Annotated in this window: 60 protein-coding genes and 1 pseudogene (1 of these 61 running past the window's edge); 38 read left to right on the forward strand and 23 right to left on the reverse strand. The window is 57.2% G+C overall.

Annotated features, from left to right (window positions below; genetic code table 11):
* From AC2FNU_RS03950 to AC2FNU_RS03980, 7 genes and pseudogenes are all read left to right on the forward strand, one after another.
* A pseudogene (locus AC2FNU_RS03950) lies at nt 1–381 on the forward strand (phosphoserine transaminase); the annotation flags it as partial.
* A 99-nt stretch (nt 382–480) separates the two neighbouring features.
* Complete coding sequence (serA, locus tag AC2FNU_RS03955; RefSeq protein WP_496785047.1) at nt 481–2,076, forward strand: phosphoglycerate dehydrogenase; 1,596 nt, start codon at nt 481–483, stop codon at nt 2,074–2,076.
* Between the two features lie 121 nt (nt 2,077–2,197).
* On the forward strand, nt 2,198–2,926 hold the full coding sequence (locus AC2FNU_RS03960) for a metallophosphoesterase family protein (protein ID WP_496785050.1): 729 nt from the start codon (nt 2,198–2,200) through the stop codon (nt 2,924–2,926).
* 35 nt (nt 2,927–2,961) lie between these two features.
* The gene (serB, locus tag AC2FNU_RS03965; protein WP_496785053.1) at nt 2,962–3,840 is read left to right on the forward strand and encodes a phosphoserine phosphatase SerB; all 879 of its coding nucleotides are present in this window, start codon (nt 2,962–2,964) and stop codon (nt 3,838–3,840) included.
* A gap of 42 nt (nt 3,841–3,882) precedes the next feature.
* Nucleotides 3,883–4,212: an ArsR/SmtB family transcription factor gene (locus AC2FNU_RS03970; protein WP_496785057.1), complete on the forward strand. Its 330-nt coding sequence runs from the start codon at nt 3,883–3,885 to the stop codon at nt 4,210–4,212.
* Complete coding sequence (locus tag AC2FNU_RS03975) at nt 4,200–4,628, forward strand: SRPBCC family protein (protein ID WP_496785060.1); 429 nt, start codon at nt 4,200–4,202, stop codon at nt 4,626–4,628. Before AC2FNU_RS03970 ends, AC2FNU_RS03975 begins: the two co-directional genes overlap by 13 nt.
* A gap of 22 nt (nt 4,629–4,650) precedes the next feature.
* Complete coding sequence (locus tag AC2FNU_RS03980; RefSeq protein WP_496785062.1) at nt 4,651–4,971, forward strand: YciI family protein; 321 nt, start codon at nt 4,651–4,653, stop codon at nt 4,969–4,971.
* A 5-nt stretch (nt 4,972–4,976) separates the two neighbouring features.
* Here AC2FNU_RS03980 and AC2FNU_RS03985 read toward each other — a convergent pair whose 3' ends face one another.
* On the reverse strand, nt 4,977–5,975 hold the full coding sequence (locus tag AC2FNU_RS03985) for an asparaginase (protein WP_496785064.1): 999 nt from the start codon (nt 5,973–5,975) through the stop codon (nt 4,977–4,979).
* A gap of 178 nt (nt 5,976–6,153) precedes the next feature.
* Here AC2FNU_RS03985 and AC2FNU_RS03990 point away from each other — a divergent pair, with 178 nt between their 5' ends.
* The 4 genes from AC2FNU_RS03990 (at nt 6,154) to AC2FNU_RS04005 (ending at nt 9,293) form a co-directional block, all read left to right on the forward strand.
* The gene (locus AC2FNU_RS03990; RefSeq protein ID WP_496785066.1) at nt 6,154–6,690 is read left to right on the forward strand and encodes an invasion associated locus B family protein; all 537 of its coding nucleotides are present in this window, start codon (nt 6,154–6,156) and stop codon (nt 6,688–6,690) included.
* 167 nt (nt 6,691–6,857) lie between these two features.
* The gene (locus AC2FNU_RS03995; protein WP_496785070.1) at nt 6,858–7,025 is read left to right on the forward strand and encodes a hypothetical protein; all 168 of its coding nucleotides are present in this window, start codon (nt 6,858–6,860) and stop codon (nt 7,023–7,025) included.
* A 175-nt stretch (nt 7,026–7,200) separates the two neighbouring features.
* Nucleotides 7,201–8,388 (forward strand): dual-specificity RNA methyltransferase RlmN, encoded by a 1,188-nt coding sequence (gene rlmN / locus AC2FNU_RS04000; RefSeq protein ID WP_496785073.1) that lies wholly within the window; start codon nt 7,201–7,203, stop codon nt 8,386–8,388.
* A gap of 287 nt (nt 8,389–8,675) precedes the next feature.
* On the forward strand, nt 8,676–9,293 hold the full coding sequence (locus AC2FNU_RS04005; protein WP_496785075.1) for a cytochrome P460 family protein: 618 nt from the start codon (nt 8,676–8,678) through the stop codon (nt 9,291–9,293).
* 5 nt (nt 9,294–9,298) lie between these two features.
* On the opposite strand, the gene AC2FNU_RS04010 is transcribed toward AC2FNU_RS04005, so the two are convergent.
* The 3 genes from AC2FNU_RS04010 to AC2FNU_RS04020 form a co-directional block, all read right to left on the reverse strand.
* Nucleotides 9,299–10,957 (reverse strand): U32 family peptidase, encoded by a 1,659-nt coding sequence (locus AC2FNU_RS04010; protein WP_496785077.1) that lies wholly within the window; start codon nt 10,955–10,957, stop codon nt 9,299–9,301.
* Nucleotides 10,958–11,020: 63 nt separating this feature from the next.
* Nucleotides 11,021–11,359, reverse strand: a complete 339-nt coding sequence (locus AC2FNU_RS04015) for a hypothetical protein (protein ID WP_496785079.1) — start codon at nt 11,357–11,359, stop codon at nt 11,021–11,023.
* Nucleotides 11,356–12,276 (reverse strand): DnaJ C-terminal domain-containing protein, encoded by a 921-nt coding sequence (locus AC2FNU_RS04020; protein WP_496785081.1) that lies wholly within the window; start codon nt 12,274–12,276, stop codon nt 11,356–11,358. Before AC2FNU_RS04020 ends, AC2FNU_RS04015 begins: the two co-directional genes overlap by 4 nt.
* A 160-nt stretch (nt 12,277–12,436) precedes the next feature.
* Between AC2FNU_RS04020 and AC2FNU_RS04025 the strand changes: the two genes are divergently transcribed.
* Nucleotides 12,437–12,820, forward strand: coding sequence for a hypothetical protein (locus tag AC2FNU_RS04025; RefSeq protein ID WP_171180384.1), 384 nt, complete (start codon nt 12,437–12,439; stop codon nt 12,818–12,820).
* Here the strand turns inward: AC2FNU_RS04025 and AC2FNU_RS04030 are convergent, their stop codons facing one another.
* The gene (locus tag AC2FNU_RS04030; protein WP_496785084.1) at nt 12,821–13,918 is read right to left on the reverse strand and encodes a cystathionine gamma-lyase; all 1,098 of its coding nucleotides are present in this window, start codon (nt 13,916–13,918) and stop codon (nt 12,821–12,823) included. It abuts the gene before it with no gap.
* Nucleotides 13,919–13,921: 3 nt separating this feature from the next.
* The gene (locus tag AC2FNU_RS04035) at nt 13,922–14,764 is read right to left on the reverse strand and encodes an LOG family protein (RefSeq protein WP_496785088.1); all 843 of its coding nucleotides are present in this window, start codon (nt 14,762–14,764) and stop codon (nt 13,922–13,924) included.
* A 79-nt stretch (nt 14,765–14,843) separates the two neighbouring features.
* Between AC2FNU_RS04035 and AC2FNU_RS04040 the strand changes: the two genes are divergently transcribed.
* The 3 genes from AC2FNU_RS04040 to dapD all read left to right on the forward strand — a co-directional run bounded on the left by AC2FNU_RS04040 (nt 14,844) and on the right by dapD (nt 17,335).
* A complete protein-coding gene (locus AC2FNU_RS04040; RefSeq protein ID WP_496785090.1) occupies nt 14,844–15,755 on the forward strand; it encodes a threonine/serine dehydratase in 912 nt (303 codons plus the stop codon).
* A gap of 44 nt (nt 15,756–15,799) precedes the next feature.
* Nucleotides 15,800–16,399, forward strand: coding sequence for a GntR family transcriptional regulator (locus AC2FNU_RS04045; protein WP_496785092.1), 600 nt, complete (start codon nt 15,800–15,802; stop codon nt 16,397–16,399).
* A gap of 108 nt (nt 16,400–16,507) precedes the next feature.
* Nucleotides 16,508–17,335, forward strand: a complete 828-nt coding sequence (dapD, locus tag AC2FNU_RS04050) for a 2,3,4,5-tetrahydropyridine-2,6-dicarboxylate N-succinyltransferase (protein ID WP_496785096.1) — start codon at nt 16,508–16,510, stop codon at nt 17,333–17,335.
* A gap of 56 nt (nt 17,336–17,391) precedes the next feature.
* On the opposite strand, the gene AC2FNU_RS04055 is transcribed toward dapD, so the two are convergent.
* Nucleotides 17,392–17,748, reverse strand: a complete 357-nt coding sequence (locus tag AC2FNU_RS04055) for a cupin domain-containing protein (protein WP_496785099.1) — start codon at nt 17,746–17,748, stop codon at nt 17,392–17,394.
* A 95-nt stretch (nt 17,749–17,843) separates the two neighbouring features.
* On the opposite strand from AC2FNU_RS04055, the gene AC2FNU_RS04060 reads away from it, so the two are divergent.
* Entirely contained in the window at nt 17,844–18,188 is a 345-nt protein-coding gene (locus AC2FNU_RS04060) for a DUF8846 family protein (RefSeq protein ID WP_496785103.1), read from the forward strand.
* Here the strand turns inward: AC2FNU_RS04060 and AC2FNU_RS04065 are convergent.
* Complete coding sequence (locus AC2FNU_RS04065) at nt 18,185–19,243, reverse strand: transporter substrate-binding domain-containing protein (protein WP_496785106.1); 1,059 nt, start codon at nt 19,241–19,243, stop codon at nt 18,185–18,187. The two genes, AC2FNU_RS04060 and AC2FNU_RS04065, sit on opposite strands and share 4 nt — an antisense overlap.
* Before the next feature lie 210 nt (nt 19,244–19,453).
* Between AC2FNU_RS04065 and dapE the strand changes: the two genes are divergently transcribed.
* Genes dapE through rnr form a run of 3 tightly spaced genes read left to right on the forward strand, consistent with a single transcriptional unit; the run spans nt 19,454 to nt 23,477 of the window.
* Nucleotides 19,454–20,593, forward strand: coding sequence for a succinyl-diaminopimelate desuccinylase (gene dapE, locus AC2FNU_RS04070; RefSeq protein ID WP_496785109.1), 1,140 nt, complete (start codon nt 19,454–19,456; stop codon nt 20,591–20,593).
* A 3-nt stretch (nt 20,594–20,596) separates the two neighbouring features.
* On the forward strand, nt 20,597–21,172 hold the full coding sequence (locus tag AC2FNU_RS04075; RefSeq protein ID WP_496785111.1) for a TIGR04282 family arsenosugar biosynthesis glycosyltransferase: 576 nt from the start codon (nt 20,597–20,599) through the stop codon (nt 21,170–21,172).
* Between the two features lie 46 nt (nt 21,173–21,218).
* Nucleotides 21,219–23,477 carry a ribonuclease R gene (rnr, locus tag AC2FNU_RS04080; RefSeq protein ID WP_496785116.1) on the forward strand — a complete coding sequence of 753 codons (2,259 nt, stop codon included), beginning with the start codon at nt 21,219–21,221 and terminating at the stop codon, nt 23,475–23,477.
* On the opposite strand, the gene AC2FNU_RS04085 is transcribed toward rnr, so the two are convergent.
* Nucleotides 23,468–23,854: a DUF1801 domain-containing protein gene (locus AC2FNU_RS04085; protein ID WP_496785118.1), complete on the reverse strand. Its 387-nt coding sequence runs from the start codon at nt 23,852–23,854 to the stop codon at nt 23,468–23,470. The genes rnr and AC2FNU_RS04085 overlap by 10 nt on opposite strands.
* Nucleotides 23,851–24,549 carry a glutathione S-transferase family protein gene (locus AC2FNU_RS04090; RefSeq protein ID WP_496785120.1) on the reverse strand — a complete coding sequence of 233 codons (699 nt, stop codon included), beginning with the start codon at nt 24,547–24,549 and terminating at the stop codon, nt 23,851–23,853. The genes AC2FNU_RS04085 and AC2FNU_RS04090 overlap by 4 nt, the downstream gene beginning before the upstream one ends.
* An 84-nt stretch (nt 24,550–24,633) precedes the next feature.
* Here AC2FNU_RS04090 and AC2FNU_RS04095 point away from each other — a divergent pair, with 84 nt between their 5' ends.
* Both AC2FNU_RS04095 and AC2FNU_RS04100 read left to right on the forward strand, forming a co-directional pair.
* The gene (locus tag AC2FNU_RS04095) at nt 24,634–25,347 is read left to right on the forward strand and encodes a helix-turn-helix transcriptional regulator (protein WP_496785123.1); all 714 of its coding nucleotides are present in this window, start codon (nt 24,634–24,636) and stop codon (nt 25,345–25,347) included.
* An 87-nt stretch (nt 25,348–25,434) separates the two neighbouring features.
* Entirely contained in the window at nt 25,435–26,727 is a 1,293-nt protein-coding gene (locus AC2FNU_RS04100) for a lytic murein transglycosylase (protein WP_496785126.1), read from the forward strand.
* Nucleotides 26,728–26,781: 54 nt separating this feature from the next.
* Here AC2FNU_RS04100 and AC2FNU_RS04105 read toward each other — a convergent pair whose 3' ends face one another.
* On the reverse strand, nt 26,782–28,179 hold the full coding sequence (locus tag AC2FNU_RS04105; protein WP_496785128.1) for an aspartate aminotransferase family protein: 1,398 nt from the start codon (nt 28,177–28,179) through the stop codon (nt 26,782–26,784).
* A gap of 75 nt (nt 28,180–28,254) precedes the next feature.
* Nucleotides 28,255–28,938, reverse strand: coding sequence for a GntR family transcriptional regulator (locus AC2FNU_RS04110; RefSeq protein ID WP_496785130.1), 684 nt, complete (start codon nt 28,936–28,938; stop codon nt 28,255–28,257).
* A gap of 140 nt (nt 28,939–29,078) precedes the next feature.
* Here AC2FNU_RS04110 and AC2FNU_RS04115 point away from each other — a divergent pair, with 140 nt between their 5' ends.
* The 5 genes from AC2FNU_RS04115 (at nt 29,079) to AC2FNU_RS04135 (ending at nt 34,371) form a co-directional block, all read left to right on the forward strand.
* Nucleotides 29,079–30,164: a polyamine ABC transporter substrate-binding protein gene (locus AC2FNU_RS04115; RefSeq protein WP_496785132.1), complete on the forward strand. Its 1,086-nt coding sequence runs from the start codon at nt 29,079–29,081 to the stop codon at nt 30,162–30,164.
* A 76-nt stretch (nt 30,165–30,240) separates the two neighbouring features.
* The gene (locus AC2FNU_RS04120) at nt 30,241–31,368 is read left to right on the forward strand and encodes an ABC transporter ATP-binding protein (RefSeq protein ID WP_496785134.1); all 1,128 of its coding nucleotides are present in this window, start codon (nt 30,241–30,243) and stop codon (nt 31,366–31,368) included.
* On the forward strand, nt 31,368–32,258 hold the full coding sequence (locus AC2FNU_RS04125; protein ID WP_496785139.1) for an ABC transporter permease subunit: 891 nt from the start codon (nt 31,368–31,370) through the stop codon (nt 32,256–32,258). Before AC2FNU_RS04120 ends, AC2FNU_RS04125 begins: the two co-directional genes overlap by 1 nt.
* The gene (locus tag AC2FNU_RS04130) at nt 32,255–33,073 is read left to right on the forward strand and encodes an ABC transporter permease (RefSeq protein WP_496785143.1); all 819 of its coding nucleotides are present in this window, start codon (nt 32,255–32,257) and stop codon (nt 33,071–33,073) included. Before AC2FNU_RS04125 ends, AC2FNU_RS04130 begins: the two co-directional genes overlap by 4 nt.
* On the forward strand, nt 33,070–34,371 hold the full coding sequence (locus AC2FNU_RS04135) for an NAD(P)/FAD-dependent oxidoreductase (RefSeq protein WP_496785147.1): 1,302 nt from the start codon (nt 33,070–33,072) through the stop codon (nt 34,369–34,371). The genes AC2FNU_RS04130 and AC2FNU_RS04135 overlap by 4 nt, the downstream gene beginning before the upstream one ends.
* 9 nt (nt 34,372–34,380) lie before the next feature.
* On the opposite strand, the gene AC2FNU_RS04140 is transcribed toward AC2FNU_RS04135, so the two are convergent.
* From AC2FNU_RS04140 to AC2FNU_RS04150, 3 genes are read right to left on the reverse strand one after another with little or no spacing between them, the layout of a single operon-like run.
* Nucleotides 34,381–35,250, reverse strand: coding sequence for a phosphotransferase family protein (locus AC2FNU_RS04140; RefSeq protein WP_496785150.1), 870 nt, complete (start codon nt 35,248–35,250; stop codon nt 34,381–34,383).
* 50 nt (nt 35,251–35,300) lie between these two features.
* The gene (locus tag AC2FNU_RS04145; protein ID WP_496785152.1) at nt 35,301–35,963 is read right to left on the reverse strand and encodes a flagellar hook capping FlgD N-terminal domain-containing protein; all 663 of its coding nucleotides are present in this window, start codon (nt 35,961–35,963) and stop codon (nt 35,301–35,303) included.
* 3 nt (nt 35,964–35,966) lie between these two features.
* Nucleotides 35,967–37,190, reverse strand: coding sequence for a flagellar hook-length control protein FliK (locus AC2FNU_RS04150; protein WP_496785154.1), 1,224 nt, complete (start codon nt 37,188–37,190; stop codon nt 35,967–35,969).
* Between the two features lie 111 nt (nt 37,191–37,301).
* On the opposite strand from AC2FNU_RS04150, the gene AC2FNU_RS04155 reads away from it, so the two are divergent.
* From AC2FNU_RS04155 to AC2FNU_RS04180, 6 genes are all read left to right on the forward strand, one after another.
* The gene (locus AC2FNU_RS04155; RefSeq protein ID WP_496785262.1) at nt 37,302–37,577 is read left to right on the forward strand and encodes a rod-binding protein; all 276 of its coding nucleotides are present in this window, start codon (nt 37,302–37,304) and stop codon (nt 37,575–37,577) included.
* Entirely contained in the window at nt 37,567–37,926 is a 360-nt protein-coding gene (locus tag AC2FNU_RS04160; protein WP_496785159.1) for a flagellar biosynthesis protein FlgN, read from the forward strand. Before AC2FNU_RS04155 ends, AC2FNU_RS04160 begins: the two co-directional genes overlap by 11 nt.
* 209 nt (nt 37,927–38,135) lie before the next feature.
* Nucleotides 38,136–39,347, forward strand: a complete 1,212-nt coding sequence (locus AC2FNU_RS04165; protein ID WP_496785164.1) for a flagellin N-terminal helical domain-containing protein — start codon at nt 38,136–38,138, stop codon at nt 39,345–39,347.
* 77 nt (nt 39,348–39,424) lie between these two features.
* Nucleotides 39,425–39,802, forward strand: coding sequence for a flagellar biosynthesis regulator FlaF (gene flaF, locus AC2FNU_RS04170; RefSeq protein ID WP_496785169.1), 378 nt, complete (start codon nt 39,425–39,427; stop codon nt 39,800–39,802).
* The gene (flbT, locus tag AC2FNU_RS04175; protein WP_496785173.1) at nt 39,799–40,200 is read left to right on the forward strand and encodes a flagellar biosynthesis repressor FlbT; all 402 of its coding nucleotides are present in this window, start codon (nt 39,799–39,801) and stop codon (nt 40,198–40,200) included. The genes flaF and flbT overlap by 4 nt, the downstream gene beginning before the upstream one ends.
* Complete coding sequence (locus AC2FNU_RS04180; RefSeq protein ID WP_496785179.1) at nt 40,197–40,991, forward strand: DUF1217 domain-containing protein; 795 nt, start codon at nt 40,197–40,199, stop codon at nt 40,989–40,991. Before flbT ends, AC2FNU_RS04180 begins: the two co-directional genes overlap by 4 nt.
* A gap of 90 nt (nt 40,992–41,081) precedes the next feature.
* Here the strand turns inward: AC2FNU_RS04180 and AC2FNU_RS04185 are convergent, their stop codons facing one another.
* The 3 genes from AC2FNU_RS04185 to AC2FNU_RS04195 form a co-directional block, all read right to left on the reverse strand.
* Complete coding sequence (locus AC2FNU_RS04185) at nt 41,082–42,656, reverse strand: DUF427 domain-containing protein (RefSeq protein WP_496785183.1); 1,575 nt, start codon at nt 42,654–42,656, stop codon at nt 41,082–41,084.
* A gap of 106 nt (nt 42,657–42,762) precedes the next feature.
* The gene (locus AC2FNU_RS04190) at nt 42,763–43,464 is read right to left on the reverse strand and encodes a winged helix-turn-helix domain-containing protein (protein ID WP_496785189.1); all 702 of its coding nucleotides are present in this window, start codon (nt 43,462–43,464) and stop codon (nt 42,763–42,765) included.
* Nucleotides 43,436–43,723: a hypothetical protein gene (locus AC2FNU_RS04195; RefSeq protein ID WP_496785194.1), complete on the reverse strand. Its 288-nt coding sequence runs from the start codon at nt 43,721–43,723 to the stop codon at nt 43,436–43,438. Before AC2FNU_RS04195 ends, AC2FNU_RS04190 begins: the two co-directional genes overlap by 29 nt.
* A 176-nt stretch (nt 43,724–43,899) precedes the next feature.
* On the opposite strand from AC2FNU_RS04195, the gene AC2FNU_RS04200 reads away from it, so the two are divergent.
* From AC2FNU_RS04200 to AC2FNU_RS04215, 4 genes are all read left to right on the forward strand, one after another.
* Nucleotides 43,900–44,358, forward strand: a complete 459-nt coding sequence (locus tag AC2FNU_RS04200) for a hypothetical protein (protein ID WP_496785197.1) — start codon at nt 43,900–43,902, stop codon at nt 44,356–44,358.
* 110 nt (nt 44,359–44,468) lie between these two features.
* Complete coding sequence (gene rnhB / locus AC2FNU_RS04205; protein WP_496785202.1) at nt 44,469–45,086, forward strand: ribonuclease HII; 618 nt, start codon at nt 44,469–44,471, stop codon at nt 45,084–45,086.
* Between the two features lie 107 nt (nt 45,087–45,193).
* Nucleotides 45,194–46,294 (forward strand): site-specific DNA-methyltransferase, encoded by a 1,101-nt coding sequence (locus tag AC2FNU_RS04210; RefSeq protein ID WP_171188606.1) that lies wholly within the window; start codon nt 45,194–45,196, stop codon nt 46,292–46,294.
* A gap of 140 nt (nt 46,295–46,434) precedes the next feature.
* The gene (locus AC2FNU_RS04215; RefSeq protein ID WP_496785207.1) at nt 46,435–47,817 is read left to right on the forward strand and encodes an adenylate/guanylate cyclase domain-containing protein; all 1,383 of its coding nucleotides are present in this window, start codon (nt 46,435–46,437) and stop codon (nt 47,815–47,817) included.
* A 79-nt stretch (nt 47,818–47,896) separates the two neighbouring features.
* On the opposite strand, the gene AC2FNU_RS04220 is transcribed toward AC2FNU_RS04215, so the two are convergent.
* Both AC2FNU_RS04220 and mutY read right to left on the reverse strand, forming a co-directional pair.
* Nucleotides 47,897–49,033, reverse strand: a complete 1,137-nt coding sequence (locus tag AC2FNU_RS04220; RefSeq protein ID WP_496785212.1) for an alkane 1-monooxygenase — start codon at nt 49,031–49,033, stop codon at nt 47,897–47,899.
* Between the two features lie 61 nt (nt 49,034–49,094).
* A complete protein-coding gene (gene mutY / locus AC2FNU_RS04225; RefSeq protein ID WP_496785216.1) occupies nt 49,095–50,150 on the reverse strand; it encodes an A/G-specific adenine glycosylase in 1,056 nt (351 codons plus the stop codon).
* 81 nt (nt 50,151–50,231) lie between these two features.
* Here mutY and AC2FNU_RS04230 point away from each other — a divergent pair, with 81 nt between their 5' ends.
* Together AC2FNU_RS04230 and AC2FNU_RS04235 are read left to right on the forward strand one after the other, a co-directional pair.
* Nucleotides 50,232–50,738, forward strand: a complete 507-nt coding sequence (locus tag AC2FNU_RS04230; protein WP_496785218.1) for a DUF721 domain-containing protein — start codon at nt 50,232–50,234, stop codon at nt 50,736–50,738.
* A 13-nt stretch (nt 50,739–50,751) separates the two neighbouring features.
* Nucleotides 50,752–51,414, forward strand: coding sequence for a DsbA family protein (locus AC2FNU_RS04235; protein ID WP_496785221.1), 663 nt, complete (start codon nt 50,752–50,754; stop codon nt 51,412–51,414).
* Between the two features lie 36 nt (nt 51,415–51,450).
* Here the strand turns inward: AC2FNU_RS04235 and lpxK are convergent, their stop codons facing one another.
* The 3 genes in view from lpxK to AC2FNU_RS04250 are tightly spaced (each overlapping or abutting the next) and all read right to left on the reverse strand, a layout consistent with a single transcriptional unit that may run on beyond the window.
* Nucleotides 51,451–52,452 carry a tetraacyldisaccharide 4'-kinase gene (gene lpxK, locus AC2FNU_RS04240; protein ID WP_496785225.1) on the reverse strand — a complete coding sequence of 334 codons (1,002 nt, stop codon included), beginning with the start codon at nt 52,450–52,452 and terminating at the stop codon, nt 51,451–51,453.
* Complete coding sequence (locus AC2FNU_RS04245) at nt 52,439–53,677, reverse strand: 3-deoxy-D-manno-octulosonic acid transferase (protein ID WP_496785228.1); 1,239 nt, start codon at nt 53,675–53,677, stop codon at nt 52,439–52,441. Before AC2FNU_RS04245 ends, lpxK begins: the two co-directional genes overlap by 14 nt.
* Nucleotides 53,674–54,158, reverse strand: partial view of an inositol monophosphatase family protein gene (locus AC2FNU_RS04250; RefSeq protein ID WP_496785230.1) — the 3' portion only. The gene runs 316 nt beyond the window's last position; only the last 485 of its 801 coding nucleotides appear in the window; the start codon falls outside the window, past its right edge; the stop codon is at nt 53,674–53,676. The genes AC2FNU_RS04245 and AC2FNU_RS04250 overlap by 4 nt, the downstream gene beginning before the upstream one ends.

Raw genomic sequence — 54,158 nt, forward strand, 5'->3', positions numbered from 1 at the left:
CTGGACTGGGCGCGCTCGGTCGGTGGGTTGCAGGGGTTGATCGCCCGTGCGGATGCCAATGCTGGGGCGGTGCATGCATTTTGCGATCAGAATGACTGGATCGCCAATCTGGCCGAGGATGCGGCGACGCGCTCGAACACATCCGTGTGCCTGAAGTTCACCGACGCACGCATTCAGGACGGGGCCACTTTCGCCAAGGCCGTGGCCAAACGGCTGGAGGCCGAGAATATCGCTTTGGATATCGGGGCCTATCGTGACGCGCCTGCGGGACTGCGTATCTGGTGCGGCGGTACGGTTGAGACCTCGGATATCGAAGCGATGTTGCCTTGGTTGGCCTGGGCCTTCGAGGCCGAAATCGCGGCGCAAGCAGACGCTGCCTGATTTCCCGGTGCCGGGCTGAAGCCCGGCCCACGCACAAACGAAATGTAGGGCGGGCTTCAGCCCGCCATCCCCCCAGAACTCTTCAAAGGACCAGAGAATATGGCCCCCAAAGTACTCGTATCTGACAAGCTCAGCGAAACCGCTGTGCAGATTTTCCGCGATCGTGGCATCGATGTGGATTTCATGCCTGATCTGGGCAAGGACAAAGACAAGCTGGCCGAGGTTATTGGGCAGTACGACGGCCTTGCCATTCGTTCCGCGACCAAAGTCACGCCAACCATTCTGGAAAAAGCCGACAAGCTAAAGGTCATCGGCCGCGCCGGAATTGGCACCGACAATATCGACAAAGATGCCGCTTCGAAAAAAGGTGTGATCGTGATGAACACGCCGTTCGGCAACATGATCACAACCGCAGAACATGCGATTGCGATGATGTTTGCCGTGGCGCGGCAAATCCCCGAGGCCAGCACTTCGACCCATGCGGGCAAGTGGGAAAAATCCAAGTTCATGGGGATCGAGCTGACCAACAAGACCCTCGGTGTGATTGGCGCAGGCAACATTGGTGGCATCGTCTGCGAGCGCGCATTGGGCCTGAAGATGAAGGTCATCGCCTATGACCCCTATCTGGGTGAAGAGAAAGCCGCGAAGATGGGGGTGGAAAAGGTTGATTTGGACGAGTTGCTGTCGCGCGCGGACTTCATCACGCTGCACGTGCCGTTGACCGACCAGACCCGCAACATCCTGAGCCGCGAGAACCTTGCCAAAACCAAGAAAGGCGTGCGCATCATCAACTGCGCCCGTGGCGGTCTGGTCGATGAAGACGCTCTGGCCGAGGCGCTGCAATCCGGTCACGTTGCCGGTGCCGCTTTTGACGTGTTCAGCGAGGAACCCGCTAAGGAAAACGCCCTGTTCAATCTGCCCAACGTTGTCTGCACGCCCCACCTTGGCGCGGCCACGACCGAAGCGCAGGAGAATGTGGCGTTGCAGGTGGCCGAGCAGATCTCGAACTACCTGCTGACCGGTGCTGTTGAAAATGCGTTGAACATGCCAAGCGTGACGGCAGAAGAGGCGAAGGTCATGGGGCCGTGGATCAAGCTGGCCGGTCATCTGGGCAGCTTCATCGGCCAAATGACAGATGAGCCGGTCAAGGCGATCAACATCCTCTATGACGGTGTGGCCGCTGAAATGAACCTTGCCGCGTTGAACTGCGCCGTAGTCGCGGGGATCATGAAGAAATTCAATCCCGAGGTGAACATGGTTTCAGCCCCGGTTGTCGCCAAGGAACGCGGGATCAAAATCTCGACCACCAATCAGGACAAGTCGGGCGCGTTTGAGGGCTATATCAAGGTCACCGTTGTGACCGATAAGCGTGAGCGTTCGATCGGGGGCACTGTGTTCAGCGATGGCAAACCCCGCTTTATCCAGATCAAGGGCATCAATATCGATGCCGAGATCGGCGCTCATATGCTGTACACAACCAACGAAGACGTGCCGGGTATCATTGGTGCGCTGGGTCAGACCATGGGCGACAACAACGTCAACATCGCAAACTTTACCCTTGGTCGGTCCGAGGCAGGCGGTGAAGCCATTGCACTGCTTTACGTGGACGAACCGGTTCCGGCCGAGGCACGCGCCAAGCTGGCGGAAACGGGCTTGTTCACGCAGATCAAACCATTGGTGTTTGATGTCGCCTGACGTGGCCTGTTGAGTTTGAGAAACAGTTCAGGACCCGGTTTTGAAAAGATCCGGGTCCTTTGTTCTCTGAAACCGTGATCTGAGGCACAAGCGAGCTGAATCTTACCGGCGGAGGATGTCAATGACACAGCCTGTCTATGTAATCGGCGATTTGCACGGGCAGGTGGCCGAGCTAGAGCGCGCGTTGTCTCTGATCCAACATGATGGTGGCCCGGACGCACAGGTGGTGTTTTTGGGGGATTATGTGGATCGCGGCCCTGACAGTCGGGGCCTGATCGATCACCTGATCGCCGGGCGTGATGCTGGCCGGAACTGGGTCACCCTGCTTGGCAATCACGACCGTATGTTCGCCTGGTTCATGGAAGACACTCCACGCCACGATCCGCATTTGCTTGTTGGGTATCATTGGCTACATGACCGGTTGGGTGGGATCGAAACACTGCGCAGTTACGGGGTGGAGTTTGAAGGTCAAATCCGGCTGGAAGACTTGCACCGGATGGCGAAGGGGGCAGTGCCGAAATCGCACCTGACCTTCCTGCGCGACCTTGTGTTGATGTATCAGACGCCCGAGCTTGCATTTGTTCACGCGGGTATTCGCCCGGGCGTGCCGCTGAACGAGCAAAGGGCAAGTGATCTGGTCTGGATCCGGCAGGATTTTCACAACCATCGCGGTCCGCACCCCAAGCTGATCGTGCATGGCCACACGCCAGTGGATCAGGCAACGCATTATGGAAATCGCGTCAATCTGGATACGGGCGCGGGCTATGGGCGTCCGGTGGGTGTGGCCGTATTCGAAGGACAGACCTGTTGGCAACTGACCGAACTGGGTCGCAATCCTTTGACACCTTAACTCGCCGCACACGGGCAAGGCATTGGAGTATGAAAATGTATGTCGCAACTTTGCTGACCAACCCGGCAGCGCCTTCGCTGGACCGCGCCCTGCCCGAGTCGTTGCGCAATGCGTGGGGCGGTGGGTATGTCGTCTGGCTCAGCCCGGATGAGGCGGTAGAATTTGAACTGAGCGACTTGCCCGACAATCGCTGGGACGTCTGGGCGGACTTGCAGGGCATGGGTGTCGACATGATCGTGCAACCTGCAAAAGGGCGGCGCAAACAGATGTTGCTGGCCGATATGGACAGCACGATGATCCAGCAGGAATGCATTGATGAGCTGGCGGATGAAGCGGGTGTCGGCGAACGGGTCAAGGACATCACTGCCCGCGCCATGAACGGAGAGCTGGATTTCGAAGGGGCGCTGATCGAGCGGGTCGGTTTGCTCAAGGATCTGGATGAAAGCGTCATTGGCAAAGTTCTGAACGAACGGATCACCCTCATGCCTGGTGGTAAGGCATTGTTGGCCACGATGCGGGCGAACGGGGCTTATGCGGCGTTGGTATCCGGCGGGTTCACAGCCTTTACGTCGCGGGTGGCAGAGTTGTTGGGGTTTGATGAAAACCGGGCCAATACGCTGTTGGCTGAAGATGGGAAACTGACGGGTGACGTTGCGCGCCCCATTTTGGGACGGCAGGCCAAAATCGAAGCATTGGAGCAGATCTCAACCCGGCTTGGCCTGTCTGAAAATGACGTGATGGCAGTGGGCGACGGGGCCAATGATCTGGGCATGCTGAGCCGGGCCGGAACCGGAGTTGCCCTTCATGCCAAGCCCTCGGTGGCTGCTCAATGCGACGTGCGCGTGAATCACGGCGACCTGACGGCGCTGCTTTACCTGCAAGGTTACAGCCGCGCCGATTTTGCAGGCGAATAACCGAGACTATCTTTTATTTAACATTTGTGTTAAATAGTAGTCATGAGCACGCTTCTGACCGCCTTTTCAGCATTATCCGACGCCACCCGATTTTCAATTGTTGAACAATTGATGGAACAGGGCGAGCTACCCGCCGGTGACCTGATCGAAGGCCGCGGGGTTTCGGGGGCTGCGATCTCACGTCACCTGAAGGTCTTGCGTGAAGCTGGGCTGGTGCAACAGCGCGTCCAGGGCACGCAGCGGATGTATTCTGTCCGTCCAGATGGGCTGCGGATGATTGCTGATTGGACCATCTCCAAGCGCCAGTTCTGGGAAAGCAGCCTGGACCGTTTGAGCGACATTATCGAAAGGGAAAATTCATGGCCGACCTGAAACTGGAACGGGACTTCCCCGTCAGCCCTGAAGACTTGTTTGCATGGATCAGTGAAGGCAGCAGGTTATTGCAATGGTGGGGACCCGAAGGGATGCACGTGCCCGAACACAATCTGGATTTTTCACGAACAGGCCCATGGTATTCGGTGATGGAGAATGGCGAGGGACAGCAATACAAGGTTTCGGGCCATGTGACCCATGTCGATCCACCCAATTCAGTGGGCTTCACATGGGGCTGGCATGATGATCAGGACCAGCGCGGCAACGAAAGCCACGTGACCTTGTCGGTTGCGGCGACAAGCTCCGGATCGCGACTGACACTGGATCACCGGGAACTGGCCGATGCCGAAGCGGCGGCCAACCACAATCAGGGTTGGACATCTTCGCTGCGCAAACTCGAAGCACTTTGCAAATAGGTTTTCATCAGGGAGGAGCAACATGCCCCAATTTTTGTTTGTCTATCATGGGGGCCATACCCCAACCGACCCCGCCGAAATTGAGGCGACCATGGCCGCCTGGGGTGCATGGTTTCAGGACATGGGCGAGGCGCTGGAGATCCCGGGCAACCCCGTGGGCCAGTCCTATACCGTCAGCAGCAGCGGGGTCGTAGACAACGGCGGCGCGAACCCGGCCTCGGGCTTTACGGTGATCAAGGCCGACAGCATCGACGCCGCGACCGCGATGGCCAAGGGCTGTCCGATGGTCGTCAACGGTTCTGGTTCCGTCGAAGTGGCCGAAATCCACGAAATCGAGATGTAAGGACCCTAGCCGGGGAAGCCTGGCGCAGGTTTGATCGCACCACATTCCAGCCCGCGCCGGCTGTATTGCGTTGCGTTCATGAATTTGCGGGTGGCCGGGTGATCGGCCTCCAGCACGCCAAGGCTGACCAGTATCGCGGCAATCGCGCATTCGCTGGCGCGGGTGGTGCCGTCGGTGATCTTCAGCGCGACGCCCATGCGTTTTTCCGGGATGATGGCCACAAAGACGGCCTCGGCCCCGGTCTTGATGGCGACGCGGCCATTCATGGCGCGCATCAGCTCGGTGCAGGCGCGGGTCTCACCGGCCACCAGCTCGGGGTGCTTGACCATGGCCGCAACCAGTTGTGCCGCAGCATCGCTGGACCGGTCCGAGCGGTCTGCGGCACTGGCGAACCACGCCATCGACCGTGCCAGACCTGCAAGCGAGATCGCGAAATTCGGAGCGGAACACCCGTCGATGCCATAGCCGGGGCTGGTCTCACCCGTGGTCTCTTCGATGGCTGACAGACACGCCTGTTGGACCGGGTGGTCAATTTCCAGATATTCCGGCCCCGCGCCCATGTGCTGAGCCAATGTCAGAAATCCGCAGTGTTTGCCCGAGCAATTGTTGTGTATCTGGCAAGGCGTATCATCAGCCAAAATCAGCCGGTCCCGCGCGGCGGTGTCTGCCGGTTCCTGTGGACCGCAGCGCAGATCATGCTCGGTCAGTCCCAGATGATCCAGCCACGCTGTTACCCGATCGGTGTGTATCGCTGCGCCGTTATGTGAGGCGCAGGCCAGCGCAAGATGTTCACTGTTCAACCCGTATTTAGCTGCAGCGCCCGATGTCACCAATGGAAGCGCTTGGATCATCTTGGCCGACGACCGTGGATAGACCACTGCCTTTGGATCGCCCCAGCTGCGCACGATCTGACCCGCGTCATCACAAACGACTGCGTGACCCAGATGCAGGCTTTCCAGCAGAGACCCACGCCACAGTTCTGTCATCGGTACGGGTTGCGTCATCTGGACCTCCGAAATTATGCGCAAAATTCTGCCAATCGCCCTTTCGCCTGTGGCGAAATCTGCGTTAGTGTGTGTATGTCGGCAATCATCGGAATGCGCAACGGAATAGACGGGCCAGAAGGGTTCGCAGCCAATTCCGATGGGTTTGAGGTATGGGTCGAGCTAGGAGGCTGGACAAATGGGATCAATGCTCGTTCGTGTGATTGCGGGCCTGTCTATGGCGGGGACGGTCACGACAACTGCAATCGCTCAGCAGGCAAGCAGCACCAACCGTGTTGCCGTGAAGACAGATTGGAGCGTCTTTGTCGAAGAAGACCCAACAGAATGCTGGAGCGTCGCAACCCCGGATGAAACCGTAAACACGCGTGGCGGTCGCGTGGTTTCTGTACGCCGCAGTGACATTTTGCTGTTTGTGGTGTTCCGGCCGGGTGAGGACGTGAACGGAACAGTGTCGTTCACAGGTGGGTATCCCTTTGCGGCGGGTTCGACCGTCAACGTCAAGATCGACGATGCCGAGTTCGAATTCATAACCGATGGCGAATGGGCCTGGCCTTCGACCCAAGGGCAGGAACCCAAAGTGATCGAAGCGATGAAGCGCGGGAACGAGGCTGTAATAACCGCGCGCTCGGAACGCGGGACGCAGACGAAAGACACGTTCTCGTTGCTGGGCTTTACTGCGGCTATTGACGACGCGAAGCAACGCTGCACCAAATAAGCCGTGGTTTTCAGGTGAAAGGCCCTGTCTTTTGGCAGAGCTTTTGTCTTGAAGCGATCCGCAGCAGACGCTTTACGCAACGTCCACGCCAGAACTTGATCCGTATCAAAGTGAGCCTCGGTAGTTTCTGAACTATGCAGTTCAGAAGTAACGAAGGAGTTGGGCTGATGCTGAACAAATCTCTTGCCGCACTGATGATGATTTCGGCCGTGTTGCTGAGCGCTTGCGACAACAAAGGCGAGACCTATCCGGTGACTGGCGAACAATGCGGACCAGAAGACCCTGTAAAGACTCTGGATGCTGAGGATTGCTACATTCCGCCAGCAGGTGTCTGATCTGGCTTTGATCTACACGGATTGAAACAAGTCAAAGGCCGCAGTGACGCTGTTACTGCGGCTTTTCTGTGCAGGCCCGCAGTTTGTCACGAATCCTTTTGATCTTTGCGCAGGTTCCTATATAGAGGCGCATCCCAAGCCAGAATCCTTCGAGATACGCCTCAGAGAGCCTAAAATGTCGCCCAAAGCGCCGATCACTCAAGATGTCCTGACACTCCCTCGCAAACTGCCTGAGGGTAAGATCAACCTTGTCGGGCTGACCCGCGACCAGTTGCGTGCCGTTCTGATCAAACATGGCACGCCAGAAAAGCAGGCCAAGATGCGCACCGGGCAAATCTGGCAGTGGATCTACCAATGGGGTGTGCGCGACTTTGCCGAGATGACCAATCTGGCCAAAGCCTACCGCGCGCAACTGGCCGAGCATTTCGTGATCGAAATCCCCGAAGTTGTGACCCGACAGGTGTCCGAGGACGGTACACGCAAATACCTGTGCCGCATTGCTGGCGGGCATGAGGTTGAGGTCGTCTATATCCCCGAAGAAGATCGGGGTACGCTCTGCATCTCGTCTCAGGTCGGGTGCACGCTGACTTGTTCATTCTGTCATACCGGCACGCAGAAACTGGTGCGTAACCTGACAGCGGCCGAGATCGTTGGTCAGGTCATGATGGCCCGCGATGACCTTGACGAATGGCCCACCCCCGGCGCGCCCAAGGATGAAACGCGCCTGCTTTCGAACATCGTTCTGATGGGTATGGGCGAGCCGCTTTACAATTTCGAAAACGTCCGCGACGCGATGAAGATCGCGATGGATCCCGAGGGGATTTCCCTGTCGCGCCGACGCATTACGCTCTCGACCTCGGGTGTGGTGCCCGAGATTGCACGTACTGCTGAGGAAATCGGTTGCCTGCTGGCGATCTCGTTCCACGCCACCACCGATGAGACCCGCGACGTGCTTGTACCGATCAACAAGCGTTGGAACATTGAGGAACTGCTGGAAGCCTTGGCCAGCTATCCCAATGCGTCGAACTCCGAACGGATCACTTTTGAATACGTGATGCTGGACGGGGTGAACGATAGCGATGAGGATGCGCACCGTCTGATCCACCACATCAAGCGCCACAACATCCCCGCCAAGATCAACCTGATCCCGTTCAACGAATGGCCCGGCGCGCCGTATAAGCGCAGCTCGAACAACCGTATCCGCGCCTTTGCCAATATCATATATCAGGCAGGTTACGCGTCGCCCATTCGAAAGACGCGCGGCGAGGATATCATGGCAGCCTGTGGGCAACTGAAATCGGCCACGGAACGCGCCCGCAAATCGCGCAAACAGATCGAGGTCGAAACAGGGTTGAGCCAGTAAGGCTTTTTCCTGCCTGGGCCCGGATTGACCAGATCACGCGTCAGGTGATTTCACCTGCGGTCTGCACGCCATAAGTGTGCCTGTAAACTTAATGTTTCAGGTGCTGAAACCACATGCATAATTTGCTATGTTTCCCATGCCCGTCACTGGCATGTGCCTTTTCAAATTGATGCACAAGGAAGTGAACTGACCGGGCCGAAGCTGGCAAGTTATTGCAGGGCCGCTAGACTTACAGATGCGCTGTCAGGCGGCGCTCAGGCGAACTGATTTTCAGGTGGGCCACTATTATGAACCAAAGTTTTTCAAGGATTTTCCGAAGCGGAACTGCTGTGATTGCCTTGGCCACAGGCTCTGGCCTGGCTTTTGCTGAAAGTGATAAAGCTCATATCGCGATCGAAAACCCTGCCGAGCTGAGCAAGGAAGAAGCCATAGGGCATTACAAGTCGCTCAATCGTCGTATGGCGCGCGGCTATGCTGCGGCACAACTGGACCTGATCCTGAACTACCAAAGCTGGCCACTTTACAACGATGCGCCCTATATTTCTGCAACCCATGGTCAGCGTTTTGTGAACACTTATGCCAATCGCATGGCCCACAACTATGGAACCTTGCAGGAAGGCGAGGAACTGCCAATGGGTTCGGTTCTGGCCAAGGACAGCATGACGGTAACGGATGAAGGTCACATTCACCCCGGTGCTATGTTTGTTATGGAGAAACTTGCAAAGGGGGCGAACCCGGATACGGCGGATTGGCGTTACATCATGGTCCTGCCGGATGGTTCGATGTTTGGGGACACCATGGGTGATCGCGCCGATGATGTTGCGTATTGCCATGTCTGCCACGAACAGGTGGCAGATCGCGACTATACGTTTTACGTGCCGGAAGAGTATCGCAAGAGCGAATGAACGGATCAGGCCGGTTCACCCGGCAGCTTCAGTTCCGTCGCCTCGCGGCGGCTGAGTTGTTCGCCTTGTTTGCGTTTTGACAGAACTTCACGGGCCAGCGCGTATTTCTCATCCTGCCAGAAGATCAGGCATCCGTTGCAACCTTTGCCACAGCAGCCTTCGGTGCCGATACGGTTGGTCTTGAACCGTCGTTCGTTGCCATCCTCGCCGATCTTTTCGACCAGTTCGTCGCGACGGCGCGCATAAGCCGTCGGGTTGTCGCGGCCCGTGGTTTCCAGCCCCTGCACCAGCTTGTCGAAACGAATGCGGCTCCAGTGTTCGTCGGTCAGGGCGCGTTCCTTGCGCAGGACCGAATAAACCGGAAAGCGCGCGCGCAGGTCGTCAATGTCTTCGTGATCGAATAGGGTGAAAGGCAGCCGGATGACTGTCTTCGTGCTGCCATGCACGACATCCAGCCGCTTGCCGTCAGACGCGCGTTCGAATCCGTAGACCCGCAGCAGAACCGTATCGCGTGAGATAGGCGAGACAAAATCCAACACGTCGCCGGGTTCCAGCTTGTTCTTCACCTCGACCAGAAAGGCATCTTCAGTCACTTCGGTCACGATACCCGCGTACTCCCACTGCGCGATCGAAGCGGTGTGTTCGTAGTCATGCGCGTAATTGGTCAGGCGCCCTTCGTGGAAGGCCAACGTGTAGCCGCGATTCCCAACGGTTTCCAGTTCGCGCATATAGGGTTTCGGATCCCAGTTCTCAGGATCGGCGTTGTAGTCGTCGATGGCCATCCGATAGGCCCGCGCGACGATGGCTGCGTAATACTCCGACTTGCCGCGCCCTTCGACCTTTAGACTGTCGACACCGATTTTCAGGTATTCATCCAGCTTCGGCATGATGCAAAGATCACGCGAGTTTAGGATATATGAGCCCCGATCATCCTCTTCGATAGGCATCAAATCACCGGGGCGGCAGCCTTCTTCCAACAGGAATTCAAACAGGTCCGCGTTTTCATCGTTTATGCGCAGTTCCTGATGTGTGCCGTCCTTCAGGCGCAGCTTCAGACCATAGTTCCAACGGCAGGAATTGGCGCAATTGCCTTGGTTTGCACCGCGTTCGGCCATGAAGTTCGATAGCAGGCAACGACCGGAATAGGTCATGCACATGGCACCATGCACGAAAGCCTCAAGCTTGATGTCAGGGCATTTCTCGCGGATTTCCACAAGCTCGGGGTACGAAACTTCACGCGCCAGAACCACCAGTTCCGCACCCTGATCCTGCCAGAACTTCACCGACAGCCAGGAACAGATATTGGCCTGGGTCGAGATATGCAGCGGCAGTTCAGGTGCGCGTTCGCGGACATATTGGAACACACCCGGATCAGCGATGATCAGCCCGTCGGGCTGCACCTTGCGCACCGTGTCGATGTATTCATCCAGTTTCGGGATGTCTTTGTTGTGCGAAAACAGGTTCAGCGTCAGGTATGCGCGTCGGCCATGGCTGTGGCAGAACTCAACCCCTTCGATCACCTCTTCTAGCGAGAACTCGGATTTCGTGCGCAGTGACATGTCGGGCGTGCCCAGATACACCGCGTCTGCACCGTAAAGGATGGCGAGCTTCAACTTGCGCAGATTGCCCGCAGGCATCAGCAATTCGGATCGGGACTGGGTCATCGGGCCACCTGGCAAAAGATCAAGGCGGCCTTCTACGCCAAATGGGTCGAGTCCAAAAGCCCGTTATCTGCGACGGAACCGCGCTGTGCCGATTACTTCAACCAGTTGCCGGCGCACCGGTTCGGGTTGAGCCTCGACCGCGTTCAGAACCTCGCGCAGTTCGGCCCGCAGCCCGTGCATCTGATCAATCAGCGAGATCATCATCGACAGCGCATCGGCTTCCATGTCGTACTGTTCATGCAACTCGCAGGCCAGTTCCAGACGGGCGACGTCGATGCTGTGATAAACCAGCCCCTGATCTGATTGTTCGGGGATCACAATCTCGGCCGCCAGATACTCGGTCAGCCGGTCCGAGGTCAGCCGCGCAACGGTTTCGATCAGTTCCTTTTCGGTCAGGGTCATGACGGCATTCCTTTCCGCGGATCGTAGCTGTGCGTTTCGCGCCAGGTCTCCATGAACTGTTTCAGATCGTGATCGATTTTGTTGGGCATCGATACGGTCAGTTCGATCAACTGATCCCCACGCTCGGACGAGCCGCGTTTTTTGACACCCTTGCCCCGCAATCGCAGGGTTTTACCGCTGCTGGTGCCCGCCGGGACGCTGACATTCACGCCGCCGTCAATCGTAGGGGCAGGGACTTTGCCACCCAATATAGCCTCGTCGATGGTGATGGGCAGCTTGATGTGAATGTCGTCGCCGTGGCGATCAAAGACCGGATGATTGGCCACCGAAACAGTTACCAAGGCGTCGCCCGGAGGGCCTTCACCATATCCCGGGGCCCCTTTGCCCCGCAGGCGGATAGTTTGGCCGTCGGTAATACCAGCAGGTATTTTCACTTCGATCCGGTCACCATCAGGCAGGGTCAGTTTCTGGCTGGCCCCGAACACGGCATCCAGAAAGCTGATCTGCAACGAATAGTTCAGGTTGTGCCCCGGCGCATGAAACTCCTGTGTGCGCTGGCCGCCAAACCCGCCACGGCCCCGCATGAACTCGGCGAAGATGTCGGACATGTCGTCCGGGTCGGCCTGACGTCCGCGATACGGATTTCCAGCCGCCTCGGCATATTCACGGTAATACTGTTGTTGCGGGTGTTCCTGACCCGAGGCGTCGATCTCGCCATTGTCATACCGCGCGCGGGTTTCCGGGTCTTTCAGCAGGTCATATGCGGCGGCGGCGGCTTTGAACCTGGCCTCAGCCTCGGCATCGCCGGGCTTCAGGTCCGGATGGCATTCCTTGGCAATGCGCCGATAGGCTTTCTTGATCTCGGCGGCGCTGGCGTCTTTGGCCACGCCAAGAACGGAATAGGGATCGTCGCTCATCTCACACTCATGGCTCAGGGGCAGGTCTGAACTTGATGAATGTGTTCTACCATGCGATTTCAACAGGTCAAAAGGAAGAGGCGATTGAATTGCCTCGTAAAATCCTGCAGGTCTGTTAACATCTGCATGTTTCTAATTGTTGATTGACGGAGATCGTCTCATGTCGCGTAGAATTAAGTCGGCTCTTGCTCTGCTGGCCGGGAATGCCATTGGGTTGTTGCTTGCTTCGCTGTTGTTGTCAGGATTTGCGATCAAGCCGATCTCTTTTATTGTCGTCGTGATCGTCTTCACCGTCGTGCAGCTGATTGCCGAGCCGCTGATCCTGAAGCTGGGTGAAAAGAAAGCGCCTGCGCTGAAGGGCGGGATTGCTTTGATCGTGACCTTTGTAGGCCTGTTGGTGACTGATCTGATAACCGCTGGGCTGACCGTAGGTGGAGTTGCAAACCTTTTGGGAGCAACGCTGTTGGTCTGGCTGGGGGCGCTGATCGCCAGCGTTGTGCTGCCGATCTACGTGTTCAAAGAACTGCGCGAAGCCAAAAAGTAATCACAGCGCGTTCAGGCTGGCCTCGATGGCCTGCCACAGTTCTTCTGCGGGTTCGCATCCGACGGACAGGCGGATGAAGGCGGGATCGACATCGTCGCCCCAGCGCGCGCGACGTTCGGCTGAACTGTGAACGCCCCCGAATGAGGTCGCGGGGCGCAGAAGGGGACAAGCGTTAATGAAGGCTTCGGCTTGGTCCTCGCTTTCCAGTGTAAGGGACAAGAGAAAGCCGAACCGCGTGGTTTGGGCCTTGGCCAGTGTGTGTGAAGGGTCGCTGGGCAGACCGGGGTAGCGGATGTGTTTCACGGACGGATGCGCGGCAAGCCGCTCCGCCAGCACCTGTGCCGAGCTGCACATACGGTCGAAGCGTACATCCAGCGTTTCCAGTCCGCGATGCAATAGCCAAGCTTCATGTGGTCCGGGGATCGCGCCAGACACCCGGCGCCATTCACTAACCCGGTCCATGAACTGCCCATTGCGGCTGGCCACGTGCCCCATCAGCATGTCGGAATGCCCACCCATGGCCTTGGTGTCTGACGCCACCACCACGTCGATCCCCATATCCAAAGGCCGTTGACCCAATGGGGTCATGGTCGTGTTGTCGGCAATCGTGATGCCTCCAGCCGCGCGAACTGCCGAGGCGATGGCAGGCAAGTCCATCATGTCCAGTCCGGGGTTCGAAGGGCTTTCGAGAAAGACCACGTCGAATCCGTCAAACCCGCCTTCGGCAAAACGGGTTGTCGGGCGTTCGGTGACTGAAACCCCCAGCCCGGACAGGAACTGGGCAGCCAAAACGCGTGTCACGTAGTACCCATCCGATGGGATCAGCAGGCGTGATCTGGCCTTCAGAGTCGCAAACAACGCTGCCGAGATCGCAGCCATCCCCGAAGGGAATGTCAGGCAAGGCGCGTCTTCCAGATGGGCCAGAACATGTTCCAGATGCTCCCAGGTTGGGTTGTCGACGCGACCATAGGTGCGCAAACCTTCTGTCGCTCCGGGCAGGTGGTACATGCTGCTTTGGGTCAGCGGCAGGGTTACCGGCTCACCGGCGTTCAACGCATTGCCGCGCAGGTGCAGCATCTCTCCGGGTTTAGAAGCCATGATTCAGCGCCCCGGAATTTCGTCGCGGGGCGGGGCGGGTTCCCAGTTCTCGATGATCTCGACCGCCTCTTGCGCAGTATCGACAAAGCGGAACAAGTCGAGGTCTTCGTCCGAGATGGTGCCTGCATCGGCCAGGGCATCCCAATTGATGACCTTTTCCCAGAATTCGCGGCCAAACAGCAAGAAGGGCACGCGGTCCATCCGCCCGGTCTGGATCAGGGTCAGGGATTCGAACAGTTCATCCATCGTGCCAAAACCGCCGGGGAAGATGGTGATGGCGCGGGCGCGCATCAGGAAATGCATTTTGCGGATGGCGAAATAATGGAAGTTGAAGCTGAGGTCCGGTGTCACATAGAGGTTCGGTGCTTGTTCGTGCGGCAGCACGATATTCAAACCAATCGAACACCCACCCGCGTCCTGCGCGCCTCGGTTTCCTGCCTCCATCACACCGGGGCCGCCACCTGTAACGATGACGTTCTCGCGGCATCCGGTTTCATTTGACTTTTCGGTCATTAGCCGCGCGAACTCACGCGCCTCATCGTAATATTGTGACAACCCGGCCAAAGTCTCTGTTCGCGCCGTGTGTTTCTGCGACGGTTCCGGAATGCGCGCGCCGCCGAACATGACGATGGTCGAGGTGATCTCACGCTCGGTCATGATCATCTCGGGTTTTAGCAGTTCCAGTTGCAGGCGCACCGGACGCAACTCGTCCCGGCACAGGAATTCGTCATCGGCAAAGGCAAGGCGATAGGCAGGTGAACGCGTCTGCGGCGTGTCCGGAACCTCACTCGCGGTCGAGCGGTCGGTCTGCGCGTCGCGGAACGGGTTGTGGCGGTCTTCTCTCATAGGTGATCGATCCCTGCTTGCGTGTTTGACAAACAGCTATAGGGTTCGCGATCAGAGCGCCAGTCACGGAAAGACAAGAATGAATTGGAAAAGTGAAATTTCAAAAGCCCGCGACCGTATCGCCGGATATGCACAAGTGACACCAGTGATGGAAAGCCGCATTCCGGGCTATCCGATCGAACTAAAACTCGAGCACATGCAGCACACCGGCAGTTTCAAGGCGCGGGGGGCGTTCAACACGCTGCTCAGCATGGAGGTGCCACAAGCCGGTTTGGTTGCGGCCTCTGGTGGCAATCATGGCGCGGCGGCGGCGTATGCCGCGCAGACGTTGGGCCATCCCGCCAAGATATTCGTGCCGGAACTGGCAGGTCCGTCGAAAATCGCTTTGATCCGGCAAACCGGAGCGGATTTGAGTGTTGTATCTGGCGAATACGCCAACGCGCTGACCGCGGCGCAGGAACACGAGGCAGCCACCGGTGCCATGCAAATTCACGCCTATGACGCACCGGCCACAGTGGCAGGGCAAGGGACTTGTTTTGCCGAGTGGGATGCTCAGGGCCTTCAGGCCGATACTATTCTGGTTGCCGTTGGCGGCGGCGGTCTGATTGCCGGGGCCCTGGCGTGGTTTGACGGCGCGCGCAAGGTTGTGGCGGTTGAACCTGAAACCTCTTGCGCCTTGAATGCTGCGTTGCAGGCGGGTGAGCCGGTGGATGTCTCGGTCTCGGGTATTGCAGCCAATGCGCTGGGCGCGCGGCGGATCGGACAGATCTGTTTCGATCTGGCGCAGGGGATGAGCTCGGTTCTGGTATCGGACAACGCGATTGCGGATGCGCAAAAGGCGCTTTGGCAGAGCCATCGCATTCTGGTGGAGCCTGCGGGTGCAACGGCGTTGGCGGCTTTGACGTCGGGTGTTTACCAGCCCGAACCGGGCGAACGTGTTGCTGTGTTGGCATGTGGTGCAAATATTGCGCCAGATCCGCTTGCCGGGTGAATTATCGGCTTGTGAACGGGTGGGGTGAATTTTATCTATAATCCATGTCCGCTACGATTTCCGACACGATCTACCAAAGCCTGAGCCAGCAAATCATCACCGGAGAGCTTGAGGCCGGGGAAAAGCTGCGGCAGGACCATATTGCCCGTCAATTTGACACCAGCCACGTCCCGGTGCGTGAAGCCTTGTTGCGGCTTGAGGCGCATGGGTTGGCCCGGCATGAGCCTCGCCGGGGGATGCGGGTCACTGCGCTGGACCCGGCTGAAGTGCGTGAGGTGATCGAAATGCGCGTGGCGCTGGAAACCCTTGCGTTGCAACAATCGGTGCAGAACATGTCTCCGGTCGCGTTGGACAAGATTGATCGCGCCCGCATCGCCTGTGATGAGGCGCAGACGATGCCACAATGGGAAGCTTTGAACCGCGCTTTCCATCGCGCCATCCTGACACCATGCGGCTTACCCCGACTTTTACACGCCATTGATGACCTGCATATCGCAAGCGCGCGTCATCTGTTTGCGCATTGGCGGTCAAAATGGGTGCAACAGGTGGACAAGGATCACGCGGCACTTGTTCAGGCCCTCAAGCGCAAGGACCTGAGCACTGCAAAAGGTATCCTGACCCGCCATATCCGCCGCGCCAGCTGATTCCAGACCTTTCAGACGCAAAATGACCCGTGTTCGTCGCATTGCGCCATGGGTTCCACTTGCGTATAGGCCAAACCGACACGAACAGATTCTGTAGGGAGACGCCCCATGTCCAACGCGCAACTGGAAGCCGCCATCGAAGCCGCCTGGGAGGCGCGCGACACTATCACGCCCGCCACCACCGGCGAACAGCGCGAAGCGATCGAGGATACGCTGAACGCGCTGGACAGCGGGTCGCTGCGCGTCGCGGAAAAGCTTGAGAGCGGCGACTGGCATGTGAATCAGTGGGCCAAGAAAGCGGTTCTGCTGGGCTTCCGCATCAAGGATATGGAAATCCAGTCCGGTGGTCCGCAGGCTGGTGGCTGGTGGGACAAGGTGGACAGCAAGTTCGCCGGTTGGGACGCAAGCCAGTGGCAGGCCGCCGGGTTCCGCGCCGTTCCGAACTGCGTGGTTCGTAAATCGGCCTATATCGCGCCCGGCGCGGTTCTGATGCCGTCTTTTGTGAATCTGGGCGCTTATGTCGATGAAGGCACCATGGTCGACACATGGGCCACCGTCGGATCCTGTGCGCAGATCGGCAAAAACGTTCACCTGTCCGGCGGCGTCGGCATCGGTGGTGTCCTGGAACCCATGCAGGCCGGCCCGACCATCATCGAAGACAACTGCTTTATCGGTGCACGTTCGGAAGTGGTCGAAGGCTGCATCGTCCGCGAAGGTTCGGTTCTGGGCATGGGCGTGTTCATCGGCAAATCCACCAAGATCGTCGACCGTGAAACCGGTGAAGTCACTTATGGCGAAGTGCCGCCCTATTCGGTGGTCGTTGCCGGTTCGATGCCTTCGAAGAACAACATCAGCCTGTACTGCGCCGTGATCGTAAAGCGGGTGGATGAAAAGACCCGCTCTAAAACAGGGATCAACGAATTGCTGCGCGACTAAAACCGCCAAAACATCAATGAAGGGCTGTTGCTTTTGCTGCAGCCCTTTTTTGTGATTCAGACTTTGACCGGATAACGGTCTGGTTCTTCAAAAACGTCGATCACCCGAGTACCCGCCTTGATCTTACCGCCATGTTCAACACCTGATGGGATCGAATAGCTGTCGCCCGGACGGTATGTTTTGGTCTCGGACCCGATAGTCAGTTCAACTTCGCCCTCGATTACCGTTCCCCATTGGGCTTTGTGGGAATGCGCAGGCAGTTCGAAGTCTTTGAGAAATGTGAAAAACGCGACCAACCCTGCGTCAGACCGTATCACGGCGGTTTGAACGACGTCTTCCGGGAACGGGACATCGAGGCTGGGAAATGCTGTAATGAAATCGGGATAGGTCATGGAATGGTCCTGTGTTGTCATGGTTTGGCGGTTTCCCGGCACTATGGACGCCAGATTGCCTGTCTGCAATTCCGGGCTTCTTGACCGTCGGCGGGCACGCGGCTATGGCCCTGCGCATGGAAAAGCAAAAGAAACCCTCGCGTCAGCAAGTTTATACTCTTCTGGTCCAGATCGGCCGCAAGGATGGTGACGGGTTGCCCGAAGGGGCAACCGGCGCGGCGTTGATATGCTATGCAAGTGGTGTTGATGAGGCCGAGGCCGTGCGTGAGACGGTGGCGATATTGAAACAGGCCGAAACGGCACCGTTGGACGTCACCGGGTACGGCACATTAGCTGAACGCGAGGCGCAGGGGCACGATATCGAACCGGACGAACGTGCCCTGATGCAGCGTGCGCTGGACGAAAACGCCGTAATTGTCGCGCAGATGACACCGTTTTTTGGAGACGAAGCAGAAGCTTAGTTCCGCGTCCCGAACCATTTGCGGTAAATTTCGTCATAGGTTCCGTCTTCGCGCAGTGCCAGCAAAGCCTGATTGACATCCTCGACCAGCGGGGAGCCTGTCGGGAAGGCGATACCGTAATTCTCGCGCAGGAAGATGCCACCGGTCATGGACGCGATCCGCCGCCCTTCATGCGACGCGAAATAGGACAGGACAGGCGCGTCAAACACGACGGCGTCAAGTTCTTCGGCCTTGAAGGCGTCCAGCATCTGTTCCAGCCCGGGATAGCCGGTGAATTCGATCTCGCGCCGGTTTAGAAAACTTGCCGCGGTCGAGTTGGAAATGGTGCCGACACTTTTGCCGTAGAGGTCGTTGACCGAGTTCACGCTGCCGGTAATCGCGTCCACCGTCATGACCGAGGTGATGCGTGCGGTAAAAACCGACACGATGAACAAGGACGATACGACCAGCACGACCCCCAACATTCGCCCAAACGGGGTGCGGGGCATACGTTCCTCGAAACCGCCATTCACGACCAGATTCAGCGCCCACCAGAACGACGGGAACCAGGCCTCGTTCAGTTTGCGGTCGAAATAGGGTTGGGCGCGGCGCTCAAAGCTCCACATCAGCATGCCGCCGCCAAGGAGAATGGCAAAGGCCAGACCGATGGCGATGAAAAGTTCTTTGGACAGCAGTGCCTGAACCAAGGAAGGCTGGCGTACTGCGTCCGATGGCACCATGATCTGCAGCCCGGCCTCAAAAATCGGCTGGCTGAAATCCATCTGAGTTTCACGCATCGCCGTGATCGAGATATTGGCGATTGCAAGGTCAGCAGACCCGTCCTGGACAGCGCCCAGCATATCTGCAAAGGCATCCACGCGGTTAACGGTGTAATCCCAATTCAGTGACTCAGCCAGTGCGGCCAGCAAATCCATCGAGAAACCCGTTTCCGCCCCGTCTTCGACATAGGAAAACGGGGGGCGGGTCACGGTTGTGACAGAAAGGGACTGTGCCAGGCTCTGCTGTGCGATGACGGCGAAAGTCAGGCAGATCAGAGCGTAAATTGCGCGCTTCATATTCAGTTCACCTGTTTCGCGGCCCTGTAACGCGATTGTGTGGCACACGGCAAGGTGGTCGCCAGGTAAATTGTCATGATTTGTTGGGGTATCGCTTTGACATCTTAGCATTCAGATGATCGATTTTTTTGCCGTTTGGGGTTGGAAATCCGGCCAATTCGTTGAATCTGTGCGCGAACCCGCAAAAGACTTAGTTCCTGAGGCCCCTGCATGACCGACCCCGTTCAATTGACAGCTGACCTGATCCGTTGCCCATCGGTCACACCTGAAGAGGGCGGCGCGCTTGAATTGCTTGGGTCGGTTCTGTCGGATGCGGGCTTTGAATGCGCGCGCGTCGACCGTGGGGGCATCAGTAACCTGTTCGCGCGGTGGGGTCAGAAAGGTCATGCGCGCAGCTTCGGGTTCAATGGCCATACAGATGTTGTTCCGGTGGGTGACGAAGCGGCCTGGACGTTGCCGCCTTTCGGGGCCGAGGTGCGGGATGGTGTGATGTACGGGCGTGGTACCACCGATATGAAATCCGGGGTCGCGGCCTTTGCCGCCGCTGCGGTGGATTTCGTGCGCGATACGCCGCCGGACGGGGCCATCATCCTGACGATCACCGGTGATGAAGAAGGTGATGCGCTGGACGGCACCACTGCCTTGCTCGACTATATGAACAGCGCGGATGAGCGTATGTCGGTCTGTCTGGTCGGCGAACCAACATGCCCGAACACGATGGGCGAGATGATGAAGATCGGCCGCCGCGGCTCGATGACAGCATGGTTCACGATCACCGGCGTGCAGGGGCATTCGGCCTATCCGCATCGAGCCAAGAACCCACTGCCTGCGATTGCGCGGCTGATGGATCGGCTGGCAAGTCACGAGCTGGATCAGGGCACGGACCACTTCGATGCCTCAACGTTGGCAGTCGTTACAATCGACACCGGGAACGCTGCCACCAACGTGATCCCGGCCCGGTGCAGCAGCGCGGTCAATATTCGCTTCAATGATCTGCATTCCGGTGCAAGCCTAAGCGATTGGTTGCGATCAGAGGCGGATCAGGTGGCTGCCGAGTACGGCGTTGAGGTGGACGTAAACATCAAGATTTCCGGGGAAAGCTTCCTGACCCCGCCGGGGCCACTGTCTGATCTGGTGGCCAAAGCGGTCGAAGCGGAAACCGGTGTCACGCCCGAGTTGTCGACAACAGGGGGCACATCAGATGCGCGTTTCGTCAAAAACCACTGTCCGGTAGTCGAGTTTGGACTGGTCGGGCGCACCATGCATCAGGTGGATGAATGCGTTGAAGTGGCCCAGATCGAACAGCTCAAGGCGATCTATATGCGCATCCTGACGGACTATTTTGCCTGAGCCATGCAGCGCACATTGGTGATCATGGTGAAAGAGCCGCGTCCGGGCCGTGTGAAAACGCGGCTGGGGCGTGATATCGGCATGGTGGGTGCGGCTTGGTGGTTCCGGCACCAGACCCGGTCCTTGATCCGGCGACTGCGTGATCCGCGCTGGCAAATCGTGTTGGCGGTGTCACCGGATGCCGAGGGTCTGACCAGCCGTATCTGGCCAGCTGACCTGCCGCGCGCGGGACAGGGGCGTGGTGATCTTGGACACCGCATGGGTCGCATGCTGCGGGGCATGCCCAAAGGCCCGGTTTGCCTGATTGGTGCCGATATTCCGGGGATTTCGCGCAGACATATTGCCAGCGCTTTTGATGCGTTGGGGCGATCTCAAATGGTGTTCGGCCCTGCACCGGATGGCGGTTACTGGCTGGTTGGCGCGCAACGGTACGCTGCTTTGCCCACGGGTTTGTTTCGCGATGTACGATGGTCAACAAAGCACGCTTTGGCGGACACGTTGGCCACGGTTCCCGGCGCGCGGATCTCATTGCTGGATCACCTGCGCGATGTGGATACGGTGGCCGATCTGAAAGCCTGAAGTATTTTATCATGACGCGGTCGCAAACGCGTGATAGGCCGAAGATATGACTCGCATCCCCACCAAGCAGGAGGTCCTGGACTGGATCTCGGCGAACCCAACCCTGACGTCGAAACGCGATATCGCCAAAGCCTTTGGCATCAAGGGCGCGGATCGGATCGATCTCAAGCGCATTCTCAAAGAGCTTGAGGCAGAAGGGCATCTGGAAAAGCGCAAGCGCAGCTATCGTGACCCGGATCGTCTGCCGCCGGTCAGCGTGTTGCAGGTCAAGGCCCCGAACACCGATGGCGATCTGTTCGCGCGCCCGCTGGAATGGCATGGTGAGGGGGTCGAGCCTATCGTTCTGTTGATCACCCGAGCCAGCGATCCGGCATTGGGTGAAGGCGACCGCATTCTGGCGCGCCTGACCGTGGTGCATGAAGAAGATCACAACTACGAGGCCCGCCTGATCCGCCGCATCGGGACCAATCCGCGCAAGATCGTCGGTATCTTCCGCAAGGGGGCCGAGGGTGGGCGGATCGTGCCCATCGACAAGGCAAGCTCTTCTGAATGGCTGGTGCCCGAGGGCGCGGTTTTGGGCGCCAAAGACGGCGAGTTGGTCGAAGCTGAACAGGCTGGACCCAAAAACCGCATGGGTCTGCCACGCGCGCGCATTGTGGAACGCTTGGGTGATCCGACCGCGCCCAAGGCGGTGTCCCTGATCGCGATTCATCAGCATGGCATCCCGGATGACTTCCCCGACAAGGTGATTGCCGAAGCCGACAAGGCCAAACCAGCTGGCTTGAAGGGCCGCGAAGACCTTCGGGACATGCCGCTGTTGACCATCGACCCATCGGACGCGCGGGATCATGACGATGCATGCTATGCACATGCCGACGACGATCCCAAGAACCCCGGCGGGCATGTGATCTGGGTCGCCATTGCAGATGTGTCCGCTTATGTCCTGCCGGGCTCGGCCCTGGATCGTGAGGCGCGAAAGCGGGGCAACTCCAGCTATTTTCCTGACCGAGTGGTGCCGATGCTGCCGGATCGGTTGTCGGGGGATTTATGTTCCCTGCACGAAGGAGTGCCGCGCGCCTGTATCGCTGTGCGCATGCAGATCGATGCGGATGGGAACAAGGTTGGGCACAGGTTTGTGCGCGGTCTGATGCGGTCGGCCGCCTCGCTGAATTACACAGAAGTACAAGAGGCCATTGACGGTAATCCCAACGACCGCACCGGGCCATTGCTGGAGCCGGTGCTGAAACCGCTCTATGCCGCGTACGCCGCCCTGAAAAAGGCCCGTGCGGTGCGGCAGCCGTTAGAACTGGACCTGCCCGAACGTAAGATTGTCCTCTCAGAAACCGGCGAAGTGACAAGCGTTGCTTTCCGCGACCGTTTGGATGCCCATAAGCTGATCGAGGAGTTCATGATCCTCGCCAATGTCGCTGCAGCCGAAACCCTGATTGCCAAGCGCCGCCCGTTGTTGTTCCGCGTGCACGAGGAACCCTCGCCTGAGAAGCTTGAAAGCTTGCGGGAAACAGCGCAGGCGGCGGGTCTAAACCTGGCCAAAGGGCAGGTATTGCAGACCCGGCATCTGAATGCATTGCTAAACGCGGCTGCGGGGACAGAAGACGCGGAGTTGATCAACCTCACCACCCTGAGATCGATGGCGCAGGCTTACTATAACCCTGAAAATTTCGGGCATTTCGGGCTGGCGTTACGCAACTATGCACATTTCACCTCGCCTATCCGCCGCTATGCCGACTTGATTGTGCACAGGGCGCTGATCTCGGCCCATGGCTGGGGCAAGGACGGGCTGACCGAGGATGAAATTATGCGGCTGGACGAGACAGCCACGCACATTTCGGACACCGAACGCCGCTCGATGATGGCCGAGCGGGACACAACTGACCGCTATCTGGCCGCCTATTTAAGCGAGCGGGTGGGCAATGAGTTCACCGGTCGCATCAGCGGCATCGCCCGGTTCGGGGCTTTCGTGAAGATGGATGAAACCGGCGCGGATGGTCTGGTACCTGTGCGCTCGCTCGGGCGCGAGTTTTTTCATTTCGACCGCGAGGCCGGGACTCTGATGGGATCGGATACTGGGCTGATCATCGCCATCGGCCAGCGCGTCACCGTGCGTCTGACCGAAGCAACGCCGGTCACGGGTGGTTTGGAACTGGAACTTTTGTCGATCGACGATCAGGCGCTGCCGCGCGGGCGTGGGCCCGCCAAGCGGGCGGCTCGACGGAAAGCCGTCAGCACCAAGCGTAAAAAAGACAAGATCAAGCGCAAGGTGGAACGCAAACGCCGTCAGAGGTGATAGGTCAATGCCCGGGCGATCAGCCACCCATGGCGGTTCGGATCTATTTGGTGTGGATCGTCGAACAGAACGGCGCGAGTTCCGTCAATGCGATCCTCACCCGGGAAGGCCAAGGTAAAGTCACCCATCAATCGGCTTTGACAATGCACGAACAGTGCAAAACTGGCCGACTTATGTGCACCCAGCCGGATCGTTGATCCTTTGGGCGCTAGGTACGCAGGTTGGCCCCAGCGCAGCACTTCTCGCAGCGGGTTGGCGGCGGGCATAGATGTTGCCGTGTCAATGATCAGGTCACGCAGCGCAAAGGCTCCTGCACGTGCGGGCGCGGGCAGGGCCTCGAATGCTGCGGCGACTTTGGGGTTATCAAAAGGTTTCAAACGGGTATCGCCTGTTCCATCCGGTCCACGTAACTGTTCAACACATTATCCTGTTTGATACGCCGGGTCAGCGGGGTATCGGCAGGCGTTGCGCGCATTGCAGCAAGCATTGGACCGACGCTCATATCCGCAGATGTCGGTTTGTCCCCCAGCAGGAAGGAGGATTGCCAAAGATAGGCCGAGATCGCCTCAAGATCGCGTTCAACCCTGTCCAACCTTTCAGACAGCGAGAACCGCCCAATCCCTTGAGACGTGATCCCTTTCAGAACAGACTTTCGGATTGCGTTGGACGCAGGCTTTCGGATCAGGGCCGGTATCCCGGTAAAGAAGGTTTCACGCAGGATCGGCCATACGTCGTCATTGCCCCAACGGTCCAGAACGATGTGAAAATACAGGTGTTCTTCGGCCATGCGCACCAAAGCGCGGGACTGCGCTTTTTCAACATCTGTCAGGCCATGATCGAAATCCGCACCCTGGTCTTGTTCCAGCCAATCGCGGATCAGGTCACTGTCGGGGATCAGGCGCTCGGGTGTGCGCAGAACGGGTAGTTTCTGGTGCGGCATCTTTCGGGGATCAAGCATGTCAGAGCGCTGCCATTTCTGGCCGGAATGTTGCAGCATCAAAGCCGTTTTGACGCAGAACGGGCTGGCACTGAACAGGCCGAAGGCAGAAGGATAGGTGAGAAGGGTCAGCATCACTTTGCTCCGTTTGTAGGGATGCATGATACGTAGTCGGGGCTGATGACAGTTTCTGACATCAGGTGTAGGCTAGGGTTCATCATGTCTCGCACAGCCCGACTGTTCCAATTGATGCAGGCCCTGCGTTCTGGCCCGTCGCCGAAAACCTCGGCGCAGTTGGCGCAGGATCTGGATGTGTCGGCCCGGACCATCCATCGCGATATCGACGCGCTGCGTGGTCTTGGGGCTGTGATCGACGGCGAAGCGGGGTTTGGGTTTACTCTGATCGAGGACGCGACGCTGCCCCCGCTGGGCTTCACCGATGATGAGCTTGAGGCGCTGGTTCTGGGCCTGCGCGAAGTTCAGGTTATTGGTGATCCGGCCTTGGCGGATGCCGCCAGTGCCGCCCTTCGAAAGTTGCAGGGCCGCTTGCCTCCGCGTCAGTCGCACCGGCTGAGTCATGCAATTCTGGCGGCTACCCGATTTAATCGCCCTCCGGCACCGACGATAGACGCTTCAACCCTGCGGCAGGCAGCCTGGGACGAACGCACGGTGGAGTTTTCGTATACCGACGCAAAGGGAGAGGCCACGCGGCGGCGCGTAGATCCGCTTAGCATCGTCTATATGGACCGTTCGAATGTGTTGCTCAGCTGGTGTCATCTGAGGCAGGATTTCCGCGTTTTTCGTCTGGACCGGATGCAGGATATGTGCGTGACGGATCAAAGCTTTAGGCCAAATCGCGTGCCGATGTTGCGCGATGTTCTGGCCCGCATCCGTGCAGACCGGGAAGCACAAGACTGCGAGACAGGTACCTGAGCGCTTTGTGATTTGCCGATTTTGCGCTACCTTAGGGTTGAGCAGTAATCAGGAAAAATCGGTATGCATAAATGCGTAGGCGGCGTCATGACCGTCGCATTATGGGCATCCATGGTGCAGGCGGACCCATTAGAAACAGGAACATGGTCGAGCGGCGAAATGCTTGGCGAAAGGATACAGCTGGCCTCGGCAGATTTGGCTGTTTCGCTTCGCCCCGTTTCACGCCCGTCGATTGAGGCGCTGCAGGTCTCTGCGGCCGCGGCAGCGCGGTTTCAGGTCTGGCTGAGCGCGTTTCAGGATCGGGCGCGACAGCAAGGCATATCGCAACGGACGCTGTCTCGGGTGTTCTCGGACATAACTTTTGACGAGGACATCATCGCGCGGGATCGAAATCAGGCTGAATTCTCAAAACCGATCTGGGCCTATTTGGACTCGGCTGTTTCGGACACGCGATTGTCCAACGGGCGCGCTGCCATGCAACGGCACCGGCAGGTGTTGAAGCAGATCGAGGCTGAATATGGTGTCGAGAAAGAAGTGGTCACAGCAATCTGGGGGCTGGAAACCTCGTTTGGGTCCTACCGTGGCAGTAGCCGCACGCTCAGGTCTTTGGCGACACTGGCCTTTGACGCGCGGCGTGCTCAGTTCTTCGAAACTCAGTTAATCGCTGCCCTGCAGATTGTGCAGGCAGGTGACGTGAACGCCGCAAACATGCTGGGCAGCTGGGCGGGGGCGATGGGCCACACGCAGTTCATGCCGACCTCGTATCTTGATCATGCGGTCGACTTTGACGGAGATGGCCGTCGCGACATCTGGTCAGACGACCCAACGGATGCGTTGGCCTCGGCAGCGTCGTATCTGGTACAGCACGGTTGGACCAAGGGGCAACCTTGGGGGGTTGAGGTGCGATTGCCCGCAGGCTTTGACTACGCTTCGGCCCGGCGAGACTTAACGCGGATGCCGTCCGAATGGGCTGCACAGGGTGTTGTGGGAACCGACGGCAAAGCTGTGCCAGACCACGGTCAGGCGGCGATCCTGCTTCCGGCCGGAGGGCAAGGCGTTGCCTTGATGATCTTCGACAATTTCAAAGTGATCGAAGCGTATAACGGGGCCGATGCCTATGTGATCGGCATCGGGCATCTGTCCGACCGGCTGGCAGGTGGCGCACCGTTTCAATCCGACTGGCCGCGTGCGGACCGGGTGTTGAGTTTTACCGAGAAAAAGGAACTGCAAACCCGTCTGACCGAGGCCGGGTTCGACACAAAGGGCATTGATGGGCGTACTGGACCAAACACCATCAACGCCGTGCGGGCCTATCAACTGGCACAGGGGTTGCGGCCAGATGGGTATCCAACACAGGAACTTTTGGAGAGGCTAAGGTAGAAAACAAGAGGCGGTCCAAAGGGGACCGCCTCTTGTTTGAGTGAGTCACTGATTTCAAGACGCCGCTTTCATCAGCCCCTGTGCGATGATCTCGGCCTGTGCTTCATCCAGCGATTTGTAAATCCGCACGAACATCTCGTCGATATCCGCAGGGGTCAGGATCAGCGGAGGAGAGATGATCATCCGGTCGCCGACATGGCGCATGATCAGGTTGTTGGCAAAGCAGCGGTCGCGGCAGATATAGCCGACCGTGCCGGGGTCCGAGGCGAATTTGGCGCGGCTGGCCTTGTCCGGCGTCAATGCAATCGACGCCATCATGCCGACGATCTTGGCCTCTCCGACCAGAGGGTGATCAGCCAGAGCCTCCCATTTCTCTTTCAGATAAGGCGCTGCTACGTCGCGGACATGCTCGACGATTTTTTCCTCTTCGAGGATGCGCAGGTTTTCCAGCGCTACGGCAGCGGCAACAGGGTGGCCGGAATAGGTGTAGCCGTGGTTGAACTCGGTGCCGCCGATCACTTGGGCGATCTCGTCATTCACGATAGACCCGCCGATCGGCGCGTAGCCCGAGCTGAGCCCCTTGGCGATGGTCATGATATGCGGCTTGATCCCGACTGTTTGCGAGCCGAACCAATTGCCGGTACGGCCAAATCCGCAGATTACTTCGTCCGCGATCAAAAGAATGTCGTACTTGTCACAGATGCGCTGAATTTCTGGCCAATACGTATCCGGCGCGACGATCACGCCCCCTGCGCCTTGCACGGGTTCGGCGATAAAGGCGGCCACGCGGTCTTCGCCCAGTTCCAGAATGGCCTCTTCCAGCTCGCGGGCACGGGCCAGCCCGAAGTCTTCGGGCGACATATCACCACCTTCGGCCCACCAATTGGGCTGGTTGATGTGGTGAATATTCGGGATCGGGATGCCACCTTGTGCATGCATCCCTGCCATGCCGCCCAGCGACGCAGACCCTACGGAAGACCCGTGATAAGCATTGTGACGGCTGATGATGATGTTCTTGTCCGGCTGGCCCTTTTCGGCCCAATAGGTGCGCACCAGACGGATATTGGTGTCGTTGGCCTCGGACCCGCCCGCAGCAAAGAAGACGTGGTTCAGATCGCCCGGTGCCAACTCGGCAATCTTTGCGGCCAGTGCAATGGCCGGCACGTGGGTCGTTTTGAAAAACGTGTTGTAATAGGGCAGTTCACGCATCTGGCGCGCGGCCACTTCTGCCAGCTCATCGCGACCGTACCCGATATTGACGCACCACAAACCTGCCATGGCGTCCAAAATCTCTTCACCCTCGCTATCGGTCAGGTAAACCCCTTTGGCACGGGTAATCACACGCGCACCTTCCTGACCCAGCGCGCCATTGGCGGAAAACGGATGGAGGTGATGCGCCGCATCCAGCGCCTGCAACTCGGCGGTCGGCATATGGTTGGTGATGGTGGACATCAGAGATTCTCCCACAAAAGCGATTGGCGATCACAATATGATCAAATTTTACACTGTCAATCGAATCGGAGGGAATTAGGCGGAATTGAGGGACTCTGAGATCAGCTCCATTCCTTGCTCAATGTCCTGAGCCGTTGCTTTGGCCGCCATTTCAGCGTCGCCGTTGCGCAGGGCTGTTATGATATCTTTGTGCCGGTCAGGAAGGCTCTGCGTACCAAAGCGACCGCAAACAACCCGCAAAGACGGGCCAAAGCGCAACCATAGACGTTCGGCAAGATCACTGAGGATCGCGGCATTGGCATGGGAGTAGAGCGTTTCATGAAAAGTCTGGTTCAGACGCAGATACCCGCCCACATCGCCATCTGCGATCATGCGATCCAAATGCTTGTCGATGCGTTCCAGATGATCAATGTCTTCCGCCTGCAAATTGCCAGTTGCGCGTCTGGAAAGCTCTGATTCTATTGAAATTCTGGCAAAAATCATTTGCTCGATATCAGCGGTGGTCAAAAGCGGAACGCTGACGCGGCGGTTGCCCTGAAATACCAGTGCCCCATCCGAGATCAACCGTCGGATCGCCTCGCGCACCGGGGTCATTCCAACACCTAGCGAATCAGTCAAACCTTGGATTGTGACAGGCTGCCCCGGGACCAGTTCCCCAAACAGGATCTGAGATCTGAGCGTTTGATAAACCTGCTCATGTGCGGGTTTTTTTCCGCCGTCGGTTGGAGTTGCAGATGCCTTATTTTTGATCAAATCCAATTGGTTCATCCCATTTCGACTAACCCTGACTTGTCAGGTGACAGACCTCGTGAAACCATACGCTGGATCGGGGGAAAACGCAAAACTTGATCAAATCCAAAAAAACGGGAAAATAGCCGTACACTTGCAGGGAGAAGAATATGACAATCAAAACGCTGACCATGACAGCGGTCATCGCATTGGGGACTTCGGCGGCCTTCGCTGAAGAGGTGCGTGTCTACAACTGGTCCGACTACATCGACGAAGAGCTTCTGAGCAAATTCGAGGAAGAAACCGGTCTGACCCTCATCTACGATGTGTTCGACAGCAACGAAGTGTTGGAAACAAAGATGCTGGCCGGTGGGTCCGGGTATGACGTTGTTGTGCCATCTGGCACATTCCTTCAACGTCAGATTCAGGCGGGGGCGTTTCAGGAACTGGATGCGGCCAAACTGTCGAATGCGGGCAACCTTTGGGACGTTATTCAAGAGCGAACCGCAGGGTACGACCCAAACAACGCCTATTCGATTAACTATATGTGGGGCACCACGGGCATTGGCGTAAATGTCGACAAGGTCAAAGAAGCCTTGGGCGATGATGTGGCCCTGAACAGCATGGACCTGGTTCTGAAGCCAGAGAACATGGAAAAACTGGCGTCATGCGGCGTCCATTTTCTGGATGCACCGGCCGAAATGATTCCGATGACTTTGCAGTATATCGGTGAAGACCCGGACAGCCACGATCCGGATGTAATCAAAAAGGTCGAAGACGTTCTGACAAGCGTTCGTCCGCACATCCAAAAATTCCACAGTTCGGAATACATTAACGCGCTGGCGAATGGCGACATTTGCGTTGCCGTGGGTTGGTCAGGTGACATCCTGCAGGCGCGTGATCGCGCAGCCGAAGCTGATAACGGTGTGAACATCGAATATCATCCGTTCGCGGAAGGGTCGCTGATGTGGTTTGACCAAATGGCGATCCCGGCGGATGCACCGAATCCGGAAGGCGCGCATAAGTTCCTGAATTTCATTCTGGATGCCAACAACATGGCCGCCGCGTCCAATTACGTCTACTACGCCAACGGCAACAAAGCCTCGCAGGAATTCCTTGAGGAAGACGTGATTGGAGATCCGGCAATCTATCCGGATGATACGACAATGCAAAATCTGTACATCACGACGCCTTACCCGGCGAAAACGCAGCGCGTCGTGACCCGCCTTTGGACCAAGATCAAGTCTGGTACCTGATCCGGTTTCTCGGCGCGGGGCGGTCGAATGACGGCCCCGCGCACAAAATGTCCAAACTGATTATGCGGGGGCTGCCTTGAATTCTGACGTCTTTGCGCCGTGGGATGACCCACAGGCGAAACCCTTGATCCAGTTTCAGAACGTGACCAAGCGCTTCGGCGAGTTCACGGCGATCGACAATCTGTCTCTGGACATATTCGAGCGTGAGTTCTTTGCCCTGCTTGGTCCGTCGGGATGCGGCAAGACAACGATGATGCGGATGCTTGCTGGGTTCGAGACCCCGACTGAAGGTCATATCATGCTGGGGGGGCAGGATATCGACCCTATTCCACCCAACAAGCGCGCTGTGAATATGATGTTCCAGTCATACGCTCTTTTCCCCCATCTCAGCGTCTGGGAAAACATCGCGTTTGGTCTGCGTCGCGACAATATGCCGAAACACGACCTTGAAGAGCGGGTTGAAGAAATGCTGCGCCTGACCCGATTGGAGCAGTTTGCCCGCCGTAAGCCGCATCAGATTTCAGGTGGGCAACGACAGCGTGTGGCTTTGGCGCGCTCGCTGGCGAAGGCCCCAAAACTTTTGCTGTTGGATGAACCGCTGGGCGCGCTCGACAAGAAACTGCGCCAAGATACGCAGTTCGAATTGATGGATATTCAAGAGAAAACCGGCACCACATTTGTGATCGTCACCCACGATCAGGAAGAGGCCATGACAGTCGCCAGCCGAGTGGCGGTGATGGATCAGGGACAATTGATGCAGGTTGCCACGCCCGACCGGATTTACGAGAACCCGGCCTCGGTTTATGTTGCTGATTTCATTGGGGATGTGAACATTATCGAAGGCCGTGCAGCCCCATCGGGTGAGGATACTTATCAGATTGATTGGGCCGAAGGTCAGGCTCCTATAACGGCGTCGTCATCAACGGGCTTCTCAAACGGTCAGTCCTGTCATCTGGCGATCCGCCCCGAAAAGGTGACCATCTCAGCCGAACGGCCGGCCGACGCGGTCAACGCTGTTCAGGGCAAGGTTCATGACATTGCCTATCTGGGTAATCTGTCCACCTATCATGTAGAATTGGCAAACGGCACAATCATCAAGGCACAGACGGCCAACACCCGCCGCATCTCGCGCCGTTCGTTCACTTGGGAAGACCCGGTCTGGCTGTCCTGGACAGCGACGGCTGCGGTTTTGCTGGCGAACTGATGCGCCGCGCCGTTCTGATCGCCATCCCTTATGTCTGGCTGCTGGCACTATTTTTGGTGCCATTCTTCATCGTTCTGAAGATTTCGCTGTCGGACACTGCACTCGCAATCCCACCCTACACCCCGACTTTGGACCTTTCCTCGGGATGGGCGGGGATCAAAGAGTTTTTCAGCCAGCTGGATTTTGAGAACTATGTCTGGCTGACTGAGGACGATCTGTATTGGAAAGCCTACCTCTCCAGCGTCAAGATTGCTCTGATCTCGACCTTCTTTACCTTGCTGGTCGGCTATCCCATCGCCTATGGCATGGCACGCGCGCCCCAGGAATGGCGGCCAACGCTGATGATGCTGGTGATCCTGCCGTTCTGGACTTCATTCCTGATCCGGGTTTACGCGTGGATGGGTATCCTTTCGAACGAAGGGTATCTGAATCAGATCCTGTTGTGGACGGGCATCATTTCTACGCCACTGACAATCCTGAATACCTCGACCGCCGTCTATATTGGCATCGTATACACCTATCTGCCGTTCATGATTTTGCCGATCTATTCGGCGTTGGAGCGTTTGGATGGATCGCTGATAGAGGCGGCCGAAGATCTGGGCTGTTCGCGTTTGCAAGCCTTCTGGCTGGTGACTATTCCATTGTCCAAACCCGGCATCATTGCAGGTTGCTTCCTTGTGATGATCCCGGTGATCGGTGAGTTCGTGATCCCCTCGCTTCTGGGCGGTTCGGGCACACTGATGATTGGCAAGGTGTTGTGGGAAGAGTTCTTCTCGAACCGTGATTGGCCGGTGGCCAGTGCAGTGGCGATTATCTTGCTACTGATCTTGGTGGTTCCCATCGTGCTGTTCCAGCGCAACCAGCAGAAACAGGCGGAGAGTGACGGATGAACAGGTTAAGCTGGTTCAATACTGTTTCGCTGACGCTGGGATTTGCGTTCCTGTACATCCCGATGATCATCCTGATCGTTTTCAGCTTCAACGAAAGCAAACTGGTTACGGTCTGGGCCGGGTTTTCAACCAAGTGGTACGGAGAGCTTCTTCAGAACGAAGCCTTTCTGGATGCTGCCTGGGTCACAATCCGGGTGGCGGTTTTCTCGTCGACACTCGCAACCATTTTGGGAACGGCTGCTGCCTATGTACTGGTCCGCAGCGGGCGGTTTTTTGGTCGTACGTTGTTCTCTGGCATGATTTATGCACCGCTGGTGATGCCCGAAGTGATCACCGGCCTTTCGTTGCTGTTGCTGTTTATCGGCATCGGTCTGGATCGAGGGATTCTGACCATCGTTCTGGCCCACACCACCTTTTCAATGTGTTTCGTGTCAGTGGTTGTTTCCTCGCGTCTCATCACCTTTGACCGATCACTGGAAGAAGCAGCGCTGGATCTCGGATGCTCACCCGCGCAAGCATTCCGCCTTGTCACCCTGCCGATCATCGCGCCAGCAGTGATTTCGGGCTGGTTGCTGGCCTTCACCTTGTCGCTGGATGATCTGGTGATTGCGTCCTTCACATCAGGGCCGTCGGCAACGACTTTGCCGATCAAGATTTTTTCGGCCGTACGCCTTGGAGTAAGCCCGGAAATCAACGCGCTGTCCACGATCATGATTGCTGTGGTGACGGTTGGTGTCATCACGGCCTCGCTTGTAACCAAACGGGCAATGGTTCGTCAGCGGCAGGATGAATTGGCCGCTGCGCGCACCGAATGAAGCGGATTTTTCCGAACTACGCATACAGTAGTGCACCACGCGACGGGTGTTGGTGGGATGAAACGGTTTCCAGCCCCGATTGGCCGCAGGTTCAGGAGGACCTGCAAGTCGATGTCGCCGTGATCGGCGGTGGCTTTACAGGGATTTCTGCCGCCTTGCATTTGGCTGAAACCACGTCGGTTGCAGTTCTCGAAGCTGGCCCTCCGGGATGGGGTGCGTCCGGACGCAATGGCGGCTTTTGCTGTTTGGGTGGCTCAAAGCTGAACCATACCGTTATGGAGCGTCGGCATGGCCGAGACGGGGCGCAGGCCTATGAAACAGCCGAAGCAGATGCCGTGCAGTTGGTTGCCGATCTTCTGGCGCGGTATCAAATTGATGCTGACACGCATTCGAACGGTGAAACCCAACTTGCGCATTCAAAACACGCGATGGATGTGTTGCGCCAAAAGTCAGGCAAGACCGGCATACTGCACGAAGCCAAAGACTTGCCCGCGTTGGGAATGGAGGGGGCATTTTACGGCGGGTACACGATGCCTGTTGGATTTGGGTTAAACCCCCGAAAGTATCTGTTCGGGATTGCCAGCGCAGCCAGAGCCAAAGGTGCACTTCTGTTTCAGAACAGCTCAGTTATGGACATCGAGAAAACTAAAACGGGATTTGGTTTGCGAACCCCTGGGGGGCAGGTCAATGCACAGGTTGTTCTGGTCTGTACCAACGGATACTCCAGCGAAGATATCCCGGATTGGATGTCAGGGCGTTACCTGCCTGCACAATCGACCGTTATGGTCACGCGACCGCTCAGCCAGGCTGAGCAACGGGAACAGGGCTGGACCTCGGCCCAGATGTGCTATGATACGCGTAACCTTCTGCATTATTTCCGCTTGATGCCGGACGGGCGCTTTCTGTTTGGTATGAGGGGAGGGTTGCGGTCTTCTGCCCGTTCAGAGGCATCGATCCGGGCAAAGATTCAGCAGGATTTCAAAAAGATGTTTCCTGCCTGGGCGAAGGTCGAGGCCACGCATATGTGGTCCGGGTTGGTGTGTATGTCGCGTTCGTTGACGCCCTATGTTGGACCTGTACCGGGGCAGCCGGGTATGTTTGCGGGCTTTGCTTTTCACGGAAATGGCGTTGCCATGGGAACTTACAGCGGACGGGCTCTGGCAAGGTTGGCTATGGGGCTGAGTACCGGTTTGCCTGCCGCAATGCGCCAACCGCCCGGAAAAGTCCCACTGGGGCGCTGGCGTCGCGCGCTCATGCCGCCGGCCTATGCCCTGATGGCCCTTGCGGATCTTAGATAAAACCGAAAATCACAGAACTGCTGCTTCCAGCTTGAGACCTTCAGCATAATCGGGCGCGCCGTTTTCCGCGCGCCACAGGCAATAGGTGGCCATGCGCCACGCATACCAAGGTTTTAAGCGCCGGTAACGGTCCGCAATTTCCGGATCGCCGTAGGCGTTCAGAAACTGCTCTTCTTCGAACTTTGCCAAAGCGGCTCCTCGGTACAGGCGTTGCATGGCCGGAGAAAGAAACAGCGCCAAATCCTCGGTTGGATCACCAAGGGCAGGGCATTGCCAGTCGATCAGTGTCAGGCTTGTTCCTGCAACCAGGATGTTCCCAGCTACAGGGTCGCCATGAATCAGGCAGGTCTTTTTCGCGGGTGCCACCGTTTCCACGGGTTGCTGTTCCAACAATTTGTGCCGCGCCTCAGAAGAGCAGCCCTGCAGAATACGAACCCCATGCGCCCTTAGATCTTCACTGCCGTTGCATCCGGGTGGGGCTGCAATGGAAAGCGTAAGGTCGTGTAACCTGCGCAGTAGCGAACCTACCTTGTCGGCTCCTTCCCGCCAGGGTGTTCCGGGTGCGTGGTCATAGAAGACCCAGTGCGCGTCTTTGTACCGTCCCGAGTCGCGCAGCCTTGGCACGAACCCTTCTGGCCCGAGGGTTTTGAGACATTGGGCCTCTAACTCTGGGTCATTGCGAAACAAGGGGTTGCGCAGGGCCGTGTTGTACAGCTTCAGCACCTTGTCGCCGCTGTCTTCCAGGACCTTCCATACTTGATTAGTGCGCCCGCCATAGAGTGTTTCAAATCGCGCGCGCGCGCTGACCAACCCCTGAACGCAGAGGCGGTCAACCAGATCGCGAGGAGGGGCAGGCGTTTCAGGCAGGGGTCGTGTCACTTCTTTTGGCGAGTCGATTTGCCAAGCTTTGGACGCTCCTGCACTTCAGATCAAGCGCCAGTTCGAACGGCGTTTACGTCGTTTGCTGATATCACTTGCCCTCCGCTGAGGGTTAGAAGCACTGTATCACCGCCAACCTGAGCCTCTATGACGCGGTTGTAGGCTGCGACTGGTGTTTCGGTCAGCAGCTCTCCGTTCCTGTAGCTCTCCAGCGCTGCTGTGTAGTTGCCAGTGCTCATTGGATTTCCCGACGAGGTAACGCCGGCCCACACAAATTCGGATTGAGCAGGGGGTACAGTTACTTTGTCGAGCTCGGTCCCATTGTCGTCACGTATCACCAGCTTGGCTGTGTCGGCTTGCGGGTCGGCCTGGGCAAACAGGGTCTTGGGTTGACCGTCAAAGTGAAAGGCGGAAGTTGATCGGACATCCATACCGACCCAGCTTGCAAGTTCATTGAGGTTTACACTGCCCAGCGTGCTTGCCAAAGACGAAAGATGATCATTGGTCTGAACTTGCTGCTCGACCATCGAGAACTGGGCCAGTTGTGACGCGTATTGAGTCGAGTCCATCGGCTCTAGCGGATCCTGATTCTGGGCTTGCGCTGTGAGCATCAGCAAAAAGGTTTCGAAATCCGATGCAATCGCGGAAGTCTGCGTGTCGTTTGCAGACGGCTGAGAGCTTGCTGCCTGCGTCGTGGTGACTGGGGTGATCATGTGTCAAAACCTCATATCAATGCCCCGGCTTGGGACCAGAATTTGTGGAAGAGAGTCGGTTTGAACATCCGAATCGCCATTTAGTGGTTCAAAGACGGGTCCTGCCTCGGTCTCATCGGGGCCAGCCCTGCGCCCGTCCGCATCCGAGGCTGTTCCCAGATCAAGACTCAACTCACCGTATCCCAGTTTCTGAAACTCTTCCGAAAGTACGGAAATGTGACGTCGCATCAGCTCCAGGGTTTCTGGGCGTTCCAAAGCAATGGTCATGTGCAGCCCGTCATCGCGCCCATTCAGAACAATGGAAACACGCCCTAATTCTTCGGGGTTCAAAGCGATTTCAGTTATCCCGGTCCCCGAGCGCGTCTGAATGGTCGCCGCCAACTGCCCGGCGATTGCACGTGCAAGCTCGGCGCGGGCTGATGCTGACGGCGCAGAAAGTTGCGGTGTTGTTTCTCGCGGAGCAAATTGGAGCGGTTCGTCCTTGGCGAAAACCGCTGGCTCAGCTTCCTTTACAAGGGCGTTCTGTTCTTTCTCGGCAAGCGTTGCCATCAGTTGAAGCTGTGCAACGGGTGGCGCGCGATCTGGTATTGCTGGTTTGACCGTTGAAGGTGTGGCTTCGGGCGGTTGTACAGTGTCAGTGTTTTGAAAGTTAGGACCGATGTCCGGCACTCTTAATTTGCCGTTTGCCTTGGTCATTTGCTCGATAGGTCGGCCGTTCTCGGCTCTTTTCACGGGTATCGGCTGTTGGGCCACAGCAGTGTGAACCAATCCTGTATCAGGTCGCGCCGCTACGGGTGAAACAGGATCGACGCGGTGATACTGGCCCGAAGACATGGAAATTTCTGGTAGCTCAGGCAGCTCACTGCCAGAATTGCGCTGAATCCCTGCCTGTAGGTGAGTGCTTGGAAACTGATCTCCCTCAGGAATGAACTTCCTGTCGGCAAGTCTTGTTGAGTTGCCTGTCAGGTTCGCAACAAGGTGCGGTTCTGCAAGCGGAGCAGCCTGGGGTTCTGTCTGATATGCTGTCTCTGTTTCAGTTCCCGAGTCTTGAATCTCAGGAGCAGCAACCAGCAACTCGGGTTCAGGCGGCTCATCGCCGCCCGTTTCTTGCCCAAGGATGTCTTCAAAGCTTGTTACTTCACCGTTCTGGCCCGCCTCATTGCGCGTTGAGGTGGCTTTGGCAGCGGCTGTTGAGGTCGTCGTGGGCAGCATAACTGGGTTGGGCATTTTGCTCCGGCTCCGTGTGATTGCTCCGCACTCTGCCCGCAGGAAGTTACGTTTATTTTAACTGCTTTGGCCTTTGATCAAGAAAGTTCGAAGCAAATTTCGGAGAAAACTATGCAGGTTTCCAACAGCTTCTCAGCGGGTCCAACACCTTTAACGCAAACCCGCCTTAAAAACGCAGCCATAGAGCTGGAGGCGGCTTTTTTAAGTGAAATGCTCAAATCCGCAGGGCTGGGACAGACAAGACAGAGTTTCGGTGGCGGGGCCGGCGAAGACCAATTCGGATCGCTTCTTGTTCAGCATCAGGCACAACAACTGGCCCGGGCCGGGGGCGTGGGTTTGTCTGAAATGCTGCTCAAGTCACTAATGGAGAAAGCCGATGACATCTGAAGCCAACAAGACGCTGATCAAATCACTGGAAGAGGTTCTGGATCTCGAACGCGCGGCCCTTGTGCAAGGGGATCTTGATCGTCTGGCCCATATGGTGCCGGACAAAGAGAAACTGATCGGGGCGATCAACGATCTTCAAGTGCGGGACAGCGATGCGCTGATTCGAATCCAGACCAAAGTCGAGCGTAATCAGGCGTTGTTGAACAGTGCCGCCGACGGCATCCGCGCGGTTGCCAGCCGCATGGCCGAGCTGCGTCGTGTTCGACAAGAGTTCAGCACTTACGGTGCCGATGGTCAACGCAGCGAGTTTGCGGTGCGCAGTACAGTTAAGTTGGAAAAAAGGGCTTAGGCAGAGTTTTGATTCAAATCCGAAATTATGGGTTTTGAGGTTTTAGCATTCCGTTAGGGGGTCTGGTTCAAAAGTGGTGCTGCACCTGGAAATGGCAGGTGGCGCGAACGGCCAAGTGGCGCGTCGCACAGGTCAGAAAGACACCAAAGCCCGCAGGTCTTGTGGGGTGAACATGGGCAAAACGGCCCAAACGGAAAAGGATGAAAGCTATGTCCAGCATTCTGACAAACAATGGCGCGATGGTTGCGCTGCAAACGCTGAAGTCTGTGAACAAGAACCTGGCGATGACCCAGAACGCGATTTCGACCGGCAAAGACGTCGCGACGGCCAAGGACAACTCGGCAGTTTGGGCAATTTCGAAAGTGATGGAATCGGATGTCAAAGGTTTCAACGCCATCAAAGACAGCCTGGCGCTGGGGGAATCGACGGTTGCCGTTGCCCGAAACGCGTCGGAAACCGTCACAGATCTGTTGACGCAGATGAAAAGCAAGATTGTGGCAGCGCAGGAAGACAACGTTGACCGGGGTAAAATCAACGATGACGTGACAGCGCTGAAAGACCAAATCGCATCGGTTGTCAGCGCCGCCCAGTTCAACGGCCTGAACCTGGTGGATGGATCAGCAGGCTCAGCCTCGATCCTGGCGTCTTTGGATCGCGACAGTACCGGAGCAGTTACGGCCTCTTCCATCTCGGTATCCGGGCAGAACCTGTCCACCGGCGGCTACGTCACAAAACAGGTTTTTGATGGATCGACCGGTGCGTCGACCGGCAATGATCGCGTAGGCGCAACCATTGACAATGGTGCGACCGCTGCGACAGCGCTGGTGACGGACGAATCCAGCGGCACCTTCGCCGCCGGTGACAAGGTTGTCGTCGCCATTAATGATCAGGTTGTTTCCTACACGGTTTCCGCAGAGGACGCCGCGGCGACAACCACAGGTGACCTTGTTGCAGTCGGGCTGAAGTCGAAGATTGAAGAGCTTGGGATTACCGGCCTGACGGTCGACTATGATTCTGGTACGGCTGGAACCTTGTCGGTGACCAACGGCACTGGTTCTGACCTTTCGTTCTCTGCCCAGTTCGTGAATGCGGGTGCTGGTGGCCTTGGCGCTCTGGCTGGTATTGACGTGTCGACGGGTGCGGGCGCGACCGCTGCATTGTCGGCTGTTGAGTCACTGATCGACACGTCGATCGACGCATCGGCTGCTTTTGGCTCGGCGCAAGGCCGAATCGAAACCCAGAAAGAGTTCATCTCGAACCTGTCTGACTCGTTCAAGTCTGGTATCGGCTCGCTTGTTGATGCGGATATGGAAGAGACCTCGGCACGTCTGCAGGCGCTTCAGGTACAGCAACAGCTGGCAACCCAATCGCTGTCGATTGCCAACCAGGCACCGCAGTCGATCCTGTCGCTGTTCGGCTAATAAAGAAAGCAGGCCGAGGCGTGATTTTCACGCCCCGGCCCTGATCGCCTGACGGCGGCCCTTTGGAAGGATTTCAAGTGACACCGCAAACGCTCGCCCATCGCACCTATACGCAAACCGCCGCGCCAACACGGACGCCTCGCGACACCGAATATGAAGCAATTTCCAGGATCACGCGGCGCCTCAAGGCGGCGACCGCTCGCAAAGCGACAGATTTCTCGGCGTTTGTGCAGGCCGTTCATGAGAATCGACGGCTTTGGGGGGTGCTGGCAACAGGTGTGGCAGATTCCGCAAATGCATTGCCGAACGATTTGCGAGCGCGGATTTTCTACCTTGCCGAGTTTACCGAACAACACAGCAGCCGTGTTTTGGGAAATGGGGCAACAGTCGAACCACTATTGGAAATCAATACGGCCGTACTGCGCGGCTTGCGTCAGATGAGGGCAACCGGATGAGCGGGCTGGTCCTGAAACTTGCCCCGAAAGAACGGGTGCTGATCAATGGCGTGGTCATCGAAAACGGGGATCGCCGCAGCAGGTTTTCAATCATGACGCCGCAGGCCAATGTCCTGCGGTTAAGGGACGCGATCCATCCTGACGAAGCCAACACGCCGGTGCGACGTGTTTGTTATGCCGCACAACTGGTTTTGTCCGGTGACATGGAACCAGAACACGCCCGGCAGCAACTGCTTCGCCGCGTGGAAGAGTTGAGTCAGGTTTTCACGGATGCAGACAGCCGCCGCGTTCTGTCAGAAGCTACCGACGCGCTGGTGGCTGAGCATTACTATAAATGTCTCAAATCTCTCCGTTCGCTTCTGCCGAGGGAAGAGCGCCTGATGGCTTATCAGCAATGACCTTTCAGCCTGTTGTCCCTTCCGGAGGAATCGTTGGCTGGCGATTTCTTCAACGCACTTACGAAGGTCAGTTTCAAAGCTTTTCCTCGTCAGCGGCGAATGATCGAGAGACGAAATATTTCCTGGAAAATATTGGTAAAGTTCAATCAGCAGAAGAGCTGGTGTCGGATCGCAGGTTGTTGCAGGTGGCACTGGGTGCGTTCGGACTGGAAGGTGATTTGGATAACAGGTTTTTTATCCGAAAGATCCTTGAGGATGGCACGCAGGCTGACGACGCGTTGTCAAATCGTCTTGCAGACAAGCGGTATCGCGAGTTTTCTGACGCTTTCGGGTTCGGCCCGGGGGCTGTAAGGAAAACGGGGCTTAAAGAAAACATGGAAGAGATTGCTCAAACCAATTTGTCCGCTCGGTTCGAAATCGCCGTAGGCGCTTCGGATGAAACGATGCGTATCTCGCTCTACGCACAGCGAGAACTTGCAGATTTGGCCAGCAGCCCGTCAAGCGCGGACACCAAGTGGTTCGATCTGATGGGCCTGCCCCCCTTGCGCAGCATGATGGAGACGGCGCTTGGTTTGCCTCCGTCCTTCGCTCAGTTGGATATCGATGCGCAATTGGTTGAATTCAAAGAAAGGTTGTTTCAGCTGACCGGATCGGAAGATCTGGCGCAGTTCTCGGATCAGAACGCCATCGCGGAACTGACCGACACCTATCTGGCCCGCAGCCAGATTGCACAGCTTCAGAATACGATTTCACCGGCACAGACTGCGTTGATCCTTCTAGGCGCTGTTTGAACAGAACGTTCCGCCTGATACCGGATTGCATCTTCTATTGGCTGGATCATCTGAAACCAGATGGCTCGCTTCTTAGCGGAATTCCCGGCCTTAGCCGTCCAGGATAGCATCCGCTGCAGTACGCAAGGCGTAAGACACGACTGGTTGAGACACGTTGTGCAACTCTACTGCACCCAGCGGCAAAGCGTTGGAGCACGCAGGTTCAATGTCTTCGGACACAACAATCCGATGCCCTTTTGTTTTGCCAAATTCCCCCAAACGCGCGGCTATATTCGCGGCTTGACCGATAACCGTGAAATCAAGGCGCTCGCGCGATCCCACGTTGCCATAAGTTACGCGCCCGTAAGCCACGCCGATTGAACAGTCGCAATGTGCATCAGCGCCGTCTTTTCGCAGTTCACCCAACGTTTCCACGATTTGGATTGCCGAACGTTGTGCGTTCACCCGAGCGGTTGTGGCGTTCTCTTCCGAAACCGGAAAGACGGCCAGAACCGCATCGCCGATGAATTTCAGAACTTCTCCTCCGTTGTCGTGAACGATGCCCGAAACCGTTTCAAAGAACGAATTCAACACATTGATGTAAGCGGCTCGGCCCAGTTTCTCTTCCAGGCTTGTCGAGTTGCGAAGATCGCAGAACATGATTGCTGCGTCGATCTCATCCCCATCGCCGCGCCGGATCTCTCCACCTAAAACGCGGGCGCCTGTGCGTTTGCCGACATATGTTTCCAGCAAAACCTGCGCGTTTTCACGTTGCATGAAAACTTCGTAGAACCGAGCGATCACCGAAGAACACTCGAACACAAGGCCCAGGTTTTCCGTAGTGAACCCATCCGGATGATCACAGGTCAGCGTCAGAACATTTGTCCGTCCATCGGAAAATGGCAGCGGCATGGCCACATAATCGGTCGCGCCTTTGGCCCGTAAATCCTCCATGATCGGGAAGCTGTTATGCGGGTTCTCATCGTTCAGCCGTTGCCGCACGCCGCCAAGCCCGTTCGAAACATGGCGCAGTGGGCTGTTGATGAAAGCCGGATGATCATGGATTTCGTACGTTGGCGCCCGGGTCAGAATCTCTTCTTCGCCTTTTTCCCAGATATAATGCTTGCCCACGATCAAGGGGTGTAGGGACCAGGCCAGGATACTCAAACGCTGGATCGCGATACCGTGCTCCAGCATTTTTTCAGCCAAAGCTTCAGTAAAGCTCTCTGGTGTCGTTGCTGTCGATGCACCGCGCATCAGCCAATCAATAAGAGGTCCGCTGATGTTGCCATCATCAGCTTCGCGCAGGTGGTTGTCGCCCAAATCTATCCGTGTATAGGCGCTGGGCGTAAACCCGATGCAGCCTTGTATCGCTTTGCTTTCTGGCAAAGTGTCTTCGTAGGCCCAGACGGAATTGGCCAGCGTTTCACCTGGCAGGCTGATGTCGTGATAGGTGGCGGTGCCCTTGAACGGGCAGAAGGTTTGCAGTTCGGTTTCTGCGCTCAGATCTACGCAAACGTCCGCACGCGGCACATAAACCGTGGGCGGCAGGCGTGTTTCATACATAACCTTGGCATTTGTGCTTTCGGCCAAAAGGACATCGTCGCGGTAAATGGCAATCCTGCCGCTTAGGGGTTCGACAGAGATTCCGTAACCGGTCATCTTTGGTGCGGCGTGGACGTTCATAAGCGACCTCCCTTGCCTTTGGTATATACAGAATGGGCGTTCCCATCCCACTTTCCAAGAGGCTGAAACGGGATTTTACCGGATGCAAGCGTTGGCGTCCAAGTGATCAGACCATCTGAATGACGTCTTTTTCTATGGACAGCATATAGCCTTTCTTGGCGATATTCTTGACCAGAAGTTCGCTGACCATTTGATTCCCAAGCGCATCGCGCAGCCGTTTGATCCGTGTCGCGCCAGCGGCTTCGTCGCAATCGGCAGCATCGCGGCCGGAAATCATGGCCTCAATCTGTGCACCGGACAGAACCTCGTCATCCAGCCGGGATTCTGCGAGTACCGAGAGCGTTTCCATCGCCGCAGGGGTCAGTTTGAAATCCATATTGTTGAGGTAAACGGTGTTTTCCTCGCGACTGATCAACAAGGATGTCACCTGAATGCCTGTGCGTTCAATCTGTGCCATGCGTCGATTCATCAGAACCAGCATCACCAGAAAAACCAAAGCCGAAACCATCATCGCGCTGGCAAAAACCAAGAGCACATAGATGACCATCCGGTAACTGGACAAGGTGTCGGCAAAGGCTGTCCCCGATTGGGCCAGAATTTCCAGCAACCGGATTTCTGTTTGCGAGGTCAGGTCAGCCTCGACAAACAACCGCTCGACCCGCGCATTGAACGCATTGGCATCCGGCAGGGTCCAGAACAGGAAAATGGCGGCCGTGATCAGAATGACGACAATGCCCGCGATGCCAAGCACAACCAGCCGGACTCCCGAACGTCGCGTATCAGAAACGGAGATAGAATTGTCCGGCATTGCCCTTCCTCTGATCCAACCCTTCCGGTCCAAAAACGGACTGAACCTCAAGCAGGGTCCAGCCCGACGCGCTCAGGCGCTGGGCGATTTCTGCTTTGGCCTGGCCCTTATCGCAGTTCGAGACTTGAATAACCCCGTAATGCAAACGCAGCGGGTTGTCCTTTTTCGCCTTGTAATCTGCATAGCAATCCGCCGCAGACGCAGCAGATCCAAGCGATATCAGGGTCACAATGGTCAGAGAAGAGAGGATCTGTTTCATAGGCCGCATCCTGCGCATGAGTTACCGCGATATTCAATAACCTAAGGGGTTTGCGGGATCTGATATCCAATAACAGCTGGCCGTTATTGCTTGGCAGGACCGGCTGCCCCCAGTGTCAGGGCAATCAGGACGCGGTCTGTCATATGGTCGCCCAAACAATCAGAAGGACACGCCTCATGCATAAGAAATTCATCGCTTTGATCATTGCGACCGCCGTTGCCATTACCGGTGTCTCGGCCTCACAGGCGCGGGCGGCGGATGCAAAGGACATTTTGGGTGGACTGGCGGCCATCGCGATCATCGGGGCCGGAGTTCATTACTATAACAAGGAAAAGCAAAAGGGTCGGGCAGCACGCAATCAAACCTACACACATACGCCTTACGCGCCGCAGCCGGTTCGCCCGTTGCCGCCACGCGTGGCGCGGTATGATCTGCCCCAGCGCTGTTTGCGTACATATGACGGCTATTCACGGGACCATTTGTTGCTTGGTCCCAATTGCCTCGAAAAACACTACAAGCATGCCAAAAGCCTGCCACAAGAGTGCAAGGTTGGTTTCTGGAATGGCAAAAAGGTCAAGCGGGCGTACGAACCCGCATGCCTGCGCCAGAAAGGATACCGCGTCGTTTACCAGTAACATCGATTGAGCAGGAGCGGTGCCAAAGAAGTGCCGCGTCGGAGAGGGCAGTTTGGGCTGCCCTCTCTTTTTTGCTTGCAGTGATGCGCCAAACGCGGTTTTCCGGTGGCATGACACAGCCGGATTTCGAACTTGAGCAGGCGCTGCTAGAGCGAGGCCATATCCGTATCGCCGGAGTGGATGAGGTCGGGCGCGGCCCTTTGGCCGGACCGGTTGTCGCCGCCGCCGTGATTCTTAACCCAAAGGAAATTCCCGAAGGGTTGAATGACTCCAAGAAAGTGACTGCAAAACGCCGGGCTGCGTTGGACGCAGAGATTCGCGCCAGCGCCGAATTTGCTGTGGCTGAGGCCACAGTGGCAGAGATTGACGAGATCAACATCCTTCGGGCCTCGCATCTGGCGATGGTGCGTGCGGTTGAGGCGCTGACACCAGCCCCTGATTTCCTACTGATCGACGGCAATATGATTCCGCGTGGAATGAAGATCCCGTCGCAGGCTGTTGTAAAGGGCGATGCCCGTTCGGTGTCGATTGCGGCCGCTTCGATCCTTGCGAAAAACTGGCGCGATCAGGTGATGGTGGATTTGGCGCAACAGCATCCGGGTTATGGATGGGAAACCAACGCTGGTTATCCGTCAAAACAACACAAAGAAGCGCTGCAAAATCTTGGCGTGACCCCACACCATAGACGTTCGTTCAAACCGGTGCACAATATCTTGTATCAAGAGTAAATCGTAAGCTGCTGATTCAAAAAAGAAATTGACGGCGAATCGTCTTTGACTCATCCTTGTCTCAACCAAATGAGCGCAAAAGCGCCGTGGATACTTGAGGCAGTGATATGACAACGACCACCAAAAAGGGCGCAAAAGCGCTCCCTTTAAACACGATTCTATCCGGGGACTGCATCGAAGTGATGAACAGTCTGCCCGAGGCGTCGGTTGACCTGATTTTCGCGGATCCGCCCTATAATCTGCAGTTGAAAGGCCAGTTGCACCGCCCCGACAATTCTCAGGTCGATGCGGTTGATGATCACTGGGATCAGTTTTCCAGCTTCGGTGCCTATGACCAGTTTACGCGCGAATGGCTGAAGGCAGCGCATCGTCTGCTAAAGCCCAATGGTGCGATCTGGGTTATCGGGTCTTATCACAACATCTTCCGCGTGGGCTCGGCCCTGCAGGACGCGGGGTACTGGATTTTGAACGACGTTGTATGGCGCAAGTCGAATCCGATGCCGAATTTCCGGGGCAAGCGTTTTACCAACGCGCATGAGACGATGATCTGGGCCAGCAAGCGCGAAGGTGCGAAATACACGTTCAACTATGAAGCGTTGAAAGCGCTGAACGAAGGCGTCCAAATGCGCAGCGACTGGGTGCTGCCGATCTGCACTGGGCATGAGCGCCTGAAGGACGAAAACGGCGACAAAGCGCATCCAACGCAAAAGCCGGAGTCGCTGCTGCACCGTGTTTTGATCGGTTCAACCAATCCGGGCGATGTGATTTTGGACCCGTTCTTTGGCACAGGCACAACCGGTGCGGTTGCCAAGATGCTGGGCCGTGAATTCATCGGGATCGAGCGCGAGGAAAGCTATCGCAAGGTTGCCGAAAAACGCATCGCCAAAGTGCGCAAGTTCGACCGCGAGGCGCTGGAAGTCAGTGCCAGCAAACGTGCCGAGCCGCGCGTGCCTTTCGGCCAACTGGTCGAACGTGGGATGTTGCGCCCGGGCGAAGAGCTGTATTCCATGAACCAGCGCCACAAGGCCAAAGTGCGCGCCGATGGCACGCTGGTTGGACAAAACGTCAAAGGCTCGATCCATCAGGTTGGCGCCCATCTGGAAAACGCCCCTTCCTGCAACGGCTGGACATACTGGTGCTTCAAGCGTGACGGAAAAACGGTTCCGATCGATGTTCTGCGTCAGCAGATCCGGGCCGAGATGAACTGATTTCAAGAACACCGCCGGTGCCTGTGGCCTGACACAAGGCACTAAGCCTTGCCCCGCCGATCCTACGGCGGGGTCTTTTGTTTTGGTATCAACAGTGGTTGCATGACAATGACCCTGACACTGCAAGAAAGATCACGGCCATGACCGAGACGACCGCGCAGCCCCGCCGCAGCCTGTTTTTCACGCAGCCTGATACATTCGATTTGGACAACAAATACACCGAGGCAGCGTTAGAACGGCACAAGCGCGAAGGATTGGAACTGGCTGTGCGCGCCCGTTGGGTGGCGATGGCGCTGACCGGGGTTCTTCTGATTTTCCTGAACCCGCAGTGGGAGGTGCTTTGGTATCACTTCATCTTGCTGCTGATCTGCGCTAACGGTTGGCTGATCCGCCGCGCAGGTCGGGTGGGGCAATCGCGAGCTGAACTGTTTTTGATATTTGTCGATTTGCTGATCATGACGCTTGGAATGGTCGTGCCCAACCCGTTCAGCGACGATGTCCGGCCACTGGCGATGCAATACCGGTTCGACAACTTCCAGTATTTCTTCATCATTCTTGCAGCTGGGACTCTAGCCTATTCCTGGCGCACGGTGATTGCCATCGGATCCTGGACGGCAATGATGTGGACGGCGGGGTGGATCATTGCCTGGTGGGTGGCGACACCCATTCCGGGGATCAGTGAGAAGGTTGCAGCGGCATTGCAGGGCTATCCGGATGTTGCCGAGCTGTTGGACCCCAACAGCTTTATGGCCCCTCAGCGTATCCAGCAGGTTATCGTTTTTGTCATGGTTGCAGTGACATTGGGTATCTCGATGCGGCGACTGAACCAGCTGCTGATGAGCAACGCCGGTTTGGAACGGGAACGGGCCAACCTGTCGCGATATTTCTCGCCCAACGTTGTGGACGAGCTCAGCCAGAATGACGAACCGCTGAAACAGGTTCGTAAAGAGGACGTTGCGGTCCTGTTCATCGACATCGTGGGCTTCACTAAATACGCCGCCGGGCGTGATCCGTATGAAGTGATTGAGGTGCTGCGGGGCTTCCATGCCCGCATGGAGACCGAAGTGTTCCGACACCATGGAACGTTGGACAAGTATCTGGGCGACGGCTTGATGGCGACTTTTGGGACGCCGGTGCCAACGGCTTTGGATGCAAGCAACGCGCTGGGGTGTGCGCGCGCGATGGTGAAGGTGATCGACCGGTGGAATCTGGATCGTCGGCGCGCCGGAGAACCTGAAATCCAAGTTGGGATCGGGGTGCATTATGGCTCGGTCGTTTTGGGGGATATTGGTGCCAACCGGCTGGAATTTGCTGTGATCGGTGATGCGGTTAATGTGGCCGCCAAATTGGAAGCACTGACGCGAGATTTTCAGGCGCGTATCGTTGTCAGTGACGCTGTGCGCGAACGCGTTGTGGCAGAAAACGCCTCGGCGTCTGATGCGATGGAAGGTTTTACTGCACATCGCGAACAATCTGTCCGCGGGGTAGAGGCTCCGATGAATATCTGGGTGATGAAGAACTGAAACCCTCCCGCCCATCAGAACAGCATCGAAGATGCCGTGCTGACAGTTGGGCCAGGCAGCGCGCAAACGCGCGCTGCGGTCACGCTTTGGGCATCGGGTTCAAAGCCTTGTTATAGGGGTGCCAGTCGGTGATGTCGGGATAGTAGTGACGTCGCCATTCCCGAACACGCGGGTTCATCACCCGCCGCCACATCGGAGGGATCATCGCTGCAACGGTCATCACCGGATAACCGTACGGCAGTTGTGGGGCTGAGTCCGGGGTGTGATGTTGCAACAGCGGAAACCGGCGGTTGGGTTTGTAATGGTGGTCGGAATGGCGCTGGAGATTGATCAGCAACCAGTTTGACGCTTTATGCGCCGCATTCCAGGAATGACGCGGCAAGACATGTTCATACCGACCGTCGCCCAGATATTTTCGGGTCAGGCCATAGTGTTCGACATAGTTGACCAGCTCAAGCTGCCAGATCGCAACACCGGCTTGCAGCAGAAACAGGGCCAGACCTGACCACCCTCCGATCAGCGCTGCCAGCGCCAGCATCGTACCTTGCAGGGCCCAGTATCGCCAAAACGGGTTGGAACGATCCGTCCATGGCCGGTCTTTGCGCGCCAGTTTATTGCGTTCAGCGTTGAAGGCTGAGGCAAGGCATTGCCACAGAACGCGGGGGTAAAAACGGTGGAACCCTTCGTTGTAACGGGCTGTCACCGGATCGCGCGGTGTACCCACGTAACGGTGATGGACCAGCAGATGTTCGGACCGGAAATGCGAATACAGCACCATGGCCAAAAGGATATCCCCCAGCCATCGCTCGCTCCGGCTTTTCTGATGCATAAGCTCGTGGCTGTAGTTGATTCCGATTGTGCCGGACAGGACGCCCATACCGAAGAACAAGCCAATCTTTGCGGGCATCGTCAGATGGTTGGTGTGGGTTGCATACCAGATCAAACCAAACAGCGTCAGGAACTGCAGCGGCACCCAGAGCTTGGTCAGCAGGATGTACCATTGAAGCATATCATCGGAGGTCTCCGGATCCGCATTCTTCTCGTTCAGGCCGGTGATCCGGTCCAGAACCGCAAACGCCCACCAAGTTGAAAGGGGGATCAACAGGACCCACCACCCTCCGGCAAGTGCGGTGAACCAGATCAACGGGATCAACAGCAGAGACACCCAGAAAGGGGATGCGGATTGCCAGCGGGACAATGTGCCTGTTGCGATCATTTTCTCTGCTCCGACGTCATGGGCCTAGCCTATCCGCGACCCGGCGGATTGCACAGCGGTCTTATTGTTGTCTCCACAGATCGTAGGCTTTGCGCATCACCGTTGGCAGGTCGCTGGGTTTGAAACTGTGCTTGTTCAGTACTGTCAGGTGTTCGGGAACGTTGTCATCTTCGATATCGGCGGTCCAAACCCTGAGGATCAAATGGAAATGCGTAAAGGTATGACGCACTTCTGCGGGCAGGATCGTCCACTTTGCCGGGAACGGGGCGCGTTCGGTTGGAGCATCATTCCACTCTGATCCGGGCCAGCCCAGCATTCCGCCCAGCAGCCCCTTATCTGGCCTACGTTCCAGCACCATGGCCCCGTCTGCCTTACGCGCAATATAGACGTGGCCATAGCGGGTGGGTTTGGGCTTTTTCGGCGTCTTTCGGGGAAGGTCCGCCTGGGTTCCCGCAATGCGGGCCTGACAGGGGTCACGCAAAGGGCAAATGCCGCAAGCCGGAGATTTGGGCGTGCAGATCGTGGCGCCCAAATCCATAACCGCCTGAGCATAATCCCCGGGTCGGGTGGACGGCGTCAGGGCCTCGGCCTTTTCTTTCAGCAAAGGTTTGGATCCGGGCAAAGGATCGTGAATGTCAAAAAACCGGGCCATGACCCGTTCGACATTGCCATCCAGAACCGTTTCCGTCTGATCAAACGCAATGGCCGAGATCGCTGCGGCGGTATACGGGCCAATGCCGGGAAGTTTCAGCAGCGCGTCATAGGTGTCAGGAAACCGGCCATCATGGTCTTGCGTAACAACACGGGCGCATTTCAGCAGGTTGCGGGCACGGGCGTAGTAACCAAGCCCAGCCCATTCCCCCATCACCTGTTCATCCGGCGCGGCGGCAAGCGCCTGAACCGTTGGCCAGCGGGTGGTGAAACGCAGGAAATAGTCGCGCACCGCTGCCACGGTGGTTTGCTGCAACATCACTTCGGACAGCCAGACCCGATAGGGGTCGGGGCGCACGCCGACTGCCCGATCTTTGGGGCCAACGCGCCATGGCATGTCGCGCGCGTGGCGGTCATACCATTCCAAAAGCGCGGTACTGACGGTGAATTCAGGGGAATCACGCAAGTTTTATTCATCTCCTTGTCGGGTTTCGCTGGCACCCGATTGTCTGCCCATTACAATAGCGGTGTAGAAGTGGGAAACCAGATGCAACGCAGACGTTCCTCGACCCGCGGGTTCAAACGCACCGCGTCCTTGCTGAACGATCAGATCCGGCGCGCCGGTGAAAGCCGGGGCTTTGCCGTGTCGCGGTTGTTGACCCATTGGGCCGAGATTGTGGGCCAGGACACCGCTGCCATCGCACGCCCCGTGAATGTGGGCTATGGCAAGGGTGGTTTCGGCGCGACCCTGACCGTATTGACCACCGGCCCGCAGGCACCGATGCTGGAAATGCAGAAGGAACAGCTGCGTGGAAAGGTCAACGCGGTTTACGGATACAATGCCATCAGCCGCATCCGCATCACCCAGACTGCCCCGACTGGTTTTGCCGAGGGGCAGGCCAGTTTCGACCACAAGCCGAAGCAGGCAAAACCCCAGATTGCACCTGACGTTGTCGCCGAAGCAGACAAAGTGTCACGTGACGTGAATGATGAAGATTTGCGCGCGGCCCTTGAACGTCTCGCACGCAACGTTTTATCCAAACAGAAACGCTGAGAAAGGGCTGAGAATGAGCCGTATTGCAACCGTAATCTGTGCGGCCGTCGCCGTCGCCGCTGGCGGCTATTGGCTGTCGCTGTCAAATTCCAATTCGTCCAACCTGTTGGTGAGCACTGCCGAGGCGCAGGAGGCGGACATCGACACCTCGACCATCATCGAAATGGTGCAGGGGGCTGAGGACGCTCCGGTCGAGATCATCGAATATGCCTCTTACACCTGCCCGCATTGCGCGAGTTTTCATCAGGGCGCGTATAAGCAGCTCAAGAAAGATTTCATCGATACCGGTAAGGTCAAGTTCACCTATCGCGAGGTGTATTTCGACCGTTACGGTTTGTGGGCGTCGATGGTTGCCCGGTGCGCAGGACCAGAGAAGTTCTTTGGTATCACCGACGTGATCTACCAGAAGCAATCCGAATGGACACGCGCGGGTGGTCCGGCTGAGATCGTTGACGAGCTGCGCAAGATCGGTCGTTTGGCCGGGATCGACGGCGATCAGCTTGAAGCATGTCTGCAAGACGGCACCAAGGCGCGTACACTGGCCGCGTGGTACCAGGAAAACGCTGAGCGTGACGGCATTCAAGCCACCCCGTCCTTCATCGTGAATGGCAAAAAGGTCGACAATCAATCCTACGCGGATTTCAAGAAGCTGATCGAAGCCGAGCTTGGCAGCTGATCTTCTGCCGGTCGACCCCTATGGGGTCGGTCGGATCTACTTAGGTGACGGGGCCGCGGTTAGCAGCATCTCTTTCACCTTTTCGCCTTCCGGTATCTGAAGCCGGACCGGCAGCGTGATCACCTTACTTCGAAAAGCAGGGGGCAGGCGCACAGCGTCTTTCTCGGTCGTGATCATCTGAGCCCCTAACATACGCGCTTCGTTTTCCAGCCGGGTCATCAAGGCCTGGGTCAGGGGCTGGTGATCATCCAATGCTTCGGCCCGCACCAGTTCGACGCCCAGACGGCGCAGGGTCTGAAAGAATTTTTCGGGATAGCCGATACCTGCAAAGGCCAGTGCGCGCGTCCCTGTCCAATCCATGCCGGTCTGCAATGGTTCAATGACCCCGGTGACATGGGGAACGGTCAGTTTCGTGCTCCATTGCGAAGAAAACGCCTTCTGCGCGACCTCATCTCCCAGTGACAGCACCAGATCAGCGCGTTGCAGGCCAACATTCACAGGTTCGCGCAAGGGTCCGGCGGGCAAGCAAAGCCCGTTTCCAAAACCGCGTTGAGCATCGACAACAATGATGGAAATATCTTTGGCGACCGCAGGGTTTTGAAACCCGTCGTCCAACACGATCACCGTCGCGCCCGCAGCCGCAGCCGCCCGAGCACCTGCAGCCCGGTCCTTGGCGACCCAAACTTCGCCAAACATTGCCAGCAGCAACGGCTCATCTCCGACCTCGGCGGCGGTGTGTTTGGCAGGATCGACCTGAACCGGACCTTCCAGCGACCCCCCATGCCCGCGCGTGACGACATGCGGTTCGTGCCACGCACTTCTAAGCTGTTCGAGGGTCCAGATCACCGTGGGTGTCTTGCCAGTCCCACCTGCATTGAGGTTACCGATACAGATCACCGGCACCCCCGGTTTTTCCCCAACCTTCGAGGCGACCCGACGTGCAGTTGCAGCAGCATAAAGATGGCCGAACGGTACCAGCAGACGCGCCCTGAGGTCCAGTTGATCCGGCGCGGTGTTCCAGAAGTCAGGTGCCCGCATGTTCCGCACTCCGCTGATCCAGAATGTCCTGCACCATTTCGATCAGGGCATCTGCCTGTGGTGCGCCTTCGGTTATCATCTGCCATCCTGCCAATGCCATACCCGCGGCGATATCCGGTGCCAGAAGTTCGATCAGGGCATCCCCCAGTTCGGTTGCTGTCTTGACCTGTTTGGCGGCACCTGCCTGCCGCAGCTGAGAATACAAAGCGTCGTGGCGATGAACAAATGGTCCGTAGATAATGGCAGATCCCAATGCAATCGACTCGGAAGGATCACGACCGCCCGCGTCACGCTCCAGCGAACTGGCCATAAAAGTGACAGCGCTTACGCGGCACCAAAGGCCCAGGTTTTCTGGGTTCGATGTCAGTATCACCTGCGTGGTATCTTCAATCTCTTCACCAGCGTCCCAATTGATGCAGCGCAGATCCATTGATTCAAGCCGTCGTTTCAGCGGCCCAGCCTCCAATTCATCAGCCACGTGCAACACAAGAACAAGCCGATGCAGCATCCGAAGCGCCTGCCGGTGTGCTGTCAGAACTGAGATAAATTCTTTGTCCTGAACCCAGGCTGCCAGCCAGACGGGTCGTCCGGCAAGGGTGTGATTGGTTTCAATCAACTCGTCTTCGGGCCAGGGCCTGGGATTGGGACTGATGCGCAGGGGCGGCGATTCATGAACCTTGGCAGATGAAATACCCAGCCGGCGGATCTGGCGCGCAGTTTCTGGTGATGCAGTCATGACGTGTTGAAAACAATCAAACGTGGCCCGCGTGATATCCGGCAACCAGCGCGCGCTTCGGGGTAATGTGACGCTGAACTGAGCATCGAAAAGAACCAGCGGGATGTCGTGTTCTTCGGCTCGGGTCAGAATGTTCGGCATCAGATCGCCGCCCACCCAAAGCCCCATGGACGGACGCCAATGATCCAGGAAGCCACGTACCGCGCCGCTTTGGTCCTGAGGCAGGTTGATCAGAAGGAAATCATGATGCGGCCAGCTGTCCAAATCTGCGTCAGGAGGCGTTGTCAGCACAAAGCTCAGATCGGATCGAACGAGCAGCAGCCGGTGACAAAAGTCGTTCACCGCGCGCAGCCGACCCGGTGTGGCGATATGGATCCAGAGAAGCTCGCCCTCGGGGCGTGACAGGTCGGCGTGCTGCCCGATGCTGTTTCGCATTCCCCAAGACAGAACCCTGTAGGCCGCAAGGCTTAAAGATCGCGGTTTGCTCATGCCCCGATCCCTGGTCCGGTTGGATCCAGCCGATTAGACAGTTCTTCGTGCAAAGCTGCATTGGCCGCAATAACGCCGTTCAGCCTGGGGTGGGCGTTGTTGAACACCAAGGGTTGCCCCGCCCGGTCGGAACAGACACCGCCTGCCTCGCGGATGATCAGATCACCGGCGGCAATGTCCCATTCCCAACTGGGGCGCAGGGTCAACATCGCGTCGAACCGTCCCTGTGCGACCAAAGCCATCCGATAGGCAAGCGATGGCCGATAGGCGCGTTCGAAATCGGGCACATGCCCGTCGCGCCAGTGCCGTGTATCAAGATTTGGTCTGGCAGCCAGAATTTCCGAGCTTTGCAAGTCGGCAATGGATGAGGTGGTGATCGTCTCACCATTCAGCGTAGCACCCTCACCTTTGGCAGCGGCATAAAGCAGATCCCGCATCGGGAGGTAAACCACAGCGGCCGTAACCCGACCTTCCTCGGCGA

It is taken from the genome of Ruegeria sp. BHSB064, assembly GCF_059613205.1.

Bases quoted from the DNA above. Each gene is read 5' to 3' on its own strand.
- serA (WP_496785047.1), top strand. From the start codon at position 481: ATGGCCCCCAAAGTACTCGTATCTGACAAGCTCAGCGAAACCGCTGTG.
- AC2FNU_RS03960 (WP_496785050.1), top strand. From the start codon at position 2,198: ATGACACAGCCTGTCTATGTAATCGGCGATTTGCACGGGCAGGTGGCC.
- serB (WP_496785053.1), top strand. From the start codon at position 2,962: ATGTATGTCGCAACTTTGCTGACCAACCCGGCAGCGCCTTCGCTGGAC.
- AC2FNU_RS03970 (WP_496785057.1), top strand. From the start codon at position 3,883: ATGAGCACGCTTCTGACCGCCTTTTCAGCATTATCCGACGCCACCCGA.
- AC2FNU_RS03975 (WP_496785060.1), top strand. From the start codon at position 4,200: ATGGCCGACCTGAAACTGGAACGGGACTTCCCCGTCAGCCCTGAAGAC.
- AC2FNU_RS03980 (WP_496785062.1), top strand. From the start codon at position 4,651: ATGCCCCAATTTTTGTTTGTCTATCATGGGGGCCATACCCCAACCGAC.
- AC2FNU_RS03985 (WP_496785064.1), bottom strand. From the start codon at position 5,975: ATGACGCAACCCGTACCGATGACAGAACTGTGGCGTGGGTCTCTGCTG.
- AC2FNU_RS03990 (WP_496785066.1), top strand. From the start codon at position 6,154: ATGGGATCAATGCTCGTTCGTGTGATTGCGGGCCTGTCTATGGCGGGG.
- AC2FNU_RS03995 (WP_496785070.1), top strand. From the start codon at position 6,858: ATGCTGAACAAATCTCTTGCCGCACTGATGATGATTTCGGCCGTGTTG.
- rlmN (WP_496785073.1), top strand. From the start codon at position 7,201: ATGTCGCCCAAAGCGCCGATCACTCAAGATGTCCTGACACTCCCTCGC.
- AC2FNU_RS04005 (WP_496785075.1), top strand. From the start codon at position 8,676: ATGAACCAAAGTTTTTCAAGGATTTTCCGAAGCGGAACTGCTGTGATT.
- AC2FNU_RS04010 (WP_496785077.1), bottom strand. From the start codon at position 10,957: ATGACCCAGTCCCGATCCGAATTGCTGATGCCTGCGGGCAATCTGCGC.
- AC2FNU_RS04015 (WP_496785079.1), bottom strand. From the start codon at position 11,359: ATGACCCTGACCGAAAAGGAACTGATCGAAACCGTTGCGCGGCTGACC.
- AC2FNU_RS04020 (WP_496785081.1), bottom strand. From the start codon at position 12,276: ATGAGCGACGATCCCTATTCCGTTCTTGGCGTGGCCAAAGACGCCAGC.
- AC2FNU_RS04025 (WP_171180384.1), top strand. From the start codon at position 12,437: ATGTCGCGTAGAATTAAGTCGGCTCTTGCTCTGCTGGCCGGGAATGCC.
- AC2FNU_RS04030 (WP_496785084.1), bottom strand. From the start codon at position 13,918: ATGGCTTCTAAACCCGGAGAGATGCTGCACCTGCGCGGCAATGCGTTG.
- AC2FNU_RS04035 (WP_496785088.1), bottom strand. From the start codon at position 14,764: ATGAGAGAAGACCGCCACAACCCGTTCCGCGACGCGCAGACCGACCGC.
- AC2FNU_RS04040 (WP_496785090.1), top strand. From the start codon at position 14,844: ATGAATTGGAAAAGTGAAATTTCAAAAGCCCGCGACCGTATCGCCGGA.
- AC2FNU_RS04045 (WP_496785092.1), top strand. From the start codon at position 15,800: ATGTCCGCTACGATTTCCGACACGATCTACCAAAGCCTGAGCCAGCAA.
- dapD (WP_496785096.1), top strand. From the start codon at position 16,508: ATGTCCAACGCGCAACTGGAAGCCGCCATCGAAGCCGCCTGGGAGGCG.
- AC2FNU_RS04055 (WP_496785099.1), bottom strand. From the start codon at position 17,748: ATGACAACACAGGACCATTCCATGACCTATCCCGATTTCATTACAGCA.
- AC2FNU_RS04060 (WP_496785103.1), top strand. From the start codon at position 17,844: ATGGAAAAGCAAAAGAAACCCTCGCGTCAGCAAGTTTATACTCTTCTG.
- AC2FNU_RS04065 (WP_496785106.1), bottom strand. From the start codon at position 19,243: ATGAAGCGCGCAATTTACGCTCTGATCTGCCTGACTTTCGCCGTCATC.
- dapE (WP_496785109.1), top strand. From the start codon at position 19,454: ATGACCGACCCCGTTCAATTGACAGCTGACCTGATCCGTTGCCCATCG.
- AC2FNU_RS04075 (WP_496785111.1), top strand. From the start codon at position 20,597: ATGCAGCGCACATTGGTGATCATGGTGAAAGAGCCGCGTCCGGGCCGT.
- rnr (WP_496785116.1), top strand. From the start codon at position 21,219: ATGACTCGCATCCCCACCAAGCAGGAGGTCCTGGACTGGATCTCGGCG.
- AC2FNU_RS04090 (WP_496785120.1), bottom strand. From the start codon at position 24,549: ATGCTGACCCTTCTCACCTATCCTTCTGCCTTCGGCCTGTTCAGTGCC.
- AC2FNU_RS04095 (WP_496785123.1), top strand. From the start codon at position 24,634: ATGTCTCGCACAGCCCGACTGTTCCAATTGATGCAGGCCCTGCGTTCT.
- AC2FNU_RS04100 (WP_496785126.1), top strand. From the start codon at position 25,435: ATGACCGTCGCATTATGGGCATCCATGGTGCAGGCGGACCCATTAGAA.
- AC2FNU_RS04105 (WP_496785128.1), bottom strand. From the start codon at position 28,179: ATGTCCACCATCACCAACCATATGCCGACCGCCGAGTTGCAGGCGCTG.
- AC2FNU_RS04115 (WP_496785132.1), top strand. From the start codon at position 29,079: ATGACAATCAAAACGCTGACCATGACAGCGGTCATCGCATTGGGGACT.
- AC2FNU_RS04125 (WP_496785139.1), top strand. From the start codon at position 31,368: ATGCGCCGCGCCGTTCTGATCGCCATCCCTTATGTCTGGCTGCTGGCA.
- AC2FNU_RS04130 (WP_496785143.1), top strand. From the start codon at position 32,255: ATGAACAGGTTAAGCTGGTTCAATACTGTTTCGCTGACGCTGGGATTT.
- AC2FNU_RS04135 (WP_496785147.1), top strand. From the start codon at position 33,070: ATGAAGCGGATTTTTCCGAACTACGCATACAGTAGTGCACCACGCGAC.
- AC2FNU_RS04145 (WP_496785152.1), bottom strand. From the start codon at position 35,963: ATGATCACCCCAGTCACCACGACGCAGGCAGCAAGCTCTCAGCCGTCT.
- AC2FNU_RS04150 (WP_496785154.1), bottom strand. From the start codon at position 37,190: ATGCCCAACCCAGTTATGCTGCCCACGACGACCTCAACAGCCGCTGCC.
- AC2FNU_RS04155 (WP_496785262.1), top strand. From the start codon at position 37,302: ATGCAGGTTTCCAACAGCTTCTCAGCGGGTCCAACACCTTTAACGCAA.
- AC2FNU_RS04160 (WP_496785159.1), top strand. From the start codon at position 37,567: ATGACATCTGAAGCCAACAAGACGCTGATCAAATCACTGGAAGAGGTT.
- AC2FNU_RS04165 (WP_496785164.1), top strand. From the start codon at position 38,136: ATGTCCAGCATTCTGACAAACAATGGCGCGATGGTTGCGCTGCAAACG.
- flbT (WP_496785173.1), top strand. From the start codon at position 39,799: ATGAGCGGGCTGGTCCTGAAACTTGCCCCGAAAGAACGGGTGCTGATC.
- AC2FNU_RS04180 (WP_496785179.1), top strand. From the start codon at position 40,197: ATGACCTTTCAGCCTGTTGTCCCTTCCGGAGGAATCGTTGGCTGGCGA.
- AC2FNU_RS04185 (WP_496785183.1), bottom strand. From the start codon at position 42,656: ATGAACGTCCACGCCGCACCAAAGATGACCGGTTACGGAATCTCTGTC.
- AC2FNU_RS04190 (WP_496785189.1), bottom strand. From the start codon at position 43,464: ATGCCGGACAATTCTATCTCCGTTTCTGATACGCGACGTTCGGGAGTC.
- AC2FNU_RS04195 (WP_496785194.1), bottom strand. From the start codon at position 43,723: ATGAAACAGATCCTCTCTTCTCTGACCATTGTGACCCTGATATCGCTT.
- AC2FNU_RS04200 (WP_496785197.1), top strand. From the start codon at position 43,900: ATGCATAAGAAATTCATCGCTTTGATCATTGCGACCGCCGTTGCCATT.
- rnhB (WP_496785202.1), top strand. From the start codon at position 44,469: ATGACACAGCCGGATTTCGAACTTGAGCAGGCGCTGCTAGAGCGAGGC.
- AC2FNU_RS04210 (WP_171188606.1), top strand. From the start codon at position 45,194: ATGACAACGACCACCAAAAAGGGCGCAAAAGCGCTCCCTTTAAACACG.
- AC2FNU_RS04215 (WP_496785207.1), top strand. From the start codon at position 46,435: ATGACCGAGACGACCGCGCAGCCCCGCCGCAGCCTGTTTTTCACGCAG.
- AC2FNU_RS04220 (WP_496785212.1), bottom strand. From the start codon at position 49,033: ATGATCGCAACAGGCACATTGTCCCGCTGGCAATCCGCATCCCCTTTC.
- AC2FNU_RS04230 (WP_496785218.1), top strand. From the start codon at position 50,232: ATGCAACGCAGACGTTCCTCGACCCGCGGGTTCAAACGCACCGCGTCC.
- AC2FNU_RS04235 (WP_496785221.1), top strand. From the start codon at position 50,752: ATGAGCCGTATTGCAACCGTAATCTGTGCGGCCGTCGCCGTCGCCGCT.
- lpxK (WP_496785225.1), bottom strand. From the start codon at position 52,452: ATGCGGGCACCTGACTTCTGGAACACCGCGCCGGATCAACTGGACCTC.
- AC2FNU_RS04245 (WP_496785228.1), bottom strand. From the start codon at position 53,677: ATGAGCAAACCGCGATCTTTAAGCCTTGCGGCCTACAGGGTTCTGTCT.